Source organism: Pseudomonadales bacterium (assembly GCA_041395665.1).
Classification (GTDB): domain Bacteria; phylum Pseudomonadota; class Gammaproteobacteria; order Pseudomonadales; family UBA7239; genus UBA7239.
In genome coordinates, this window is sequence record JAWLAB010000006.1 from 57,672 (window position 1) to 115,342 (window position 57,671).

Annotated in this window: 53 protein-coding genes (2 of these 53 cut by a window edge); 35 read left to right on the top strand and 18 right to left on the bottom strand. The window is 47.2% G+C overall.

Features of this window, described 5'->3' with window-relative positions; translation table 11 throughout:
• The 9 genes in view from gspE to gspM are tightly spaced (at most 45 nt apart) and all read left to right on the top strand, a layout consistent with a single transcriptional unit that may run on beyond the window.
• Window positions 1-505 carry the final stretch of a type II secretion system ATPase GspE gene (gene gspE / locus R3E63_09005; protein MEZ5540060.1) on the top strand. Its footprint begins 1,016 nt before the window's first position, so the window shows 505 of its 1,521 coding nt (coding positions 1,017-1,521); its start codon lies beyond the left edge, outside the window; it ends in the stop codon at window positions 503-505.
• A 3-nt stretch (window positions 506-508) separates the two neighbouring features.
• Window positions 509-1,738, top strand: coding sequence for a type II secretion system inner membrane protein GspF (gspF, locus tag R3E63_09010; GenBank protein MEZ5540061.1), 1,230 nt, complete (start codon window positions 509-511; stop codon window positions 1,736-1,738).
• 45 nt (window positions 1,739-1,783) lie between these two features.
• Window positions 1,784-2,236, top strand: coding sequence for a type II secretion system major pseudopilin GspG (gene gspG / locus R3E63_09015; GenBank protein ID MEZ5540062.1), 453 nt, complete (start codon window positions 1,784-1,786; stop codon window positions 2,234-2,236).
• A 10-nt stretch (window positions 2,237-2,246) separates the two neighbouring features.
• On the top strand, window positions 2,247-2,945 hold the full coding sequence (gene gspH, locus R3E63_09020; GenBank protein MEZ5540063.1) for a type II secretion system minor pseudopilin GspH: 699 nt from the start codon (window positions 2,247-2,249) through the stop codon (window positions 2,943-2,945).
• Window positions 2,938-3,318: a type II secretion system minor pseudopilin GspI gene (gspI, locus tag R3E63_09025; GenBank protein ID MEZ5540064.1), complete on the top strand. Its 381-nt coding sequence runs from the start codon at window positions 2,938-2,940 to the stop codon at window positions 3,316-3,318. The genes gspH and gspI overlap by 8 nt, the downstream gene beginning before the upstream one ends.
• Window positions 3,318-4,022: a type II secretion system minor pseudopilin GspJ gene (gene gspJ / locus R3E63_09030; GenBank protein ID MEZ5540065.1), complete on the top strand. Its 705-nt coding sequence runs from the start codon at window positions 3,318-3,320 to the stop codon at window positions 4,020-4,022. Before gspI ends, gspJ begins: the two co-directional genes overlap by 1 nt.
• Window positions 4,019-5,152: a type II secretion system minor pseudopilin GspK gene (gene gspK, locus R3E63_09035; GenBank protein ID MEZ5540066.1), complete on the top strand. Its 1,134-nt coding sequence runs from the start codon at window positions 4,019-4,021 to the stop codon at window positions 5,150-5,152. Before gspJ ends, gspK begins: the two co-directional genes overlap by 4 nt.
• Complete coding sequence (gene gspL / locus R3E63_09040) at window positions 5,149-6,474, top strand: type II secretion system protein GspL (GenBank protein MEZ5540067.1); 1,326 nt, start codon at window positions 5,149-5,151, stop codon at window positions 6,472-6,474. The genes gspK and gspL overlap by 4 nt, the downstream gene beginning before the upstream one ends.
• A gap of 11 nt (window positions 6,475-6,485) precedes the next feature.
• The gene (gene gspM / locus R3E63_09045) at window positions 6,486-6,998 is read left to right on the top strand and encodes a type II secretion system protein GspM (GenBank protein ID MEZ5540068.1); all 513 of its coding nucleotides are present in this window, start codon (window positions 6,486-6,488) and stop codon (window positions 6,996-6,998) included.
• Between the two features lie 3 nt (window positions 6,999-7,001).
• On the opposite strand, the gene R3E63_09050 is transcribed toward gspM, so the two are convergent.
• The 9 genes from R3E63_09050 to R3E63_09090 all read right to left on the bottom strand — a co-directional run bounded on the left by R3E63_09050 (window position 7,002) and on the right by R3E63_09090 (window position 19,186).
• Window positions 7,002-9,434: a mechanosensitive ion channel gene (locus R3E63_09050; protein MEZ5540069.1), complete on the bottom strand. Its 2,433-nt coding sequence runs from the start codon at window positions 9,432-9,434 to the stop codon at window positions 7,002-7,004.
• Window positions 9,431-11,452, bottom strand: coding sequence for a Stf0 family sulfotransferase (locus R3E63_09055; GenBank protein ID MEZ5540070.1), 2,022 nt, complete (start codon window positions 11,450-11,452; stop codon window positions 9,431-9,433). Before R3E63_09055 ends, R3E63_09050 begins: the two co-directional genes overlap by 4 nt.
• A 47-nt stretch (window positions 11,453-11,499) precedes the next feature.
• Window positions 11,500-13,242: a BatD family protein gene (locus tag R3E63_09060; protein ID MEZ5540071.1), complete on the bottom strand. Its 1,743-nt coding sequence runs from the start codon at window positions 13,240-13,242 to the stop codon at window positions 11,500-11,502.
• Window positions 13,236-15,020, bottom strand: a complete 1,785-nt coding sequence (locus R3E63_09065; protein ID MEZ5540072.1) for a VWA domain-containing protein — start codon at window positions 15,018-15,020, stop codon at window positions 13,236-13,238. Before R3E63_09065 ends, R3E63_09060 begins: the two co-directional genes overlap by 7 nt.
• Complete coding sequence (locus R3E63_09070) at window positions 15,010-16,062, bottom strand: VWA domain-containing protein (protein ID MEZ5540073.1); 1,053 nt, start codon at window positions 16,060-16,062, stop codon at window positions 15,010-15,012. Before R3E63_09070 ends, R3E63_09065 begins: the two co-directional genes overlap by 11 nt.
• Window positions 16,063-16,066: 4 nt before the next feature.
• Window positions 16,067-16,573 (bottom strand): DUF4381 domain-containing protein, encoded by a 507-nt coding sequence (locus tag R3E63_09075; GenBank protein MEZ5540074.1) that lies wholly within the window; start codon window positions 16,571-16,573, stop codon window positions 16,067-16,069.
• Complete coding sequence (locus R3E63_09080) at window positions 16,563-17,543, bottom strand: DUF58 domain-containing protein (protein ID MEZ5540075.1); 981 nt, start codon at window positions 17,541-17,543, stop codon at window positions 16,563-16,565. The genes R3E63_09075 and R3E63_09080 overlap by 11 nt, the downstream gene beginning before the upstream one ends.
• 19 nt (window positions 17,544-17,562) lie before the next feature.
• A complete protein-coding gene (locus R3E63_09085) occupies window positions 17,563-18,549 on the bottom strand; it encodes a MoxR family ATPase (GenBank protein ID MEZ5540076.1) in 987 nt (328 codons plus the stop codon).
• Window positions 18,550-18,634: 85 nt separating this feature from the next.
• Window positions 18,635-19,186 (bottom strand): pseudouridine synthase, encoded by a 552-nt coding sequence (locus R3E63_09090; GenBank protein ID MEZ5540077.1) that lies wholly within the window; start codon window positions 19,184-19,186, stop codon window positions 18,635-18,637.
• Between the two features lie 144 nt (window positions 19,187-19,330).
• On the opposite strand from R3E63_09090, the gene icd reads away from it, so the two are divergent.
• On the top strand, window positions 19,331-20,584 hold the full coding sequence (gene icd, locus R3E63_09095; protein ID MEZ5540078.1) for an NADP-dependent isocitrate dehydrogenase: 1,254 nt from the start codon (window positions 19,331-19,333) through the stop codon (window positions 20,582-20,584).
• Between the two features lie 66 nt (window positions 20,585-20,650).
• Here the strand turns inward: icd and cspD are convergent, their stop codons facing one another.
• Window positions 20,651-20,884 (bottom strand): cold shock domain-containing protein CspD, encoded by a 234-nt coding sequence (cspD, locus tag R3E63_09100; GenBank protein ID MEZ5540079.1) that lies wholly within the window; start codon window positions 20,882-20,884, stop codon window positions 20,651-20,653.
• A 303-nt stretch (window positions 20,885-21,187) separates the two neighbouring features.
• Here cspD and R3E63_09105 point away from each other — a divergent pair, with 303 nt between their 5' ends.
• Both R3E63_09105 and R3E63_09110 read left to right on the top strand, forming a co-directional pair.
• On the top strand, window positions 21,188-21,931 hold the full coding sequence (locus R3E63_09105) for an electron transfer flavoprotein subunit beta/FixA family protein (protein MEZ5540080.1): 744 nt from the start codon (window positions 21,188-21,190) through the stop codon (window positions 21,929-21,931).
• 2 nt (window positions 21,932-21,933) lie between these two features.
• Window positions 21,934-22,863, top strand: coding sequence for an FAD-binding protein (locus tag R3E63_09110; GenBank protein ID MEZ5540081.1), 930 nt, complete (start codon window positions 21,934-21,936; stop codon window positions 22,861-22,863).
• Window positions 22,864-22,922: 59 nt separating this feature from the next.
• On the opposite strand, the gene R3E63_09115 is transcribed toward R3E63_09110, so the two are convergent.
• The gene (locus R3E63_09115; protein MEZ5540082.1) at window positions 22,923-23,591 is read right to left on the bottom strand and encodes a cyclic nucleotide-binding domain-containing protein; all 669 of its coding nucleotides are present in this window, start codon (window positions 23,589-23,591) and stop codon (window positions 22,923-22,925) included.
• Between the two features lie 117 nt (window positions 23,592-23,708).
• Between R3E63_09115 and R3E63_09120 the strand changes: the two genes are divergently transcribed.
• The 5 genes from R3E63_09120 to fixJ are packed head-to-tail and all read left to right on the top strand — an operon-like array spanning window position 23,709 to window position 32,214.
• Window positions 23,709-25,457: a hypothetical protein gene (locus tag R3E63_09120; protein MEZ5540083.1), complete on the top strand. Its 1,749-nt coding sequence runs from the start codon at window positions 23,709-23,711 to the stop codon at window positions 25,455-25,457.
• Window positions 25,458-25,481: 24 nt separating this feature from the next.
• Window positions 25,482-26,645, top strand: a complete 1,164-nt coding sequence (locus R3E63_09125) for an efflux RND transporter periplasmic adaptor subunit (protein MEZ5540084.1) — start codon at window positions 25,482-25,484, stop codon at window positions 26,643-26,645.
• Window positions 26,646-26,672: 27 nt separating this feature from the next.
• Window positions 26,673-29,789: an efflux RND transporter permease subunit gene (locus R3E63_09130; protein MEZ5540085.1), complete on the top strand. Its 3,117-nt coding sequence runs from the start codon at window positions 26,673-26,675 to the stop codon at window positions 29,787-29,789.
• A gap of 9 nt (window positions 29,790-29,798) precedes the next feature.
• Complete coding sequence (locus tag R3E63_09135; GenBank protein ID MEZ5540086.1) at window positions 29,799-31,562, top strand: ATP-binding protein; 1,764 nt, start codon at window positions 29,799-29,801, stop codon at window positions 31,560-31,562.
• A 25-nt stretch (window positions 31,563-31,587) separates the two neighbouring features.
• Window positions 31,588-32,214, top strand: a complete 627-nt coding sequence (gene fixJ, locus R3E63_09140) for a response regulator FixJ (GenBank protein ID MEZ5540087.1) — start codon at window positions 31,588-31,590, stop codon at window positions 32,212-32,214.
• A 17-nt stretch (window positions 32,215-32,231) separates the two neighbouring features.
• Here the strand turns inward: fixJ and R3E63_09145 are convergent, their stop codons facing one another.
• Window positions 32,232-33,869, bottom strand: a complete 1,638-nt coding sequence (locus tag R3E63_09145) for a hypothetical protein (GenBank protein ID MEZ5540088.1) — start codon at window positions 33,867-33,869, stop codon at window positions 32,232-32,234.
• A gap of 141 nt (window positions 33,870-34,010) precedes the next feature.
• On the opposite strand from R3E63_09145, the gene R3E63_09150 reads away from it, so the two are divergent.
• From R3E63_09150 to R3E63_09165, 4 genes are all read left to right on the top strand, one after another.
• On the top strand, window positions 34,011-34,994 hold the full coding sequence (locus R3E63_09150) for a malate dehydrogenase (protein ID MEZ5540089.1): 984 nt from the start codon (window positions 34,011-34,013) through the stop codon (window positions 34,992-34,994).
• Between the two features lie 14 nt (window positions 34,995-35,008).
• The gene (locus R3E63_09155; GenBank protein MEZ5540090.1) at window positions 35,009-35,134 is read left to right on the top strand and encodes a hypothetical protein; all 126 of its coding nucleotides are present in this window, start codon (window positions 35,009-35,011) and stop codon (window positions 35,132-35,134) included.
• A gap of 71 nt (window positions 35,135-35,205) precedes the next feature.
• Complete coding sequence (locus tag R3E63_09160; protein MEZ5540091.1) at window positions 35,206-36,054, top strand: ABC transporter transmembrane domain-containing protein; 849 nt, start codon at window positions 35,206-35,208, stop codon at window positions 36,052-36,054.
• Entirely contained in the window at window positions 35,960-36,982 is a 1,023-nt protein-coding gene (locus R3E63_09165; GenBank protein ID MEZ5540092.1) for an ATP-binding cassette domain-containing protein, read from the top strand. The genes R3E63_09160 and R3E63_09165 overlap by 95 nt, the downstream gene beginning before the upstream one ends.
• Here R3E63_09165 and R3E63_09170 read toward each other — a convergent pair.
• Window positions 36,943-37,740 carry an ABC transporter ATP-binding protein gene (locus R3E63_09170; protein MEZ5540093.1) on the bottom strand — a complete coding sequence of 266 codons (798 nt, stop codon included), beginning with the start codon at window positions 37,738-37,740 and terminating at the stop codon, window positions 36,943-36,945. The genes R3E63_09165 and R3E63_09170 overlap by 40 nt on opposite strands.
• A gap of 144 nt (window positions 37,741-37,884) precedes the next feature.
• Between R3E63_09170 and R3E63_09175 the strand changes: the two genes are divergently transcribed.
• From R3E63_09175 to R3E63_09205, 7 genes are all read left to right on the top strand, one after another.
• A complete protein-coding gene (locus tag R3E63_09175) occupies window positions 37,885-39,018 on the top strand; it encodes a Fic family protein (GenBank protein MEZ5540094.1) in 1,134 nt (377 codons plus the stop codon).
• A gap of 349 nt (window positions 39,019-39,367) precedes the next feature.
• Window positions 39,368-39,562 (top strand): hypothetical protein, encoded by a 195-nt coding sequence (locus R3E63_09180; GenBank protein ID MEZ5540095.1) that lies wholly within the window; start codon window positions 39,368-39,370, stop codon window positions 39,560-39,562.
• Between the two features lie 633 nt (window positions 39,563-40,195).
• Complete coding sequence (locus R3E63_09185) at window positions 40,196-41,032, top strand: DNA methyltransferase (protein ID MEZ5540096.1); 837 nt, start codon at window positions 40,196-40,198, stop codon at window positions 41,030-41,032.
• Window positions 41,033-41,042: 10 nt separating this feature from the next.
• Complete coding sequence (locus R3E63_09190; protein ID MEZ5540097.1) at window positions 41,043-43,247, top strand: DEAD/DEAH box helicase family protein; 2,205 nt, start codon at window positions 41,043-41,045, stop codon at window positions 43,245-43,247.
• The gene (locus R3E63_09195) at window positions 43,232-43,366 is read left to right on the top strand and encodes a hypothetical protein (GenBank protein ID MEZ5540098.1); all 135 of its coding nucleotides are present in this window, start codon (window positions 43,232-43,234) and stop codon (window positions 43,364-43,366) included. Before R3E63_09190 ends, R3E63_09195 begins: the two co-directional genes overlap by 16 nt.
• Window positions 43,367-43,481: 115 nt before the next feature.
• Window positions 43,482-43,730, top strand: coding sequence for a hypothetical protein (locus tag R3E63_09200; protein MEZ5540099.1), 249 nt, complete (start codon window positions 43,482-43,484; stop codon window positions 43,728-43,730).
• Window positions 43,664-43,810 (top strand): hypothetical protein, encoded by a 147-nt coding sequence (locus R3E63_09205; protein MEZ5540100.1) that lies wholly within the window; start codon window positions 43,664-43,666, stop codon window positions 43,808-43,810. The genes R3E63_09200 and R3E63_09205 overlap by 67 nt, the downstream gene beginning before the upstream one ends.
• Window positions 43,811-43,917: 107 nt before the next feature.
• Here the strand turns inward: R3E63_09205 and R3E63_09210 are convergent, their stop codons facing one another.
• Window positions 43,918-44,088, bottom strand: a complete 171-nt coding sequence (locus tag R3E63_09210; GenBank protein ID MEZ5540101.1) for a hypothetical protein — start codon at window positions 44,086-44,088, stop codon at window positions 43,918-43,920.
• A 187-nt stretch (window positions 44,089-44,275) separates the two neighbouring features.
• Here R3E63_09210 and R3E63_09215 point away from each other — a divergent pair, with 187 nt between their 5' ends.
• Complete coding sequence (locus tag R3E63_09215; GenBank protein MEZ5540102.1) at window positions 44,276-44,479, top strand: hypothetical protein; 204 nt, start codon at window positions 44,276-44,278, stop codon at window positions 44,477-44,479.
• A gap of 493 nt (window positions 44,480-44,972) precedes the next feature.
• On the opposite strand, the gene R3E63_09220 is transcribed toward R3E63_09215, so the two are convergent.
• Genes R3E63_09220 through R3E63_09230 form a run of 3 tightly spaced genes read right to left on the bottom strand, consistent with a single transcriptional unit; the run spans window position 44,973 to window position 48,402 of the window.
• A complete protein-coding gene (locus tag R3E63_09220) occupies window positions 44,973-45,860 on the bottom strand; it encodes a hypothetical protein (GenBank protein ID MEZ5540103.1) in 888 nt (295 codons plus the stop codon).
• Window positions 45,857-46,798: an ABC transporter permease gene (locus R3E63_09225; protein ID MEZ5540104.1), complete on the bottom strand. Its 942-nt coding sequence runs from the start codon at window positions 46,796-46,798 to the stop codon at window positions 45,857-45,859. Before R3E63_09225 ends, R3E63_09220 begins: the two co-directional genes overlap by 4 nt.
• Window positions 46,798-48,402: a peptide ABC transporter substrate-binding protein gene (locus R3E63_09230; GenBank protein MEZ5540105.1), complete on the bottom strand. Its 1,605-nt coding sequence runs from the start codon at window positions 48,400-48,402 to the stop codon at window positions 46,798-46,800. The genes R3E63_09225 and R3E63_09230 overlap by 1 nt, the downstream gene beginning before the upstream one ends.
• A 59-nt stretch (window positions 48,403-48,461) precedes the next feature.
• On the opposite strand from R3E63_09230, the gene R3E63_09235 reads away from it, so the two are divergent.
• From R3E63_09235 to R3E63_09245, 3 genes are all read left to right on the top strand, one after another.
• A complete protein-coding gene (locus R3E63_09235) occupies window positions 48,462-49,619 on the top strand; it encodes a CaiB/BaiF CoA-transferase family protein (GenBank protein MEZ5540106.1) in 1,158 nt (385 codons plus the stop codon).
• Window positions 49,620-49,784: 165 nt separating this feature from the next.
• Window positions 49,785-50,831: a recombinase RecA gene (recA, locus tag R3E63_09240; GenBank protein MEZ5540107.1), complete on the top strand. Its 1,047-nt coding sequence runs from the start codon at window positions 49,785-49,787 to the stop codon at window positions 50,829-50,831.
• A 91-nt stretch (window positions 50,832-50,922) separates the two neighbouring features.
• On the top strand, window positions 50,923-51,372 hold the full coding sequence (locus R3E63_09245; GenBank protein ID MEZ5540108.1) for a regulatory protein RecX: 450 nt from the start codon (window positions 50,923-50,925) through the stop codon (window positions 51,370-51,372).
• A 43-nt stretch (window positions 51,373-51,415) separates the two neighbouring features.
• On the opposite strand, the gene R3E63_09250 is transcribed toward R3E63_09245, so the two are convergent.
• Complete coding sequence (locus R3E63_09250) at window positions 51,416-52,942, bottom strand: methyl-accepting chemotaxis protein (GenBank protein ID MEZ5540109.1); 1,527 nt, start codon at window positions 52,940-52,942, stop codon at window positions 51,416-51,418.
• Between the two features lie 162 nt (window positions 52,943-53,104).
• Here R3E63_09250 and R3E63_09255 point away from each other — a divergent pair, with 162 nt between their 5' ends.
• The 3 genes from R3E63_09255 to purL form a co-directional block, all read left to right on the top strand.
• Entirely contained in the window at window positions 53,105-53,356 is a 252-nt protein-coding gene (locus R3E63_09255; protein ID MEZ5540110.1) for a hypothetical protein, read from the top strand.
• Window positions 53,357-53,386: 30 nt separating this feature from the next.
• Complete coding sequence (locus tag R3E63_09260) at window positions 53,387-53,740, top strand: hypothetical protein (protein ID MEZ5540111.1); 354 nt, start codon at window positions 53,387-53,389, stop codon at window positions 53,738-53,740.
• 79 nt (window positions 53,741-53,819) lie between these two features.
• Window positions 53,820-57,671 carry the 5' portion of a phosphoribosylformylglycinamidine synthase gene (purL, locus tag R3E63_09265; protein MEZ5540112.1) on the top strand. Its footprint extends 51 nt past the window's final position, so the window shows 3,852 of its 3,903 coding nt (coding positions 1-3,852); the start codon lies at window positions 53,820-53,822; its stop codon lies off the right edge, out of view.

The window sequence follows — 57,671 nt, forward strand, 5'->3', positions numbered from 1 at the left end:
CGATTTAGAAACGGCAGAAATTGCAGTACAGGCGAGTTTGACGGGGCATTTGGTGTTATCCACGCTGCACACGAATACGGCGATTGGTGCTGTCACTCGATTGGTGGATATGGGTGTTGAGCCGTTTCTGTTGTCATCCAGTTTAGTGGGCTTGCTTGCACAGCGTTTGGTGCGCGTACTGTGTCCACATTGCAAAAAGGCATATAAGCCTAATGCAACAGAATCTGATTTGTTACAAGTGGATAAAAATAATCCACCGGAAATTTTTCGCGCAGTGGGCTGCTCACATTGCAAGCAGTTGGGTTATTTGGGAAGAACCGGCGTTTACGAACTGGTTGCAGTGGATGACAAAATGCGAGAGCTGATTCACAGCAGGGCATCAGAAGCGGAACTGACAGCGTATGCGCGCACAAAAGGCCCCAGCATTCGTGATGATGGCCGTGCGCGTATTCTTGCCGGTGAAACGACAGTGGAAGAAGTGTTGCGCGTGACGCAGGAAGAATAATGCATGTCAGCCTTCAACTATGTTGCGCTTGACGGCAACGGCAAACAAACCAAAGGTGTGTTGGAAGGCGATAGCCAACGCCAAGTGCGGCAGTTTCTGCGTGATAGAGGCCTAGTGCCTTTATCGGTAGATCCTGCTGCAAAATCTTCACAAGCACAGACAAAAACAAAAGCTTTCAGTTTTTTTAAGTTTGGGCAATCCATCAGTGCGCGTGATCTGGCTTTATTAACACGGCAAATGGCCACACTGGTGCAGGCGGGTTTGCCGATTGGTGATGTGCTGACAGCAGTCGCGCAGCAAACCGAAAAGCCGCGTATACAGAGCATGATGATGGCGGTGCGCTCTAAAGTGTTAGAGGGTTATACGCTGGCGAATAGTTTGGGTGAATACCCGCGTGCCTTTCCTGATTTGTATCGCGCTACTGTGTCTGCCGGCGAACACTCAGGGCATTTGGATTTAGTGTTGAATCGCTTGGCGGATTACACCGAATCTAGCAAAGAAACCAAACAAAAAATTCAGGGTGCGATGGTGTATCCCATTTTTTTAGTGGTTTTTTCAGTGCTAATTGTTTCGCTGCTGATGATCAAAGTGGTGCCTAATGTTGTCGAAGTTTTCAGTGGCACAGGACAGGAATTACCTGGCATCACGCAAGCATTAATCTCAACCAGTGGTTTTTTTGTCAGCTGGTGGTGGTTGGTTTTATTGTTGATTGTAGGATTGATATTTACAGCGAGAACATTGTTGCAGAAGCCGGCCATTGAACTGGCTTGGCATAAAAAAATTCTCACACTACCTTTATTTGGAAAATTAGCCTGCAATATCAATACTTCTCGCTTTGCCAGTACCTTAAGTATTTTGACGAGTTCCGGTGTGCCATTGGTTGAGGCTATGCGTATTGCTGGCGAAGTAATGGCCAATCGTTGGCTGCAAACGCGTGTGCGTGAAGCAACACAAAAAGTGAGCGAGGGAACCAGTTTGCGCAATGCTCTGCAACACGCGGGTTATTTTCCACCGATGATGTTGCACATGATTGCCAGTGGCGAATCAACCGGCGAGTTGGATACGATGTTGTCGCGTGTTGCAACAAGCCAAGAGCAAGATTTACAGGCATTTATCGGTATCACCATTAGTATTTTGCCGCCGTTATTGTTGGTGTTAATGGCCGGTGTTGTTTTGACTATCGTCTTGGCTATTTTGTTGCCGATTATTCAGATGAATAATTTAGTGGCATAAACTTATTATTTTATAGATCAACTTTTATTAAAAAGTGAGTGCGTTATGAAGAAAGAATTGGTCAGAAATACTTCGCCTAAAGCGCAAGAGGGTTTCACTCTTATTGAAGTAATGGTGGTTATTGTCATCCTTGGTATTTTGAGTGCATTAGTGGTGCCTAATGTCTTACATAAAGCAGCCGATGCGCGCGTGGCTGCGGCAAAAAGTGATTTGGCCGCAATTGGTCAAGCCTTGGATATGTATAAATTAGATAACTCTTCGTACCCAACGACTGATCAAGGCTTAGAAGCTTTGGTAACAAAACCATCTGGCAGCCCTGAGCCGCGCAACTGGAATCCTAGTGGCTACTTAAAAAAACTACCTGAAGATCCATGGCGCAGAGCTTATTTGTATACAAGTCCGGGGCAAGGTGCGCCGTATGAAATCCGCAGTTTGGGCGCGGATGGTCGAGATGGCGGCGAAGGAGAAGATCAAGATTTAAGCAGTATCAATCTTTAAGGTAGGCAATGTGCCCATCATCAAACACACCATTATCAGTCGAGAGTCAGGTTTTACGCTCGTCGAATTGATGATGGTGGTGTTTATTGTCGGTGTCATGGCGGGATTGGTTGTCATGACAATCGGCGGTGGAGATCGGCGAGTTTTAAAAAAAGAAGCCAATCGTATTCAACAATTGATGGTGATTGCACAGGATGAGGCAACACTTTCAGGCCAAGAAATTGGCTTTTATCTGGATGATCGCCAAAAAGTGTATGGATTCCTTTATTTTGATGATCAGCAAATGGCGTGGCAGCCAATGGAAAAAGAAGCATTTATTCAGCGTTCTGTGCCAGAAGAATATCAATGGTCTTTAAGTATTCAAGGCGAGCGTATTGATTTAACAAAAATTTATAAAGATAGCCTGGGAAAGAAAAAATTAGATAATTGGCTAACAGAAGACAACGATCAAAAAGATGATCAACATACCTCATCAAGTAAGCGCGGTGAGAGAGATAACAAAAAGAAAGCAGATAAATTGACTGTCGCGCCATCATTGATTTTTTTCTCGGATGGGCATTACACGCCATTCCAGTTGCAGCTCAGTAGTAAAGTAATAAAAGACTCCTCTTATGCCATTGAGGGCGATGGGCTAAGCTCAGTAATTCTCAGTGGTGGTGAACTGAGCAAAAGCAAAGCACAAAGAAAGAAGAGTCATGATCGTGGCTAACTTCAACCAAAAGACGAGCAAAGGTTTTACCTTGATTGAAATTATGGTTGCCCTTGTAATATTTGCCGTGTTATCAATCGCGCTACTGACGCGTCTAGGCAGTGATTTGCGCAGTGAGCAGTTACTGGAAGAGAAGACACTGGCGAGTATGGTTGCAGAAAATACGCTAACAGAAATGAGGGTCAACAAGGACGGCTCATCTGTTAGTGGCGGCCGTTCATCGGTAGAGCTGGCAGGAAAAAAGTGGGAAGTTGTCACAACGGTTAAAAGTACAAATCAGGAAAATTTACAGCAAGTGGATGTTCAAGTGCAGCCTGTTAGCAACAAGCGTGGTGCTAGCTATTTGCTGACAGGTTTTATTGGTAAGCACTGATGTTTACTGCGCAGAAGAAAAGCAATGCAGGATTTACGCTGATTGAGGTGATGGTTGCCATTGCTATTTTTGCTGTAATTTCTACCGGTGTTTATCGCGTATTGTCTGCGATGGTCGATAGTCAAGATCGTGTAGCAGCTCACGCTAATGCGCTGCGTGATTTACAGCGCTCGCTTTGGTTTATAGCGATGGATATGAACCAAATAGTGATGCGTGATGTGCGATTACCTAACGACAACCGTTCTCCCGCGTTGCAATCAGATAAAGATAGCTATTTATTGATATTTACTAGACAGGGATTGCGTAACCCATTGCTGGATGCACGCAGTGATCTTGAGCGTGTTGCTTACTCTCTTGGTACTTCACCGCAAGAGTCAAACACAAAAGAAACTTCGAAGCGTGGTCGAGAGAAAAGTTTATTGCGGCACACATGGGGTGCTGTTGATAGAAAAGAAGGTGCTAAAGAAAATATTCAGGTACTTTTTAATGATGTGGAAAAAGTTGATCTGTCATTTATGAATGCGAGAGGTGATTGGAAGCGCGAATGGCCAGAGCAAAAAAAGGATGAAAAAGAGCATGTTCGTGAATTGCCAGTAGCGATTAAACTGACTGTTAAATCAAGCCGTTATGGTGAGTTGGAACAGATCTATCAAGTGGGGGATCTCATCAGGAAAGAGAAAAAATCTACAGGTGATGCACGGTGAGGCTTTCTCATACACAGCGTGGCATCGCAGTGATCACTGTGTTGATGGCACTGGCGATTGCCGTGCTCATCTGCTCGGAAGTCATCTCTCGTGTTTACGCTAGCGTGAAGCGTTCAGAGAATTACTTCAATACACAGCAGGCTTGGGAGTATGCGCTGGGCGGAGAAGCATTAGCGCGTGAAGTATTGGCTGCTGATTTTGAAAAGGATCGTTTGTCGTCTGCGCCTATTGATCATTTGCATGAAAAATGGGCTCAGCCACTGCCAAAAATGACAGTGGCTAACGGAGATATAGCGGTTGAGATTTATGATGCGCAGGCGCGTTTAAATCTGAATAACTTAATTGACCAATCGGGAAGTATTCAATCATCACAAGTTGGTGTATTGCAGCGCCTAATGACATTCCTTGGCATGCAAACTCATTACGCAGATATGGCTGCGCGGTGGGCGAGTTATGAAAATGACACAGAGAATATGTATGATTCTGACAAGATTAATTATCGTGCGGCAGATACGCAGTTTGGTAGTGTTTCCGAATTGCGCTTACTGCGTGATATGCGCTTAGAAGAGTATCGTCGTGTAGCGCCTTATTTATCTGCGTTGCCTGTTCCTGTTCACATTAATATTAATACTGCGCCAGAGCCAGTGTTGGTGGCTCTGACCGATGGCTCGGAGCAAAGCATGAGCGCGGTCAAAGATTTCATTGCTCAACGGCAACAGCAAGAAGTAGGTTTTACTTCTACAGAAGCTTTTTCTAATTTGCTGGATGCAGGGCAGGGTGACGATATTATTGGTGATGACCTTTTGAGTGGTGATTCTGATAATGGTTCTATTGAAGCGCCTAGTGAGTCTGTAGATGAGGGAGAGAATGAAGTCGAAGGTGAAACTGAAAACGACTCAAATGCAGTGTTGGGTACTAGTAGTGAGTATTTTGAAGTAAGAGTTATTGCTAACTACGGAAAAAGTAAGGTGTGGTTGGTTTCTACTTTGTTTCGTGACAATGAAACTGGTGAGATTATGTTGTTGTCTCGCGATACAAGTCAGCGATTTTTATTCGGCAATTTGTACAGTAAAAACAATGGTGCTAATAAAGATAAAAAGGCCAAGCCTGACAAAGAGATAGACAAATGACACAAGAAACTAGGGTTAATATGATTGAAAAAACGCAGTTGCAGCGCGAAAGTATTCTGATAGTCGTTCAGGATTTTGGTGAGGATTCTTCTGCGGTTGCAGGTTGGTCGTGTGAATTTTGTGCCTTCTCAGAAAATGCCGTGCCATTATCGGAATCAATAAAGATGTCGCTAATGGATGCATGTAAAGCTGTTGCAGATATGCAATCTCAGAATGAGACAGTGCAAATTACTGTGGTTCTTCCTGCTGAGTTAGCTGCACTACACAGTGTCAATTTACCTTCAAAAAATCAGCGCCAAGCTATGCAGGCTTTGCCATTCGTTGTGGAGGAGCAGCTAGCTGTTGATATAGAAGAAGTTCACTTGGCAGTAGGGCAGCGCCAGTCAGATGCATCATGGCCAGTCGTGGTGATTGATAATGCGGTGATGGCTGCATTGAGCCAGTGCTGCGAGAGTGCCGGTGTGAGGTTGAGTGCGGTTTATATCGACGCACAACTGCTTCCAATCAAGAATGGCGGTCTAACACTGGTATTGGCAAAGCAGAGAGTATTGGTGCGAACAGAAAAGAGTGTCGCTGTATTTGATGCAGTCAATGCGGCGGAGATGATTGATTTTTTCTTGGCAGATACTACACCTTCAGCAGTTAATATCTATTACTCCTCGGAGGATGAGTCGTCAGCATTGCTGGCTCAGAAATTTGCCACGGAGTTTTCGGCATTGGAGGAATCGAGTGTCGAAGTGAAATCGGATATGAAAGCACTGGCACCGCAGTTATTCTCGTGGATAGACGCTGCATCTATTAATCTTTTGCAAGGAAAGTTTTTTGTTAAGCCTCTTAGTGGGCGGCCTCCAATGTGGCGATGGATTGCGGCAGCCGTGGTGTTTTTTTGGTTGGGGCAGTGCGTACTGCAAATCGCCAGTGGCTGGTATTTTTCCCGCAGCGCTTCTGCATTGGAAGAAAAAATGGATGCACAATTTAGAGAGCTATTTCCTAGCGCAAGGCGAGTTGGTGGAGTAAGAAAGCAAATTGAATCGCAGTTTATGGGGCTCGGTGATAGTAATACCAGTACATTTATCGAGGTGTTTGGTGTAAGTGTGCAAGCGCTCAATGCGATGCCGAGCCACCAAGGCCTCGAAATAATGGAATTGCGTTATGACGATCAACAAGGACAGTTGGAGTTTGAATTGAAAGCTAAAAGTATTGAGCAGTTGGATCAATATAAGCAGGCTTTAAGCAAGGCGGGGTTATCAGCAAAAATTTCCTCTGCGAATGAAGGAGAAAATGGTGTTGAAGGCCGTATGCAGATCAGTAAAAATTTTTGATGGTGATTGAAATGGTAAATGTTTGGATAGACAAAACAAAACAAAAAATAGATAACCTGCCTGCCGGTGATCAGCGTGCGCTGTTGATTATGTGCTGTGCAATAGCTTTGGCGGTTATTTATCTGTCATTATCATGGTCATCGAGTTATCAAAAGTCCGCATTGACATATTATGAGAAGACTTTAGAAGATAGCAGGTGGATGGATGCCAATCACAATAAATTAATAGAGTTAGCCAGTGTCAAGAAGAAAAAATTAGAAAAAAATAGTGAAGATGAAGGCGCGTCACTCATTAATTTAGTGACGACTTATGCGAAACCATTTGGCATAGCGTTTAAGCGGTTTCAACCACAAGACGAGAGTGGCTTGCGTTTATGGATTGAAGGCGCCGAGTTCGATATGTTAATGCGCTGGCTGGCAGCGCTGAATCAACAGAATATTCAGCTCAATCAGTTGGAAATCACAAGGCAAGAGAGGCAGCCGGGGCTGGCTGAAGCGCGTTTATTGGTATCTACCAATCAGTAGAATCTATAGCGACTGGCTCGTAGTAGGTATTTGTTTGATATAAATATCTTGCTGTGGGAAAGGAATGAGTATGCCTGCGTCAGCAAATGCCTTAGCAATTGCTGCACAGAGCTTGCTATTAATTTCTCCAATAGATTCGCTACTATTAACCCATGCACGCAGTTCAAAGTTCATGGTGCCGGCACCGAAACCTAGCAACAAGGCTATGGCTGGTGGTGTATCAATAATATCTCTGTTGTTTTTCGCCACTTGCAGCAGGGTTTCAATAACTTTATTGGCGTCCGCACTCTGAGTGGTGGAAATAGGAATAGTGATGCGGCGCTCTTGGCTGGATCGCGTCCAATTGATCACTTGTTCAGAGGCCAATTTTCCGTTGGGCACAATAACTTCTGCGCCGTCAAATGTGCGGATAATGCTGCAGCGCAAACCGATGTGCATAACTTGGCCGTTAATACTGCCACATTGAATAGTGTCAGCTTGTTTAATGTTTTGCTCAAATAATAAAATTAATCCGGATGTAAAATTATTTACAACATCCTGCAAGCCAATACCAATACCAACACCTAGCGCGCCTGCCATAATGGCCAACTTGGAAACATCAATGCCTGTGAGGCTGACGGCAATAAAAAATCCGACTAAAACGATGAAGTAGTGCGATAGCGTTCCTATGGCTTCGGGTACGCCACGCACCATGTTTGTTCTAGGGGCAATATCTTCGATCAAAATAAAACGCAGTAACTGAGATATTTTGAAGGAAAGCCAAATGGTGACGGCGACAGATAAAAAATCACCTACAGATACCGAAATACTGCCAGCTGAGAAACTTTTTGATAGTAGTGCTGTGCAGAGCGCAATAATGCTGTCCCATAAAGCAAATTGTGACAGCGTAAAATAAACCCAGAAAATAGAAAAAATAATAGTGATTAGCTTTTTAAAATATCGAATCAGTAAAGAGCGATTGCTGCTAATGAGATGGCTGATTTCACTGGTTGGCATGTAAATGGCAGCAACAGCCATATCATTTAGAATTCCTGCAAATACGACGAGACTCAAGCCAGTGAAAGTTGCATAGGCAATACCGGTAATTAAGAATTGAGAGAGTACGATAGCGCCAAAAATATTGCCCAACATGGCAATCAGTGCAGTAAAAAGTGCTAGCCAAAGAGATAGGCGCAGAGCCTTCCAAAAAGAGGATTTTTTACCTTCAATTTTTGATGTGCGAGCTAAAACATAAATGCATCCTAGGAGTCCTGCTGCGGCACAGAACAATCCCCATAGGCGTTGTAGTGCAGGAATTGTAGTGGTTAATGCGGAGAGCTCAGTCAGTACAAAAAATACCGTGACTAGCCAAGCGAGTGGTTTTTCTGAGTTGGGTAAGCTGGGAATGCCTAGGCGTGTTATCGGTATGATCAAAGACAGCAGCAATAGGCCTTTTAGTATTGGCGGTGGGCTTGGTAGTAGAACCAATGCCCAGAAAATAGTAACGGCAATGAAAGCAGAAAAAGGGCGTTCTAGCAGAGGTAGTTTTAGCCTGATACCAGTATGATTCTGATAGGTTTTAAGGTTGTATATTCTCAACTGGTGAAGAAAAAATACGAAACCAATCAATAAAATAACAATGATCTGTAGGCGTTTTAGATAACGAGTTCCATAGTGACTCAATAATTTATTTTGTAGATCCAAGGATTGTGTGGCTGACTTATCTGTAGAGAAATCACTGATTTGAAGCGCCCAGATAGGCTGCTGGATATTTTTTAATAAATTACTTTGTAGATAGCTTTCATCATTTTTCAGTGATGCCTGTGAGTCATCGCACAAATCAATGAGCTCTTGCCACTCTTGTTCAAGAGTAATTGCCTCCTGCAGTGTGATAGATAATTGCTTGCGTAGAGAGGATATCGCCGTTGTTGATGTTTTAAGGCTTGCGCCATCGTAATTTAAGTCAGGTGTTGATTTGATTTGTGATTGTGTCTGCTTCCAGTTGGCTTCATCAGAGGTGAGTTCCGCAATAGCAGACTCTAGCTCAGAGCTGCGCTCGCGCACTTTTTGCTGATGTTTGGTGAGTTGATCCTTGAAGAATTTCCACTGTGATTGCGTGGCACGAATTTGGTCGATACTGGATTTTCTATCATTAATGATGCTTGTTGTCTGAGTCTGTAGTGAAGATAGTTGTTGTTTGAACTGTAACAGCTTGTCATTAAGCTCCTCAAATTCGAGCGGTTGAGCAACGATAGGCTTGAGTTTTTCGATAAGCCTTTGTGTGGTCAGTGCTTGGTCAGCGATTTTTGTGAGAGTAATGGATTGCTGTGATGTGTTGTCTGTTTCTGCTGGCTTAGGTGCGGCTGTGTTGGTTGTGGTCGAGGTTTGCGCTATTGATAGACCGTGTACCAGCAGCAGGGTTAAGACAAAAAAATAACGAGCTAAGTGTTTCTTCATGATATTTGATGTGTTTGCGTATTGAGTGATGTTTCTGTGCCAAATAAATTAGCGCGTTGTTTATCTATGTTGTCTATAAATGCTTTGTTTTCATCTCGGAACCGCTCTTCAAATTGTTTATTGATGCTGCTGCCTATTTTTGCATGAGCGCTTTCTGGTTCGTATGTTGTGGATAGTAAGCCGTTCGTTATGTGGTTTGATACAGCACTGATAGTGTTTTGAGTGTTGGCTTTGATGTCTTCGTGCCACAGCATCAAAAAGTCAATTTCTTTTCTCTTTATAAATTGATGAAAATATTTTTCATCTTTTATTATTTCGTTGACCCATTTTTTTATTTTTACTTCACTGTACTCGGCTAGGTTATCTTGGTTGATGGTATTGGTTGCGTGGAAGTATCCTGTTGTTGTTGCTAAGTGTAGGGATATTCCTTGCGCAATAATGTTTTTTCTCAGTAAAAGAATGTATGCCGGATTGTTAAATGTTGATTGAATATCGACAAGATCAGTTAGTAAAGACAGGTGGGATGCGGTGAGCTCCGCGCCAAAATACCCCTCTGGGCTTTTGTGAGTGTTTTGTAATTCTTGGCAATACTCGTGGATATTGTATGTCTTTCGAGATAAGCCATTCATGGCTGACTGTATTAAATCTGGATTAAACCATTCTGTTGGGCGCCCTAGTATTTTCTGCTGCGTGATGATATCTGTTAGCCAGCTACTGCCAGACCTTGGTGTGAAAAGTATCAGGTAACTCTTTGCCTCGTTGTTATTGTTGTTGATGTAAGGCGTAGAGAAGGCGTCGCTGATCCTATTGTGAAAGTTCTGCGCCCTAATTGGGTTCTTTTGTGCATACTCAGCCAGTGTTGTGCTGTTGTATTTTTTGAGCAGCCATTCTTGCCAGTTGGTAGGGTAAAGCGGATTTGGACGATTACCTACAGCCTCACCCTGTGTAATAAATTCAATGAGAGGATTTGTGTCGTCGACCCGTCCTTGCATATAGGTATTTCTGTACCACTGCAATGCAAACAATGGTGAGGGTGATTCACCCATGCGGTAGCCATTTAGAACAAAATGTACCAGTGGTACGCGACCTTGTCCCGTAAATTGAAGAATATTTTTCTTTCTCCCCTGATACCAGCGTGTATTAAAAAGAGGATGAGGGTTTCTAATATGGAAGTTGTGTGAAATGTATTCTTCTAGTGGAGATTTCTCTGTTTTTTTCCCTGATGGTTGTGAGGAATAAAATGTAGCATCAAAGAGTAAATGTGTGCTGTATGCCCAACAGTCTGGCTGTAGCAAGTATTGTTTGATCGTTAGATAGGCTGGCTGTACATGCTGTTGATGATGGTCTTTTTGTTCGTGATAAAAGTTTAAGTCAAATAAAGGATGACAAGAGAGTGATGGGTTGGTTGATGTAACAAAATGCATGAGTGCATTAACTGTGGTCTTTTGGTCAGCTAGCGGTATCCCTGTATTTTTCGCATAAAAATCAGCGTGAAATAAAGGGTGAGTTGATGGATTGTTTCTAAAGCCTATTTTTATATAGTGCAGTAATGGGCAGTGCTGCGTTAGTTTTTTTAATCCAGGAAAACTGATGAAATACCATGTGTGTTGAAACAGAGGATGCGGGTCATGATGGAGGTGGCCGCCGTTGATATAGTGCATCAATGGTGATTGATTAATTGCTTCTCTCATTTGTCCGATATAAAAGTCCGCATCAAATAATGGATGCGGGTTAATGCGCCAATAGTTTTTATTTTTTAAATAAGTTTTTAATACTTTTTGTGGGATAGGGAGATTGGCTTGTTTGCATTGCGTTGCAAAGTATTCGATATCAAATAGTGGATAGCATTGCGCTGTTGAACGAGAGCCAAATAGGTAGTAATGAAGTAATGGAAAGCGCCGTAAAAAACCGTGAATAGGCGTTTTTGAGCGATACCACTCTAAATCCACCAAGCGTGTGCCGTGGCGAAATGCATAGGTAGTGAGTTTTTGTTTTACCTGCCCTAGAAAGGCACGCATATTGAATCCCTCAGTGCGAGAGATATTTTATCAATAGCAAGCCGATATCAATAGAGATCACCTAGTTGAATTTCTTTGCTGTGCTTTGTGGTCTTGTTGTTAACGGCAGCTTTGCTTTGTTGCGCAAGCTGTGCGAATAACGCTTGTATTGCATCAGGCGAAGGAGCAGCGCCATTGCCGTAGAGGTGCTTTTCTATTATTTGTAAGGCTGCTTGGATGCTGGGGTTATCCATCGCGTTGAGTTGATGCGTCCATTGCGAAAGTAAACGATAAGCGGTGTGGTAGTCCGCGTGCTGTACGGCTTGCTCGATATCTCGCTCGTTAATAGTGGCTTGCTTTGATGTTGAATTGCTGGAAGTGGTCGGTAGCTCACCAATATTCTGTTGGCGCACTCGGAGTTGCAGACGAAGCGTATACACAGCAAGCAATATCAAACTGAGCAACAGCACCACGACGGCAATAGGCCAGAGCAGAGCGGTGCTTGCAGTCGAGTTACTTGAGGAATGGGGCAGAGGAGCGCTGGCGGCGGGGATGGCGGCGGGCTCTGAAGTATCGGGAACGGTGGATGGCACTACAGGAGGAGTGCTGGCTGGTGGCGGTTGTGTTGACGCATTGGGGTTGGGTAGCACTTCGATGGTTGATTCCGGTAATTCTGCCGTACGCCATTGTGCGGCTTCTGTGTCATACCAAGGAATTTGTACAGCAGGCAACACGAGTTTTCCCGGTTGTGTGGCGATGATGGCTGCGCGATCTTCACGCGTACCAATATTGCCTTGCGTCCCCGCTTTATTTTCGAATGAAGGTTTTTCTGGATAAGCTTTGACATTACTCGCCTGCATATCAAACGCAGGGAGTTGCTCGGCACTCAATCCTTTGGCGCGTGTGCGTACTGTGCGGGTAAAAGCTGTGCCAACCGTTGCTTGCGTATTTGAATTTAAGCCTGTGATTTGTTGCATCACTTCAAGTGAAGTGGCGGGCAGCCAATTTTTTCCTTGTGTGTCAGGAGGTGATAGCACTTCTAATTGCTGTTCTTCCGTGTCGCGCGTAATTTCTGTTGGTGTAGAGATAATAAAACCGGAGCTGTGGTGCTGCGGTTGATTAACAAACGCTTGGAAAGTTTGCGAAGGAATAGTGATGCTGCCACTTTGTTGAGGAAATATGGCATAGCGTAGTTCGATAACCCATTCGGACCTACCGTTAGAACCTGTGCGTTGAAAGCTACGATCACCTAAATTTTGTATTAACACGCCGCTAATTTGAGGTGGTGCAAGTCGTACTTGCGGTGCGCCCATACGAGAGATCAATCGCCAAGTGATGATGGCCTGTTGTTGGCTATAAACCTGTTTTTTATCGAGAGAAGTTTCTGTGTATAGCGGTTGATCCGTTTGTGTGGCGTTTGAAGATTTTTCAGCGACATCGATACTGATAGCCTCACTAAAATCTTGGCCAATAGAGAAACTGGGTATCAGCAATTTGCCGGTTCTTTTGGGGGAAAGTTCATATTCCCAAGTGGTGGTAGAGGAATAGTCGCCATTGATAATGCGCATGCTAGAACTGGAGCCTTGCCTTCTAATGTTGAAAGACTGTTCCAATTCGCGTGTGTCTGGTTTATCGCTAGTGCGCTCGTCGTATTGCAGCGTCAGTGTGAGTGTTTCGTTGCGACTGAGTTGTGTGCTATCGACAGTAGCTGTCAGTGTGCCCGCATAAAGTGATCCACTAAAGCAAATCAAAAAAAGAAAATGTAGTGCGCGCGTTGCAACTACATGGATTGAAAATTTATTGCTTACCATCGTTCTTCACCGTTGTCGCTCTGTGTTGCGCGTGGTTGTTGTTGCTGTAGCTGGTAGTAGTACTCAAATTTATTGCGCAATAACCCACCTGGTTCATCGGGCACAGCGTTAAGCATTTGCTTGGCTGCTTGCTGTTTTTCTCTTTCTTCTTTGCTCATGTTTGATGTCGCTGCCTGAGTGTTTTCTTGTGATGGTTTTTGTTCATCACGATCTTGCTGGTTCTGTTGATCTTGCTGGTTCTGTTGGCTCTGTTGATCCTGCTGACTTTGTTGGTCTTGCTGGTTCTGTTGGTCTTGCTGGTTCTGTTGATCTTGCTGGTTCTGTTGATCTTGCTGGTTCTGTTGATCTTGCTGGTTCTGTTGATCTTGTTGGTTCTGCTGATTCTGTTGGTCCAATAATTTTTTTACTAAATCGCGATTAAAAATAGCGTCGTCAAGTTTTGGATTTTGTTTAAGTGCTTCGTCATAGCTTTTGATGGCACCTTGTAAATCATTGGACTTTGCTTGTGCATTGCCTTTGTTATACAGAGAATTGGTGTCATTGCTGTTGGAAAAATGTTCAGCAGCTTCTTTGTGTTGTCCGCTTTGATACTCGGCATAGGCTTTCCACTGTGGATTTTCAAATTTTTTTGCGGCAGTTTTGCTATCTCCTTTTTGCAGGGCTTGTGCAGCTTGTTGATCCGGTGTTTGCCACCAATCATCCCATGTGCTTGGTAATGCAGCTTGGGTGGGTTCTGTGTGAAAGAAAAAAATGAGAGGCAATAGACTGAATAGTACGCCGCGTCTAAAAAATAATAGAGTGAAAAAAAGACAGGGGAAGATTAGCCAATAACCACTATCGAGCCAGTTTTCTATATTGCGTTTGGTATCGCGTTTTTCATTAGTGATAGAGGATAAGTCTGCTGGTTTAATGAGTGGCGTGATGTCAGCATCATCGCTGCGCAAATCGCTGTAATAGCCGCCATTAGCTGCAGCAAGTTTTTGCAGCGTATTTTTATCCAATGGATTCATCAAAATGTTTCCTTGTTTGTCTTTGATGAAACCTCCATTGGGTAATGCGATAGGTGCGCCTTCTTCAGAGCCAATACCAATAATATTGAGTGTGATATTTGTTCCTTTTAGCTGGTTGTCGATGTTTTCTGCTGCCGAAGGCGCTACGCCGTCAGTGACTAACAACAAGCGACCACGATTAAATTTTGCGTTATGTAATAACTGAATCGCCTGTGCGATGGCGTCTTCCGTGCGGCTGCCAATTTTTGGCATGATGTATGGATCCAGTGTGTTGACTAAGGCTGCAAGGGTGTCAGCGTCATCGGATAATGGTGCAACAACATGTGCGCTACCGGAATACGCAATCAATGCGGTATAGCCTTCTTTGCGTTCGCGCAATAAATCTAGAATTTTGAAGTGCGCAGCTTGCACGCGGCTGGGCTTTATATCCGTTGCCAACATGGAAGGGGAGAGATCTAGTAGCACCACTAAGGCGTCTGCACTCTTCAAAATAGGCTGTTCTGTTTTGGAAAAACTCGGGCCAGCTAAAGCAACGATACTCAGTATCCATGCGCTCAACAATGTATAGAGTGGCCATGAATGTGTTGATGTTGTGGTTTTTTCTAACAGTGCCTGTAAAAGATCATTGTCGATAACTTTTGTCCATTGATTGACTCGGCTTTTGTGGTGGGCGAGTAAGAAAAAAAAGATAGTGGCAGGCAGAATGGCCCAAAGCCATTGAGGGCGTATCCAATGCAAAAAATTGAATTGAAGAAACTCAAGCAGCATGCTGATATCTCGTTGTTATGTATCGCTGCCACAGTGCGCCTATGCTGATGGTAAAGCTAAGGAGCAGGGCAATGGCGAGAGGCCAATAAAACCATTCGCTCACAGGGCGCATCACTTCTTGTTTTCCAGTAATTGGCTCTAGTTTGTCTAATTGTTGATAGATTTTTTCTAGTTGCTCCGTACTGCGCGCACGGAAATAGTTGCCGCCGGTTTTTTCTGCAATGATGGTCAGTGTTTTTTCATCTAAATCTTGTGAAGGATTGGTGGTCTGTACACCAAAAAAAGTACGGCGAGTCATCTCATCAGCACCAATGCCTACGGTATAAACTTTTATCCCCATAGTCTGTGCAATCTCTGCGCCTTGTAGCGGTGTCAGTGAGCCTGCGGTATTGGCGCCATCGGTCAATAAAATCATTACACGGTATTTTTGACCGTTGCCTTCTAAACGCTTGGCAGATAAAGCAATACCATCACCAATCGCCGTTTGTTCTCCTGCAAAACCGAGTTGTGCTTCTTGTAGTTGTTGCACCAAGGTTGCGTGATCAAAAGTGAGAGGGGTTTGTAGATAGGCTTTGCTGCCAAAAAGTACCAAGCCGACACGGTCACCTTCGCGTCGTTTAGCAAAATCGCTCACTACTTTCTTGATAGCATCAATGCGTTGTACGGGTTCGCCATTTAATTCCATATCCTGCGTTTGCATGCTGCCGGAAATATCAACCACCAATAGCAAATCGCGCCCAGAAGTTGGCGTACTGATTGGCTCGCCATACCACTGTGGTCGTGTAGCAGCTATGACCAGACAAAGCCAAATGAGCCACAGCCACCACGATGCGCGTTCAGTTTTTTTTATGCTGATATTTTGCCCATCTTGCGCTGTGAGTAGCGTTTCAATGGCAGGAAAATACAGCGCCGCTTGCTGGTGTTGTTGTGCTTTAGTAAAGCCGCGTACAAAAAAAGGCAATGGCAATAAACACAACAGCCAAGGCCAGTGCAGAACAAAACTGTTATCACTATTTTGTAAAAAATCAAACCATGCTGACATACAGTTATCGCCCCACAGGTGGCAAGGAGGTTAGCCACTTTTGTGCTTGTTCGATCAATTTATGCATGGCAGCTGTGTCAGGTGTTGCACCGCTGTAGAGGTGATGGTTTAACAGTTCGCAAGATTGTTCATCCAATATAGGCTGCCATGTTTTTTTAGGGTGACGCTGTTTGTAACTGTTTTGAGTGTGCTGCATCATCTCAATCCAGTTAATTGAACCAACGGTTTCTCTCCCCCAAACACAAATTGCTGCGCGACGCAGTATCTCGGCCAAGAGTGGCAGTTGCTGTTGCGTGGGCATGGTGTGTGTCAGTGCAATCAATTGCAGCGCTTCGCGCTGGTACGCTGTATTGCGATGATGCTGTAAGCGGCGCCATATAAAGATGGTGAGCACAATAAGCAGTAATAAAATGAGTGCAGCTAGCACCCACCAGCCAGGCGCGAGCGGCCACCAAGAGATTGGTGGTGGTGCAATCAGCGGTTTGAGATTGGCCAGTGGATCACTGTTCATCGCGTTCTCTCGAAACTTGATGTGAAAAAAAAGAGCGTAAATGAGAAAAAATAGCCGTATCGGTTTGTAGTGCGAGTAGTGGAACTTTTAGCGTACGCATAGCGACTTTAACGGCTTGTTGTTGCCGTTGTGTTGCTTGTTGATAACGAGAAAGTATTTTCTCATTCAGTGTGTCTATGGTTGTTTTTTTCTGGCCTGCGCGCACGCTGACCAAACCAATCACGGGTAATTGCTGCTCGAGAGCGTCTTGCACGCAAATAGAAAAACATTGGCTGTGTCGCACAACGGGGTGCAGTGCTTGTTGGCACTCTGTGTTCCAGTCATGAAAATCACTGAGCATAATGATGCAGGAGCCGGGGCGAGTCATGCTGCGCAATTGATGCATCGCGTGTTGCCAATGTGTTGTGGTATCTGCTGCAAAAGTGTTGCTGGCATGTTGTTCATCCAGCGCCAGCATTTGCCGAAAAATTTGCAACAAAGTATGGCGACTGCGACGCGGTTTGATGTCGATAATGCCTGAGTCAGTGACAAGGAGTGCGCCGATGCGGTCGCCAGCGGCGAGTGCTGCCCAAGCGAGCAGGGCAGCAGCATTCGCTGCTAAAACAGATTTGAAGCAGCGCCGTGAACCAAAAAACATTGTGCTGCGCAAATCAATCACCAAGATCACTGGTCTTTCTTTTTCTTCGTGAAAAATTTTGGTGTGCATTTTCCCGGTGCGAGCAGTGACACGCCAATCAATCGTGCGTACATCGTCGCCGGGCTGATAAATACGCACTTCATCGAAGTCGATGCCGCGACCGCGCAGCGTTGATCTTCTATTGCCTGTTAATTGTGAGCTGTTGTTTCTATTTTCTAGAGGAATGAACTGTGCTGCCAATCGCCAGCGCAGTAAATCACGCAACTGAATGCGTGCGCCGCGCGGCTCCAATGCGCTGAGAGATGTGTTGTTATGCGCGCTTTCTACGTTCATGACGATCAGAAAAATACAATCAAACAGCAGGCACTAAAGTCAGCAAGCGTTGGATGAGACTGTTAACGCTGTGGCCTTCTGCTTCGGCTTCAAAACTGGGAATGATGCGATGGCGCAAAATATCCGGCGCTAAAGCTTTGATGTCATCCGGCGTAACAAAATCGCGCCCCGCTAACCAAGCGCGTGCACGAGCGCAGCGATCGAGTGCAATGGTCGCACGCGGGCTGGCACCGTATTCAATCAAACGCGCCAGTGATGCGTCGTATTTTTCAGGTTGGCGTGTGGCGAGCACAATTTGCACCAAATATTCTTCCACGCTGTCCGCCATGTGAATATTGAGCGCAGCTTTGCGCGCGATTAATAAGTCCGCTTCATGTAAGGGCGTTGGCGCGGTTTCAGTGTTTTCTGTTTTTGCTTCATTGCGCGCTAACTGCAAAATCGATTTTTCTGTGCTGGCGTTGGGGTAATCCACCGTCACATGCATTAAAAAACGATCCAACTGTGCTTCGGGTAATGGATAAGTGCCTTCTTGTTCGATAGGGTTTTGTGTCGCCATCACCAAAAAAACGCGCGGCAATGTGTAAGTTTGATTGCCGACACTCACTTGCCGTTCTGCCATGGCTTCCAACAGCGCCGCTTGCACTTTGGCGGGTGCGCGGTTGATTTCATCCGCCAACACTAAATTGTGAAAAATAGGGCCGTTGCGAAATTCAAAGCGTGCTTCCTCAGGGCGATAAATGTCGCTTCCGGTAATGTCAGAAGGCAAAAGATCAGGCGTGAACTGAATACGCTGAAAAGTGCCAGATAACACACTCGCTAATTCACGGATGGCTTTGGTTTTCGCCAAGCCAGGGGCGCCTTCGACGAGCAAGTGTCCATCAGCGAGTAGGGCGATCAGCAAGCGTTCAATCAGCGCGGATTGACCGAGGATGCGTGTCTCCAGCCATAGTCTGCGTTCGATAAATTGTTGTTGCAGGTTTGAAGGAGTGGATGCGGAATCAGACATGACGACCTCACAGCGGTGTCTCAATACGAATGCCAGAGAGACCGTTGCAGGGCAGACAAGTTCCGAAATGGGTTCGTTAGATAGTTCATGGTCGCTTTACTAGAACCTGAGTGTGCTCACCAGGCTGCATATCGTCCAGCGACCACTCGCCAATTTGATGGCGTATCAATCGCAGTGTTGGAAAGCCAACAGCGGCTGTCATGCGGCGCACTTGTCGGTTGCGTCCTTCTGAGATGGTTAAAGCAAGCCAACTGGTGGGAATGGCAGCGCGATAGCGAATTGGCGGATTTCTCGCCCATAGATTTTCAGGCTCTGCCATGCGGTGCGCATTCGCAGGTCGTGTCCAACCGTCTTTTAACTGCACGCCTTTACAAAGCTGGCTGATGGCGTGGTCGGTAATGTCGCCATCCACTTGTACCCAATAAGTTTTGGGTAGTTTGAATTTAGGATCGCTAATGCGTTGTTGCAGCTTGCCGTCATCGGTCAGGAGTAGCAGGCCTTCAGAATCAAAGTCCAAACGCCCAGCAGGGTAGATTCTGTCCTCAGTAAAAAACTGTTTTAGCGTGGCGCGTCCTTGCTCATCCGTGAACTGGGACAGCACGCCATAGGGTTTATTGAACAGTATCAATCGGCTCATAAGTGTTTAAATCAAATGGAAGATGATTTTGCTCGTAGGTTTTGTAGCAAATCTACAAGAAGGGAAGGGGCTCGTATATAATCCTTTGCAGTTATCGCCTCACGAGGGCGTTACTTCTCTAGGTGTATTTCATTGGAGCAACCCATGACCTATCAGAAAGTCCAAGTGCCTACCAACGGCAGCAAAATTACCACCAACGCTGATTTTTCGCTCAATGTTCCCAACAACCCCATCATCCCCTTTATTGAAGGTGACGGCACGGGCGTGGATATCACACCTGTCATGCGTAAAGTCATTGATGCAGCGGTGAGCAAAGCCTACGGCGGCAAAAAAGCGATTGCTTGGATGGAAATTTACTGCGGTGAAAAATCTGCCGAGTTGTACGAAGGCAATTGGTTTCCTGAAGAAACCCTGCGTGCCATTAAAGAATTTGTTGTTTCTATCAAAGGTCCGTTGACTACACCAGTCGGTGGTGGTTTTCGCTCTTTGAATGTCGCACTGCGCCAAGAATTGGATTTGTATGTGTGCTTGCGCCCTGTGCGCTGGTTCCAAGGTGTGCCTAGCCCCGTGAAAGAACCGCACAAAACAGACATGGTGATTTTCCGCGAAAACGCCGAAGATATTTATGCTGGTATCGAGTGGAAAGCGGGTTCAGATGAAGCGAATAAAGTAATCGCCTTTTTGCAAAACGAAATGGGCGTGAAAAAAATTCGCTTCCCACAAGATTGCGGTATCGGTGTGAAGCCCGTTTCAAAAGAAGGTACAGAGCGTTTAGTGCGTAAAGCCATTCAGTACGCGATCGACAATGACAAACCTTCTGTCACGCTCGTGCATAAAGGCAACATCATGAAGTTCACCGAAGGTGGATTCCGTGATTGGGGTTATGCGTTGGCGCAGAAAGAATTTGGCGCAACGCTGATCGGCGAAGGACCTTGGTGTGAATTCACCAATCCAAAAACCGGCAAAAAAATTGTTGTAAAAGATGCGATTGCCGACGCGTTCTTGCAGCAGATTTTGTTGCGCCCAGAAGAGTACAGTGTGATCGCTACGCTGAATTTGAATGGTGATTACATTTCTGATGCACTGGCAGCACAAGTCGGTGGTATTGGTATTGCGCCTGGCGCCAACTTGTCAGACACCATCGCCATGTTTGAAGCGACACACGGCACCGCGCCGAAGTACGCCGGTCAAGACAAAGTGAACCCAGGCTCATTGATTCTCTCGGCTGAAATGATGCTGCGCCACCTCGGCTGGCCAGAGGCAGCAGACTTGGTGATCAAGGGTATGGACGGTGCGATTCAAGCTAAAACCGTCACTTATGACTTTGAGCGCTTGATGGACGGCGCAAAGCTGGTGTCTTGCTCACAGTTTGGCGATGAGATGATCAAGCATATGTAATTGTGCTTGTTCCACGAAAAAGCCCGCTCTGGTAGCGGGCTTTTTTATTGGGGCATCATTTATAGTTCAGCTAGCTTCCATCGAGCGTATTGGCGCAGAAGCGGCTGCGATGTTGGTCGCATGCAGGCCTTTCGGACCTTGCGTGATTTCATAGCTAACCGGCTGACCGGCCTTGAGTGTTTTATAGCCATCCATCGTAATGGTGGAAAAATGTGCAAAAAGGTCTTCGCCACCGCCATCGGGCAAGATAAAACCGTAGCCTTTGGCGTTATTGAACCACTTCACTGTGCCTGTTGGCATGATACAGCCCTCATCAATCTATCTTCCATGCACCACTGCAATCCTGTTCGCAGCGGGTGCTGTTGTAATTATTATGCGGCGCTCCCAGCCATAGGAGGCGACCGAGCCACTTTTTTACCCATAAAGCTGCGGTGAGTCAAGCCATGACCACTTTGTAAACGAGCCGCCAAGGGTGGGTGAGCTTTGGGTATTGATTTTACGGGTATCAGCGGGCAACATACGCGCGCCTTAAAAACGGTAAAAACAGGCGATATTCGCCGCATTCCTTCTTTTTTTGTCCACTTCAACACGAACGGAGAATCCATGAAGATTCTGGTTGCAGTCAAACGCGTCGCTGACGCAAATGTGAAGGTTCGCCCTAAGGCGGACGGTACCGGTGTCGATCTGACCAATGTCAAGATGGCCGTTAACCCATTCTGTGAAATTGCTGTAGAAGAAGCGGTGCGCATGAAAGATGCGGGCTTGGCGACAGAAATCGTTGCTGTTTCTATCGGTGATAAAGAAGAACACTTGCGCACTGCATTGGCTTTAGGTGCTGATCGCGCCATTTTGGTCAAAACCGAAGCTGAAGTGCAGCCGCTCGGCGTAGCAAAAGCATTGAAAGCGGTTGTTGATCAGGAGAAGCCAGATTTGGTGATTCTCGGCAAACAATCTATCGACGGCGATAACAACCAAGTCGGTCAGATGTTGGCTGCGTTGGCTGGTATGGCACAAGGCACTTTCGCTTCTGTATTGAAAGTAGAAGGCGGCAAAGCTGCGGTCACGCGTGAAATTGATGGCGGTTTGCAAACTGTGAGCTTGAACTTGCCTGCAGTGGTGACAACTGATTTGCGTTTGAATGAGCCGCGTTATGCTTCGCTGCCTAACATCATGAAAGCGAAGAAAAAACCATTGGATACCGTGACACCAGAATCTTTGGGTGTTGATATCGCACCGCGTTTCAAAGTCATCAAGGTTGAGCCGCCTGCTGATCGCAAAGCGGGTATCAAAGTGCCAGATGTTGCAACGCTGGTTGATAAATTGAAAAACGAAGCGAAGGTGATCTGATTATGACAACGCTTGTTATTGCTGAACACGACAACGCCAGCTTGAAAGGCGCAACTCTGAACACTGTTGCTGCGGCAAAAGCGATCGGTGGAGACATTCATGTATTGGTTGCTGGCAGTCAGTGCGCAGCCGCTGCAGAGGCAGCAGCAAAAGTTGATGGCGTTGCCAAAGTTTTAGTGGCAGACAACGCTGCTTACGCACATCAGTTGGCAGAAAATGTCAGCCTGTTGGTTGCGGAATTAGGCAAGGCGTACAGCCATATTTTGGCACCTGCAACTTCTAGCGGCAAAAATATTCTGCCGCGCGTTGCAGCGTTGTTGGATGTTGCGCAAATTTCTGAAATCACAGCGGTAGTTAGTGCGGATACTTTCCAGCGTCCTATTTACGCGGGCAATGTTATCGCTACTGTGCAATCTTCTGATGCAATCAAAGTGTTGACTGTTCGCAGCACAGGTTTTGATGCGGTTGCCGCAACCGGTGGCTCGGCTGCTGTTGAAGCGGTTGCTGTCGCAAAAGATGCCGGTACTTCTTCCTTTGTGAGCGAAGAAATTGCGAAGAGCGATCGTCCTGAATTGACGGCTGCCAAAATCGTTATCTCTGGCGGTCGTGGCATGGGTTCTGGCGAAAACTTCCATCTGTTGGATGGCATCGCAGACAAGTTGAGCGCAGCAGTTGGCGCCTCGCGTGCAGCAGTTGATGCGGGCTTTGTACCTAACGATATGCAGGTTGGTCAGACGGGTAAAATCGTTGCACCAGATTTGTACATCGCTGTCGGTATTTCAGGCGCGATTCAACACTTGGCAGGTATGAAAGACTCTAAAGTGATTGTTGCAATCAACAAAGATGAAGAAGCGCCGATTTTCCAAGTGGCTGACTACGGCTTAGTGGCAGATTTGTTCGCTGCATTGCCAGAGTTAGAAAAGGCGCTGTAATTTTTGCAGCACTGAAATAAAAAAACCCGACATTGTCGGGTTTTTTATGCGCGAAAAACTTACAGCCAAGTGCCGCCTTCATTGATCGTTTCCTGCGCGAGCAGTGCTTGATTCCATTCCACAATCATCTCGACCAATTGATGCGCTTGTCGATCGAGGCTTTCCAATTCTTGCGTCGTATTGCGCGGCCCAATGTACACATCAATAGAGCGTCCGCGCACGGTGAGTGGATGAGTGGGGTAATCCATTTTGTACAGCTCTAATTGCCAGCGCGTGTTGTTGACGATGGCGCGATACAGCGCGAGTTTAGTTTGCAGTGTGTAAACGCTGAAGTCGTGCAGCTCGCCCAGACCCACCAAATCCAGCGATAAAATCAATGCTGTTTTGCAGTTGGGGCTTACAGCGATGGTGGCTGTGCGACGCGTTTTGCAAATGATAGATAAGCCACCAAAATTTTGCCCTGGTGTGAGTTGGTTGATGGCTTGTGCATTAGTGTCATCGTCGGGATAAACCGATAATTGCCCTTTTAGCAAAAAAGAATAGCGGCGACCTGCTTTGCCTGCGGTGAGCAAAATTTCTCCGCTATCAAATTCCATAAAGCAGGCGTTTTTCATCAGTACATCTAGCTGATTTTTATCCACCGTGCGCACTTCATTCACAAAAGCAATGCCGTTGATAAAGGCATTGGCCATGTCTTGTGGGTAATTGGCAATCGGAATGGCTTTCATGTGCGTTCACTGTCCTTGGTGATGCAGTAGGTTGTGCTAGAACTCACCGCGAGATTAGCACAGTTTTTTGCATACAATACCTGAGATTGCTGCTCCTTGTTGCTTGAGGTAAATGGAATGCGTTTTGGGTTGCGCGATATGCGCTGGAACACTGCTGTTCAGTGCTGGTGGTTTGCCTATGCATTGATCGTTGCGTTGTGTTGTATGGCCGCTATGTACACCTTGGCGGTGAGTCAGTGGCGTGGGCCGTGGCGTGACATGTGGGAAGTGATGCCCTTTCTTGAGAAAGCCATGCATGGAACGGCGAGTTGGTCCGATTATTGGGAGCAGTACGGTTTTTCGCATCGCCCATTGATATCGCGTTGGCTTTGGGTCGCGGATTTGAAGTGGTTTGCTGGTAGCAATCTATTGTTACTGGTGGTTTCTTTTGCCATGCAGCTGTTAATTTTTTTTAGTGTGCGTTCTGTGTTGCAGAGAGATATTTCATTTTCTGCGCAACAACGCAGCATTGTGCTAGTGGGTGTGGTTTTCTGTTTGTTGAACATTACTCAAGTGTTCAACTTTATGCATACATTTGATGTGCAATGGTTTTTAGTGACTGGTTCGATTGTGTTGTCCTTGAGTTTTATTTTGCAAAGTTCATCGGTCAGCAGTCAGTCATTGTTTGCTGCGTGGGTATTGGTTTTTTTTGCTAGTCTCAATAATTTTTCTGGCTTGGTTGTGTGGCCAATAGAAATATTGTTGCTTATTTGCTTGCGTGTTTCGTGGCAGAAAATAGGGATATTCACCTTGGCGTTTATTGCCTATTTATTTGTCTACTTTTATCGGTTGATGCCGGAAGAGGGAGGTGGACCTGTCAGCGTGCTTGCTCAAGCATCATGGAAGCAGCTCATGCTGTTCTGTGGGCTAACGCTGATTAAGTTTCCGTTGTGGTACTTGTCAAACCCGTTGTCGTTTCAATTATCGACAGAAGGTCCTCTGCATGCGCCTGTATGGGTGTCATGGTTGGCTCCAAGTTTAGTTTTGGTGTTGTTAATGGCGTCGATAAGGATGTGGTGTCGCAGCTTGTTGTACGGCACAAAATTTTCTGCTGTAGCGTGGTTGGGGTTATCTCTGATGTTGTTTGGCTATGGCGTTAGTGCTGTTACTGCCGTTGGTCGTATATTTTTCTGGGACAATGTCTATGCGCTGCGGTACCAAAATATCGTGTTGTTATTTTGGATAGGTGTTGTGTTGTGGCTATCTGCAAGTGTGCGTTGGCGCAATGCTCGTTTGGTCGTGGGATCCTTGCTGCTTCTGCTTATTTATCTGCCAAACATCGGTTGGTATCACGAGGCAATGTTAAAGACCGGCAACCGTACGCGTGATGCGCACCTTGCGTTAGTGGTGGGGTTGGAAAAGCACTTATCGGCTATTCAAGCGACGGTTTCTCGTTCGCATTTAGGTAAGGATTCAAAATACACCTTAGAAAAAGAAGCGGGTTATTTACGCATATTACATGTAGGGCCTTATGCTGAATCTGCGTGGAATAACATTCCGCTGCTAACAGAATTGAGTACCTCTTCCGCATGTCAAACACCCGTTGCTGAACGAGATGTGCGTGGCAGTGATGACAGCTACGCCAGATTGTCGTTGCGTTTTCGGGAACCCGTCAGTTACAACTCCGTTGTTTGGTACGACAATAGCACCACGCCGTTTGGGCTTTTGATCCCTGTTGCTGCGGACACTTGGTGGGCGCGTTTGAAGCAGTCGCGTTCAGGTTTTGCAGAATATGCGGGCTTTTCAAAACAATTACCCAAGCAGCAGCCTCGCGATGTTTTTGCCCGCGCAGGTCAGCAATGGTGTCGGTTAGTGTTCTTGCAATGAATGAAAGATAAAAGAGGTTGTTTCATGACAGATGCGTCAATCAAACTGGCAGGAAGCCTTTTTTTAATAGCTAGTTTGGTGGGCTGCAATAAAAAGCCAACCATGCCGCCGCCAGCGACGCCAGAAGTTGCTGTTGTGGTTATTCAGCCACAGGCTGTGCAAATTACCGAAGAACTGCCAGGGCGTGTTTCAGCCTTTCGTGTTGCGCAAGTGCGTGCGCGCGTGGACGGCGTGATACTGAAGCGTGAATTTGTAGAAGGCAGTGATGTCAAAGTAGGGCAACTGCTTTACGCAATCGATCCTGCGCCGTATCAAGCGGAAGTTAATAATGCGAGTGCTGCTCTGGCGCGTGCCAAAGCGAATCTCGCGACGCGTGCATCGCAAGCTTCTCGTTCTAGCGCATTGATAAAAAAACATGTCATTAGTCAGCAAGATTTTGATGATATCAATGCCGCATACAAACAAGCTCAGGCTGATGTAAAAGCAGCAGAGGCAGTATTGGATGCAGCAAAAATTCGCTTGGGTTACACCGAAGTACGCTCGCCAATTGATGGTCGCATTGGTAAATCACAAGTCACCGAGGGCGCTTATGTGCGTCAAAGTGAAGCGACATTATTGGTGACAGTGCAACAGCTAAATCCTGTCTATGTTGATGTTACGCAATCCAGCCGAGAGGTGTTGCGATTGCGACAAGATTTGGAAAAGGGTTTGTTGCAAAAAGTGGATAAAGATAGCGCAGCTGTATCATTAAAATTAGAAGATGGTTCGGCATATGCAGAATCAGGAAAATTACAGTTTTCCGATATCAGTGTGGATAAAAGTACGGGGTCAGTAACATTACGAGCGTTATTTAATAACCCTAACGATTTACTGCTGCCGGGAATGTTTGTCCATGCTCTATTAGAGGTTGGCATAGACCAGCAGGGTTTACTGGTTCCGCAGCAGGCAGTCACTTTTAATACTGTGGGGCAAGCGACAGCGTTATTTGTGGATGCAAATGACAAAGTTGAACAGCGCGTTATACAAACGAATCGTGCGGTAGGTAATCAATGGTTAGCTACGAGCGGCGTTCAGGCAGGTGATCGCGTCATCATCGAGGGCTTACAAAAAGCCAAACCTGGATCGACGGTGAAGGTGGCGGCGCAAAAGAAAGTAGCTGAACAGTCTTCAGTTGCTAAACATCAATAGCAATATTTTCGAAATGGAGAGTATTGCATGAGCCATTTTTTTATTGATAGACCCGTATTTGCTTGGGTGTTAGCGATTGTTGTGATGTGTATTGGCGCATTGTCGTTGACGCAGTTACCGATTGCCGTATACCCGCGTTTAGCGCCGCCTTCAGTATCTATTTCTGCGAGTTATCCTGGTGCTTCTGCAAAAACACTGGAGGATTCTGTTACACAGGTTATTGAGCAACAGATGAATGGTATCGACCATTTGGAATACATTTCGTCGAATAGTAGTGATTCAGGTCGTGCAAGCATTACGCTGACTATGTCTCAAGGAACGGATCCTGATATCGCACAGGTACAAGTGCAAAATAAATTGCAATTAGCGATGCGTATGTTGCCGCCAGAAGTGCAGCAGCAGGGTTTGCAGGTGGCCAAAGCCAGTCGAAGTTTTTTGATGGTGATGACGGTTTCATCGACGGATGGCAGCATGCAGAGTGTAGATCTCGGTGATTTTATTGCATCGAATTTGCAGGATCCTATTTCACGCGTCAACGGCGTTGGTTTAGTTAATTTATTGGGTACGCAATACGCAATGCGTATTTGGATGCAGCCTGAAAAATTACACGCACTTAATTTAACCCCAGTGGATTTGATACAGGCGATCAAGGCGCAAAATGTGCAGGTGGCAGCAGGGCAGTTGGGTGGTTCGCCGACTGTGGAAGGGCAGCGATTGAATGTCACGATCATGGCGCAGAGCCGGTTACAAACGGCAGAGCAATTTGGCGATATTCTGTTGCGCGTTAATGCCGATGGTTCACAAGTGCGTTTAAAAGATGTGGCTCGCGTTGAGCGCGGCGCAGATAGTTACAGCGTTATCGGCTCCTACAATCGTTCACCGGCTTCGGCATTGGCGATTACTCCAACGCCTGGTGCTAATGCATTAGAAACGGCGGAAGGTGTAAGGAAAAAAATAGAGGAGCTTTCTCCCTATTTTCCTCAAGGTATCGAGGTGAATTATCCCTATGACATGATTCCCTTTATTCAAATTTCTATTGAGGAAGTGGTTAAAACACTGCTCGAAGCAATCGTGCTCGTGTTTCTCGTTATTTTTGTATTTTTGCAAAACTGGCGCGCAACTTTAGTGCCAACAATCGCTATTCCTGTTGTAGTGCTTGGCACTTTTGCAGTGATGGAAGTGGCGGGTTTTTCTATCAACTTGTTGACCATGTTTGGCCTTGTGCTGGCGATGGGGCTATTGGTGGATGATGCTATCGTCGTGGTGGAAAGTGTTGAACGCATCATGAGCGAGGAAGGGCTTTCACCGAAAGAGGCCACTTATAAAGCGATGTCACAAATATCGGGTGCTTTGATTGGCATCGGTTTAGTGTTGGTGGCTGTGTTTATTCCGATGGCATTTTTAAGTGGATCCAGTGGTGCTATTTATCGTCAATTTACTTTGACGATGGTTGCGGCGATGGTGTTATCGGTATTAACAGCTTTAATTCTCACGCCATCATTGTGCGCTACCTTCTTAAAACCTATCTCACACGATACAGAAAAAGCGCGCGGTTTTTACGGTTGGTTTAACCGAATGTTTCATAGCGCCTCAGAAAAATACCGCAATGGTGTGGCGAAATGGGTAAAACATATTCGTTTAGTATTTTTTGCCTACGTAGCAATTATCGCTGTTGTTGCGTATTTATTTGTGAGCTTGCCGACATCTTTTGTACCAGAGGAAGATCAAGGATCCTTCGTGAATGTGATTTCTCTACCCGTAGGTTCTTCGCGTGAACAAACCATGGCTGTGCTGAACAAGGTGCGTGATTATTATTTGGAGCAAGAAAAAGATGCCGTTAGATCTGTATTTTATGTGGCGGGGTTTAGCTGGGCTGGTTCAGGGCAAAATATGGGGCAAATGTTTACGCGATTAAAACCTTGGGATGAGAGAAAAGATAAAGAGCAATCTGTGCAAGCCGTCATTCAGCGCGCAACAAAACATTTCCAAGGTATTCGTGAAGCCAATGTGTTTGCCATTAACCCTGCACCTGTACAAGAGCTAGGGAACTCCACAGGCTTTGATTTGCAATTACAAGATCGTGCTGGGCATGGGCATTTGGCGTTGATGGATGCACGCAACCAATTGATCGAAATGGCATCGAAAAAAACAGGCGATGTTATGCGCGTGCGAGCGAATGGTTTGGATGACACGCCAGTGTATCAATTGGATATCAACCAAGAGCGCGCCAGTGCATTGGGGCTTAATTTGTCGGATGTCTACAGCACAATGACGGCAGCATTTGGCTCGTCTTATGTGAATGATTTTATTGATCGTGATCGCGTCAAGCGCGTGTATGTCATGGGCGATGCTGCGGCGCGTATGCAGCCTGAAGATTTAAATAAATGGTATGTGCGCAACAACGCAGGGGATATGGTGCCATTTTCTGCTTTTGCTAGTGGGCATTGGGCTTATGGCTCACCAAAATTGGAGCGCCATAACGGTGCACCTTCTGTGCAGATACAAGGTACTGCGGCTTTGGGAAAAAGTTCTGGTGATGCGATGAAAACAATGGAAGATTTAATTGCACAATTGCCAAGCGGATTTGGTTTTGAATGGACGGGGTTGTCACGCGAAGAAAAACAAGCTGGCAAACAAGCACCCTTGTTATACGCAGTTTCTATCTTGGCAGTCTTTTTGTGTTTGGCAGCTTTGTATGAAAGCTGGTTGATTCCTTTTTCCGTTATTTTGGTTGTGCCTCTCGGCGTACTGGGTGCTTTGATTGCGGCAAAACTGTTTGGTTTATCGAATGATGTGTACTTTCAAGTGGGGTTGTTAACAACGGTGGGTTTGGCATCCAAAAACGCCATTCTCATTGTGGAATTTGCGCGCGAACAGTATGACCGTGGTGTATCACTGATTGACGCGGTTTTAGAAGCGTCTCACCTGCGTTTGCGTCCTATTATCATGACTTCGATGGCATTTTTATTTGGCGTGTTGCCGCTGGCTTTATCGAGTGGGGCGGGAGCGGCTAGCCGTAATGCTATTGGTATAGGTGTTTCTGGTGGATTATTGGCTTCAACCTTTTTGGTGATATTTTTTGTGCCCGTATTTTTTGTTGCTATTGTGAATGCTTGGGGTAAAAAAATAGCTAAAAATATTTAAAGGATAGCTATGCGCACTCGCAATAGGAATCGTCGCCGCGTTCTTTTGCTCACACTGGTGATGTCCAGTGTGGCGGTGATGGTTTTGGGTATCACAGTTTTTGTTTTGTTTATGTCGGTCAATGAACAAAATAAGCGCATGATGATGAGCTATGCCGAGCATCAAGCCAGCATGCTGCAGTCAGTCATGGAGCTGGTGCCTGAAAAAACACAACAAACAACTGCGCCTCCAGATTTGGTGTTAGAGCATATTCGTCAAACATTGGCGCGTAATCCTGTAATTACAGACAGTGGTGAAATGCTGTTTGCATACCGAGATGACAACGAAATACATTTTGTCTCGCCATATCGTTTTACTACAGATGCCCCCTTGGTTATGCGCGAAGATGATTCACGCACTCAGGCTATGCGTTTGGCCTTGGATGGTCACTCCGGTGTTATGTATGTGAAGGATTATAGAAATGTATATGTTTTGGCGGCCTTTGTGCCGGTTGAGAACATGAACTTGGGTGTGGTAGTGAAGATTGATGCGGCTGAAGTGAGAAAGCCATTTATTTATATTGCTCTTTATGCTGCACTTGGTACATTTTTTATCATCGTTATCGGTATTTTGTTGTTGCAAAAAATTACTAAGCCATTGATCGATACTCTTGAAGAAAATGAATCAAAGTATCGCACGCTATTTGATAACGCCAATGAAGGCGTAATGGTGATTAGTGATCATATCGAAGAGTGTAATGATCAGGTTTTACAATTGCTTGGCTATGACAAAGAAGAAATCGTTGGCAAAAAAATTGTAGATTTCTCACCAGAGCGCCAGCCGTACGATGAAGGCTCTGTTCGCGCAACAACCAATCGGTTTGATTTGGCTAAGCAAGGAAAGCCACAGTATTTTGTTTGGCGCAGCTGTAGAAAAGATGGCGCTGAAATTGATTTGGATGTCATGTTGAAGGCTGTGCATATAGGTAATCGCGATGTGATTTTAGCTACGCTGCTAGATATCACCGATCGCCGTCGTGCAGAAATTGAATTGCGTGCGAAAGAAAAAGAAGTGGCGGATGCGCGAGAGCATTTGGCACACATGGCGCGCCTTTCCACGATGGGTGAAATGGCTGCGGGTATCGCACACGAAATCAATCAACCATTGGCAGCAATTTCTGCGTACGCGCAAGGCTCATCGCGCATGATTGATAGTGGTGTGGCGACAATCACAGATTTGAAAGAGCCACTGGATAAAATTGCTACGCAAGCCGTGCGTGCGGGTGAAGTGATTCGTCGTTTGCGCAGCTTTATTAAAAAAAGTGCGTCGGAGTTAGAGTCAATCAATGTGAATGATCTGGTGTCTGAGGCTGTGCAATTGGCTGAAGTGGACGCGCGGAAGCACGGCATTCCCATACAGCTACATCTCGCCAGCCAAATGCCAAGTGTGCGTGTGGATGCAGTGCAAATCCAACAGGTTATTCTGAATTTGATTCGTAACGCTTTAGAGGCAATGGAAAGTACACCGCGCGAGCAGGCGCGAGTGGATGTATACACGCGCCGTGAAGGCGATGGTCAGGTGAGTATTGCGGTTGTCGATACCGGTTCGGGTTTAAGTGAGGAAGCGCTGCAACATGTGTTTGATCCTTTCTTCTCTACCAAGGCATTTGGTATGGGTATGGGGCTTTCGATCAGCGAATCCATTGTTGTGGCGCACGGCGGGCATTTATCTGCGAACAATAACGGGGTAAGCGCTGGCGCTACATTTACGGTATTGTTAACGGCTCAAAGTTAGACCGTCACTTATCAAGGAGTGTTTTATGACAACAGCCGTATCACCCGAAGCAACCGTTTTTGTTGTTGATGATGACGACGCCGTACGCGAGTCATTGGTTTTTCTAATGAAATCGGTTGGCTTGAAAGCAGAAAGTTTTTCCTCCGCACAAGATTTTCTTAGTCACTATAACCCTGCGCGCTCTGGCTGTTTGGTGCTGGATATTCGTATGCCTGGGATGAGTGGTTTGGAGTTGCAAGAAAAATTGTCGCAAATGGATTGCATCCTGCCGATTATTTTTATCACTGGTCACGGCGATGTGCCGATGGCAGTAAAAGCAATTAAAGCAGGCGCTGCAGATTTTGTGCAGAAGCCGTTCCGCGATCAGGATTTGATCGATAGGATTCGAGAGGTGCTGCAAGAAGATGCAGAAGCGCGCGTGGATAAACTGCAAAAGGCGGAGGTTTTGCGTCGTATTGGCACGCTCACAGAGCGCGAGCGCGAGGTAATGGAACAAGTGGTCGATGGTAAAGCCAATAAAGTGGTGGCGATTGATCTCAATGTCTCTCAGCGCACAGTAGAAATTCACCGCGCCAATGTGATGGATAAAATGAAAGCGCGCTCACTCGCGCAACTTGTGCGCTTGGTGATGAAAGCGCGCGGTGAGTTGTGAGTGTAGTGACGGCAACCTTACTGCGCTAATAACTGGTTGAAATCGACGCTGATGGTTTTGATGTCAGCGCCATTCAATGTAGAAGTTTTTATCGCCACCACTTCTTGCGCCGTAATATCCAGCCCTGGCTTTTTGTTGATGCGCCCCGTCTGGTTGAAAAGAATAGTATAGCCTTGTGCGCGCAAGAACTCTGGCAGTGGTGTGGTTTCTCCCCAGCCGTAAATGTCGTAAATAATATCAGGCGCTTGTAAGCCGCATTCCTGTTCTGCTTGCGGTAAGCGCTCAAAAAACTTGCGGTAGTTTATGCGCAGGCCTTGTTTGTCAAAGCCGTCTTGCGCCATCACCGTGCAGTTGCGCAGCGTGTTATCGACCAATCCTGCCATATCCCATACGCGCAGTTTATTGCCAAATTCGCTGAATAAATGGTAATTCATCATGCCCATTTGTTTACTCATCATCGTGAGTGGTTTTGTTGATGATAAAGACATGGCGCGCAATTGATTTTGTAATGCTTGCAGTGCTAGCCATTCGCGCAGATGTTCGCGGTTGGCCATCTCAAAGAAAGAGGCTTTATCGCCGGTAATGTTGCGCTGCGCTGAGTGTTGCCAAAGTGTTGTTCCCATACTGAGCTTTTGAATAAAAAGCGGAGTGTAGGCAAGCAATAAAGCGAGAAGTCCATAACGCACAAAAGAAATGTGCTTTTGCTTGTTAAAATCAGCCAGACAAATAGCGAGCCATAGCGGCGCAATCAACGGCACCCAAAAGCGGCCTTCTTTCATCCAATCGCCACCACTGGTGACTACAAAGCCTGCGTAAATTAAAACCCAAAGTGTGCACAGCAGTGGAAAAGTATTTTGTGATTTTTGTTGAATGTTTTTCCATACACTGAAACCAAACAAGATACCGGTGAGTGTAACGCCAATGGCAGACAAGGGATGGCGGAATAATCGCCACGCATAATCAATGCCGCGCTGTACTTGTGCGAAATCAAGCCCGCTACTTTTGGCATAAACCGGATTGGGAAACCACAAACCGAAATAGCTGTGTCGCCACAGCATCAAAACAGCAAACGCGCTGAGTAAAAATAATATTTTTGCTTGGCGTATAAATATCGCTGCGCACAATAAAAAAGCTGTGCCGACTACCACCATCTCAGGGCGTGCGGCTGCCAAAAATAGTGCGGCTATCCACGCAATGACAGCGTGTTGAATGTCAGAGGCTTGCAGCCAGCGATAAGTTGAGTAGATAAAAAATAGCGCGGCTGCTGCTGTGAGCGCCGTCTCCATGCCAGACCATGCCCAATAGGCAAAGTAGGGTGTGCATGCCGTGAGCAGGGTCGGCAGCCACGCCTGTGTGCTGCCAGCGGCTTTTACACTTTTCCAAACGATCAGTAGTGTGGCAAATGCGCCACACAGGGCGAGCAAATAACCTATCGTGACGATGGATAGCGATGTGACCCATGCCAAACTCGCTGTTAGCAGTATGAGCAGCAAGCTGGAGCTTTGCTCGAGGCGTTCGCCGTTGTAATTGAGCAGCTGCCCGTGTTCGATCAGAGTGTGCGCTTGCCAGAAAGTAATGTGCGAGTCGTCATGTCCCGTAGAGCCGCACATCACGCCGTAAACCCACAGCGGCAGCGTGCACAAAAAGAACAGCATGAAGTGATGCGTTAGGCGGCTTTCAGATCGCACGGCTGGTGTATTTTCCCTATAATGTGTCCCGCATTTTGGGTGATACCTGCCCTCGGCTCAACTCAAAAGGTTTTTCCTTCCCTCACTACACACACTGGAGTTCCTATCGTGAAACAGCCTGTTCGTGTCACCGTGACCGGCGCTGCCGGCCAGATCAGCTATTCCCTGTTGTTCCGCATTGCGTCAGGTTCCATGCTCGGCCCTGATCAACCCGTTATTTTGCAGATGCTGGAAATCACCCCTGCACTGGAAGCGCTGAAAGGCGTGGCGATGGAATTGGATGACTGCGCATTCCCACTGTTGGCGGGTATTGTTTGCACGGATGACCCAATGGTGGCGTTCAAAGACACCGACTACGCACTGCTGGTTGGCGCGCGCCCTCGCGGTCCTGGCATGGAGCGTAAAGATTTGCTCGAAGCCAACGCAGCGATTTTCTCGGTACAAGGCAAAGCCATTGATACCGTGGCGAAAAAATCCATCAAAGTGTTGGTTGTCGGCAATCCTGCCAACACCAATGCCTTGATTACTCAGCGCAATGCGCCTTCAATCAACCCGCGCCAATTTACTTCCATGATGCGTTTGGACCACAACCGCGCTATGTCGCAACTGGCAACCAAAACAGGCAAAACTGTCAACGATGTGAAAAAAATCATCGTGTGGGGCAACCACAGCGCGACACAGTATCCAGACATCTCCAAAGCCTTGGTCGATGGCAAAGCAGCAGAGCCCTTGGTTGACCGCAACTGGTACGAAACTGATTTCATTCCTACCGTACAACAGCGCGGTGCGGCGATTATCAAAGCGCGCGGTGCTTCTTCTGCTGCTTCTGCAGCGAATGCAGCGGTTGATCATATGCGCAGCTGGGCAACAGGCACTGCAGAAGGTGATTGGGTGTCTATGGGCGTGTATTCCGATGGCTCTTACGGCATCGAAAAAGGTTTGATTTACTCTTTCCCTTGCGTTTGCAAAAACGGTGATTGGGAAATCGTGCAAGGCTTAGAAATTTCTGATTTCTCGCGCGAAAAAATGAAACTGACCGAAAAAGAGCTCTGCGAAGAGCGTGACGGCGTTAAGCATCTGCTCCCTAACTGATTGAGGGTTTTACCATGGCTCAACACGAAGAAAAAAACTGTGGATGTGAAGAAGATGGTTGTGCTGACGCATTGGTAGCCATTGCTCTCATTGCGCTTTATGTCGGCGTGATGAGTTTTTGGTTGCATGGCATGGTGTGAGTTGTTTTATCAACTCAGCAAAAACGCAGCTTCGGCTGCGTTTTTTTATGGTGCAAAATAAGGTAAATGCGATGCAGAACAATCCTAAAAAAATATCAACGCTGATGCGTTTGCTTCAATTTCTCAAACCCTACAAAGGCACGGTGGCGGTGTTTTTGTGCGCGCTGTTATTTACTTCGGGTGTGATGTTGTTGATTGGGCAAGGCGTGCGTTTGGTGATTGATCGCGGATTCGCACAGCAATCACTGGAACAACTCAACTGGGCGATTGGGTTTTTGTTGTTGATCGCCGTGTTGATGGCAGCGGGCACTTTTGTGCGCTTTTATTTAGTATCGTGGTTGGGCGAACGCGTCAGTGCCGATATTCGTCGCACAGTGTTTGATCATATCGTGAGCCTGCACCCAGGTTTTTTTGAAGAGCATCGCAGTGGCGACATTATGTCGCGCCTCACCACAGACACCACGCTGCTGCAATCGATTATTGGCTCTTCGTTTTCAATGGCCTTGCGCAGCGCGATTTCCGTTATCGGTTCGCTGGTGATGTTGTTTGTCACCAATATCAAATTGTCCTTGGTAGTGTTGGTGTGCGTACCAGCGGTGTTGCTGCCAGTTTTGTTGTTGGGCAAACGCGTGCGTCGTTTATCGCGCGACAGTCAAGATTCGATTGCCGATGTCGGCACTTACGCCAGTGAAATTATTCAACAAATAAAAACGGTGCAAAGTTACACACGCGAGCAGCAAGAGCAAAAAGCTTTTTCTGCAGAAGTAGAGCGACATTGCATTTGTTGTGGCGCAGCATCGCGTGTTTTACAGCGTGCTTGTGTTGATGGCACTGGTGATTCTGTTGGTGTTTGTCGCGCTGTCATCCATGTTGTGGGTGGGAGGTGGCGATGTGATACACGGGCGCATGACAGGCGGTGATTTAGGCGCATTTATTGTGTATGCCGTGATGGCGGCTGTGGGTGTAGCAACGCTGTCTGAAGTGTATAGCGAGTTATTGCGCGCAGCAGGTGCAACCGATCGTTTAATGGAATTGATGCAAGAAAACAGTTTGATTCAAGCGCCAGAATTAGCTGTGCAACAGGCAGGTAACCTTTCACCTGCGCTGGCTTTTGAAAATGTTAATTTTTCGTATCCCTCGCGTTTAGAACAGCGCGCACTGGCAGATTTTTCATTGCAAATTCCGCAGGGAAAAGTGTTGGCACTCGTCGGGCCTTCGGGTGCAGGAAAATCCACGGTATTGGAATTGTTGCAGCGATTTTATGATCCACAGCAGGGGCGCGTTTTGTTGGGCGATGTCGATATTCGTCAGTTATCGCCACAAGATTTGCGCCAACAGTTGGCAGTGGTGCAGCAACAACCTGCATTGTTTTCTGCCGATGTATTGCACAATATTCGTTACGGCAAGCCAGATGCCAGTGAAGAAGAAGTGATTGCTGCGGCAAAAGCTGCTTATGCGCATGATTTTATTATGCAGTTGCCAGAGGGTTATAAAACCGATCTCGGTGAAAAAGGCGCGAAGCTTTCAGGTGGTCAACGACAGCGTATTGCGATTGCGCGTGCCATTCTCAAAAATCCGCGCATTCTTTTATTGGATGAAGCCACCAGTGCTTTGGATGCGGAAAGTGAATATCAAATTCAACGCGCGCTGGAAAGTTTAATGAGAGGAAGAACGACCGTGATTATCGCGCATCGTTTAGCAACGGTTTTACACGCGGATGCGATTGCGGTGATGGATGGTGGGCGTTTAGTCGCGCAGGGTAGTCATAAAACGCTGCTGGAAACTAACGCGCTGTACGCGCGCTTGGCTCAGTTGCAGTTTGGTGTGGAGTCGAGTGCGGAAACATAAGTGATTGCAGGCGGGCTGCTCTTTACCAATTTTTGTGTGTAAGGATGTTGCGGATGGTTGAGTACGGCAGAAGTGTCGCCTTGCTCGACAATTTTGCCGTGCTGCATCACCGCAATGCGATCACACAATTTTCGCATCATCGCTAAATCGTGACTGATAAATAGCAGCGTCAACCCCAACTCTCTACGCAGTTCAATCAACAGCGCGATGATTTGCGCTTGTGTGGTGACATCCAGTGCCGAGACAGGTTCATCACAAATCAATAATTGCGGTTTGTTGATTAAAGCGCGTGCGATACCGATGCGCTGCAACTGCCCACCAGAAAAACTGTGCGGATAACGCTGCAAATCTTCTGCGTGCAGTCCGATGCGCTCCATCCACCATTGCGCTGTTTGGCGTTGTTCATCAGCAGTGCCGATTTGGTTCAAACGCAAGGGCTCCAACAAAATATCGGCGATGGTTAAACGCGGATTGATGGAGGAAAGCGGATCCTGAAAAATCATCTGAATCTGCTGCGCCTGCTGCTGAAATTCTTTGGCGCTGCGCCGTGAAGCCAATGTTTGATCGTTCAGAAAAATAGTGCCGTTGTCGTAGTGATGCAGCCCTGCTATGCATTGCGCCAGTGTCGATTTGCCAGAACCGGATTCACCAGCCAGACCAAAAATTTCGCCGCAAGAAATGTGCAGATTGATATCTTGCAACACAGCGGCTTTGCCGAAGTGTTTGTGGATGTTTTCTACGCGCAGCAGATGATCCATAGTGTTTGAGATAAATCGAGTGAGTGCCTAGCGGCTAAGGTAGCACGCATAAGGCATTGCTTGTGTTGATGTAGTGGCAAAAAATCGACATATATTGTTGACGCGTCCTCGCTATCGACATAAGCTTCATTTCTGTCGAAAAAAATGGAAAACATCAACATGACGCAGGATGCTAGCCAGCCAAAATGGCGACCAGACCAGCCGTGGAATGCAATGCCACTGCTGCCTCCGCTTGGCGTAGAGCTGGAAACAAAAGCGGTTCTAAAACAGTGTATTACGGCACGCGCAGCTCTAGCTGAACTCAAGCAGGCTGCGGAGCTTATTCCTAATCAAGCAATGCTGATCAATATCATCCCCTTATTAGAAGCAAGGGATAGTTCAGAAATAGAAAATATCGTCACGACGACAGACAGGTTGTTTCAATACGCTGATAGTGAGAGCGGGCAAGTGGACGCTGCCACCAAGGAAGCGTTGCGCTATCGGGCGGCATTGGCAGAGGGGTTTAAGTCTTTAGAGCGCAGGCCTCTTTGTACAGCAACAGCGGTGGAAATCTGTAGCCGTATAAAAGATGTCGATATGGATATCCGCAGTGTGTCTGGCATTGCATTGAAAAACCAAATGACAGGCGAGGTGATTTATACGCCACCTGCTGGAGAAAAAGTCGTTCGTGATTTGTTGGTGAATTGGGAGAAGTTTTTGCATGACGATGCGCAGGCATTGGATCCATTAGTGCGCATGGCTGTTGGGCATTATCAATTTGAAGCGATCCATCCATTTTTAGATGGCAACGGGCGTACGGGTCGCATATTGAATAGCTTGTACTTGATCGAACAGGGTTTATTAAGTTTGCCCATTCTTTATCTGAGCCACTACATTATTACGCACAAGGCCGATTACTACCGTTTGTTGTTGGCTGTGACGCGAGAGCAGGCGTGGGAGGCGTGGCTTTTGTATATGCTGCAGGGCGTACAAGAAACGGCGCAATGGACAACGGCTAAAATTGCTGCCATCCGTTTGTTGGAACAAGAAACAGTGCGCCAAGTGCAGCAAAAGCTGCCAAAAATTTACAGCAGAGAACTGGTGGAGATTATTTTTACTCAGCCGTACTGCCGTATAGGTAATTTGGTGGATGCGGGTATTGCGCACCGTCAGTCAGCCTCAAAATACTTGAAAGCTTTGGCGAGTATTGGTGTGTTGCAAGAGAGGCAAATAGGTAAAGAAAAAATTTTTATTCATCCGCGATTGATTGATATTTTTTGTATAAAAAAAATGCGTTAAAACTTCTGATAATTATTTTCAAAATAAAAAATTAGGATTTATAATCATGAACACAGAACACAGAACACAGAACACAGAATCGCTAATTGATATTGGTTTTAGTGCGGATGCACTTGTCGAGCGTAAGGCGGAACTCCTCAAACTCCTAGGCCAAACTGCCCCAGAAGCATTTCCGATAACCGAAAAGCTTCAACCTTGAAAAGCTCAAAGCTCTGCTGGAAGGAGAGATTGCCAATTCAGCGGAGCATTACGAACTGAATTGGGCTGGCAAAAGCGCAACGCCGCGAAATTCAAAAAAAATCCAGCACCTTACTGCCCACAGCCCCAATAACCCCGCTTGACCCAGCACATGCTGATTGAAGGTGAGAACCTTGAAGTGCTGCGCGTGCTGCAAAAAAGCTATCATAGCAAAGTAAAAATGATTTATATCGACCCGCCGTACAATACGGGTAACGATAGCTTTGTTTACCCCGATGATTATTCTGAAACGCTATTGGATGAATACCTAAAACGCACAGGCGGAAAAACGAGCATGGCTTTTTAAACAAACAAAGCCTATGGAAAAGAACGCTTGAAAGCGGCCAATACCACAGCGCTTGGTTGTCGATGATGTATCCCACTTGTATTTGCTTTGAAATCTTCTGCGTGATGATGGCTGATTTTATTTCGATTGATGATAACGAGCAGGCCAATTTTAAAGTTGCTGTGTGATGAAGTGTTTGGGGCGGAGAATTTTTTGTTGGACAGATAGCTGTTGTAGGCAATCCCGGGTAGGGATTATGGTGGTGTGGCTAGAATGCATGATTACATCCTTGCCTATTCCAAGTCAGAATCATTGGAGCTTAACCTTATAGAAGACAGTGCTAATGAGTTTAAAACATTTCGATGGGAATTGGCGGGTTTTTGAGTTAAGAGCTAAGAAATAGAAACGTTAAATTCAATAAAGAAAATAGGCTAACTTATATTATCCGTTTTATATAAATCAAAAAGTAGATGAAAATGGCCTGCGAAATATCATTAGACGCTAAAGATAATTGGATTAAGCTGCATCCATTAGAATCACAAGGTATCAATGTTGTTTGGCGTTAGGGCAAGCAAAATCATTAGATAATATAAATGTGAACATTAAAGCTAAGCCAATGAAAAACGGCAGTTTTATGATTGTTAGCACAGAGGAATCTGGGGTTATGGCAGATCTGTATGGTGGGATAAAGAAACAAATACGGAGAAAGGAACACTTGTAACAAAAGAACTTTTGGGAGGAAAGTTCTTTGACTATCCAAAACCTGTAGAAATGATTTCAAGACTTTGTGAGATGGGTTGTGACAATCAAGAGTCACTGGTTATCGACTTCTTCGCTGGCTCTGGCACCACCGCCCACGCCGTTATGGAGCTTAACGCTGAAGACGGTGGCAACCGCCAATCCATTTCCGTGCAAATGCCTGAACTATTAGACGAAAAATCCGAAGCCTATAAAGCAGGTTACCGCACCATTGCTGATATTACCCGCGCTCGTATTGAAAAAGTGATTGCCAAATTAAAAGCTGAAAAGCCTGAGCAAACCCAAGACTTAGCCTGCGCCCATTTCAAACTGGCACCGAGCAATTTTAAAGTCTGGCGCAGTGATGTGGCTGACATTGACGCTGTGCGTGAACAGTTGGAAATATTTCAGCAGGCAGAAAAATCCACGACTGCGCAATCTGATATTCAACAAGCCATGCTCACCGAATTGTTACTGAAAAACGGCTTAGGCGCATTGGGCGTGCACGCGGTGAGCAAGCCTAAAACACTGGCTTGCGGCATGACCATTCACCGCGTATTGAAGGAGGATAACAAGCACCTTTGGCTGTGTTTCGAACCGTATCAAGCCGCACTTAAAGACGAAATAGTCAAAGCCAAGCCTGCGCAAGTGATTCTGCTTAATTCCTGTTTTACAGGCAATAAGGCGGACGAAGCCATTAGCAACTTACAGCTAGAACTTGACCACTTAAACATTAATTTATTAGTGATTTAAGGAGCTAATCATGGCGCAAGAAATGAAGCTGCAATTTGAACAACAGGACTACCAAACCGCCGCCGTGAATGCAGTGGTGCAGGTGTTTGACGGTCAGCCATTAGCTAAGAGTGATTTTTCCTTAACCCAATCGGCTTCAAGTGTGGAGTACGCAGCCGATGGCAGTATTGGCAATGCCTTATTACTCAACGATGAGCAGCTACTGGCTAATGTGAACAAGGTGCAGCAAGCCAATGGCATAACAGCATCAAACGAACTGCTTGCTTCAAAAGCGGATAAAGGCAACGAAGTGTTTTGCCCCTATAACTTCAGTATCGAAATGGAAACGGGCACGGGTAAAACCTACACCTTTATTAAAACCATGTATGAGCTGCATAAGCAGTACGGCTTTAAAAAATTTGTGGTGGTGGTGCCCAGCGTGGCGATTCGTGAAGGCACCATGAAAAACTTAGCCGTGACCCAAAGCCACTTTGCCAGTTTGTATGCCAATACGCCTTTTACCACGCTGTTATACGACAGTAGCCGTCTAAATGAGCTGAAACATTTTGCCCAAAGTGATGCGCTTTCGGTGTTGGTAATTAATATCGACAGCTTTACCAAAGACAACAATAAAATTAATCAAAAGGGTGAGCGCGCCTTTGCGCCGATTGAATACATTAAAGCGGTCAACCCCATTGTGATTGTGGATGAACCGCAAAACTTTGAAACCGATATTCGCCGTAAAGCTCTGGCCGAATTAAATCCGCTGTGCACTTTGCGTTATTCCGCCACTCATAAAAACCCCTATAACCTGCTGTATTCCTTAAACCCTGTGCAGGCTTACGATTTAGGTTTGGTAAAACAAATTGAGGTGGACGGCGTAGAGGCCGATGCCAGCCATAACGAAGCCTTTATTGAGCTGCTTAGCATTGAGCAAAAAGCTAAAGGCATGAGCGCCAAAGTACGCATGGATGTGAATGAAAAAGCCGGTGTAAAACGCAAAGAGCTAACCATTAACTTGGGTGATGATTTATATAAGAAATCCAATGAACGTGATGTTTACCAGCAAGGTTATGTGCTTAATGAATTTTTAAGCGACAGTGAAATTGAGTTTTCGGGTGGCCGAATATTGTGCGTGGGTGAAAGCCAAGGTGGCCTAAAGAAAGACGTGATGCGCTTTCAAATTGAGCGCACGGTGGCAGCGCACTTTGCCAAACTGAAAAAGATGCAGCCCTTGGGCATTAAGGTGTTGAGCTTATTTTTTATCGACAAAGTGGCGAATTATCGCAGCTATGATGAGAGCGGCAATGAGCAAGCAGGCAAATTTGCGTTGTGGTTTGAGGAAGCCTTTGTCAAATATTCCAAACGTAATCCAGAGCTAATTCCTTATGCGGCAAACGCAGTACATAACGGTTATTTTTCGGGGGATAAAAAAGGTAAAGGTGCGGCGGCAAAAACCGTATGGGTGGATAGTTCGGGTGAAACGAAAAAAGACGACGACACCTATTCGCTGATTATGAAAGACAAAGAGCGTTTATTAAGCTTGAGCGAGCCACTGCAATTTATCTTTAGCCATTCGGCGCTGCGTGAAGGCTGGGACAATCCCAATGTGTTTCAGATTTGCACGCTGAATGAAACGCAAAGCGCGATGAAAAAACGCCAAGAAATAGGTCGTGGCCTGCGCTTGCCGGTAAACCAACAGGGCGAGCGAGTGCAAGACAAGCACATCAACGTGCTAACGGTAATTCCTAACGAAAGCTACGAAGCCTTTGCTAAAGCATTGCAACAAGAAATTGAAGATGAAACCGGCGTGAAATTTGAAAAACGCATTAAAAATGCGCGAGCTAAAGCGCGGGTCAGCAAGCGAGTTTTAAACAGCGAAGAACAAGCTTTGTTTGCCGCCATTTGGCAGAAAATCAATTACCAAACCCGCTATAGCGTGAAACTAAATACCAATGAATTGGTGGATAAGTGCGCAGAGCTGCTGGCCGATTATGCCCAGTTCCCAAAAGTACAAGCGCCCAAAATTCGCGCTGCCAAAGCCAAAATTTTGATGAATAACGAAGGCGTACAAACGGTACAAAGCGGCATTGGTGATGTACAAGCCGCCAGTTACAACGCACATAATAATGTGCCCGATGCCTATGGCTATTTGCAAAACCGCGTGCATTTAACCCGCTCAACGACGCTTGTTTATTATTTTTGGATAAAAGTGGCCGCTTGGATGAGCTGTTGATTAACCCGCAAGCCTTCTTGGATATTTTGCGTTACGGCCATAACCGCGTCTTGCAAGCCTTAATGGTGGCAGGCGATGATTATCAAAAAATCAGCGAGAGAAAGCGTTACAAGAAATGATGTTTGAAGAAACGGTAGATACTTACCAAAGCAGCCTCTATCCGCCTGCCAACGATATAACAGCGACCGCCTTGGATAAAACCCTGCTGCTGCAAGCGCAGCCCGTAGATGTGACATGCAGCCAGCGAGCGATGCTTACGCCTGTGTGCAAAGTGACCTTGAGCCAGAAAATAATTTTGCCAGAGACTGTGCGCTGGATGAGCGCGTGCAGTTTCTTCTTCTTGATAAATTTAAAATCCCCACGCCTTTAGGTAACTACAACCCCGACTGGGCCGTGGTATTTGAAAACGATGAACGATGTATTTTGTCACCGAAACCAAATCCAGTATGGTCGAAGCCGACCGCCGCTTGGATGAAAACTTAAAAGTAATGCAGCAGAAGCATTTTAATTTGGCAGAAGACGTGGAATATAAAGTAGTCACTAAACTTGCAGAGCTGATTTAAGGATTGCTGGTATGCGGCATAGGTTTGATTGCTTGCCTTCAGCAATATTTCAGTGTAAGTATGCTGCGGTGTGGTGATTACCATGTGTATCACCTGTTTCAACAATCTCACCACGATACATCACCGCCACGCGATCCCGATTGTTCAGCCACTAAAGCCAAATCCTGGGTGATAAATAAAATAGCGAGCTGTTCTTCTTTATGCCAGCGAGGCGAAGACAGTGCCATCACTTCTGCTTGCGTGGATACATCGGCGCGGTGGTCGGTTTCATCGATCAATTGTGGTTTGCACGCCAGTGCTTAGCGATAGCGGCGCGTTGCAACATGCCACGCCGGAAAATTCGTGTGCGTAGCGCCGCATTTTTGCGCGGCGTTGTTGATTTACGTAAAAACCGACGACCCGAATAGTTTCTGTCTCGGCTTCTTTTTGCTGTAGCCGTAATACACCGCGCAGTGGTTCGGCGATTTGATAGCCGATGCGCAAGACGAAGTTGAAAGTCGCCATGGGGTTTTGAAAATCATCGCCATTTTTTGGCGATTTGCCGACAAAAAAGTTTTACTGCTGATCGTTGTGCTTTTCAGCGGTAAATCCATGATAGCTTGCGCGGTGATACTTTTTTGCGCTGCCGGATTCGCCCACCCAACGCCAACATTTCTCCTGCATGGGTGAAAGACTGGCATCGCGTACAGGTGTGATACAGCACACTTTGTCGGTAGATAAACGCTGCAGTTTTCAATGTGCAATAAGGTCTGTTGCCTTGTATGCGCGCGCACCTCGCACTTGCACATCTAGCGCATCGCGCAGTGCGTCGCCCACTAAATTAAAGACAACACGGTGGCACTGATGAAAAAAGCGGGGAAAAGCAGTTCGTGGGATACGTTAGCAGCGTGGATAGACCTTCAGTACATCGCCTTACGCCGATGGCAGGCGGTGTAACGCCCATGCCGATAAAGAGAGAAAGGCTTCGGTAAAAATGGCAGAGAGAATATGCAAAGCTGAGCGTGACTAAAAATGCTTGGCAACACATTAGGCATGTGTTTCCGCAGTAAGCCGGATGCGCCTTGTAAACGCGCAGCATCAACACCAACGGCATTTGCGCAATTGCAGCACTTGTGTGCGCAAGCGCGCAGTGTTCGGCCAACTCAACATCAACCCAGTGCAATCAACAATGCGGTGATGCCGCTATCACCAGGCCGATACCAAAAGCAATGCGCAATAAAATTACAAACAATAAAAACGGCAGGGCGATGATGAAATCGGCAAAGGACATCATCAGTGTGTCTGTGCGTCCACCGCGATAGCCAGCGATTGCGCCATAGAGCGTGCCAAAAAAAACATAGAGCAGCGGTGCGGTGAAGCCAATGAATAAAGAGATGCGTCCGCCTTCAATCAAACGCGCCAACATATCGCGACCTAATTTATCGGTACCGAAAGGATGCGCGGGCAGTAATAATCTTTCTGGTGTGGGTTCATTTTTTGATAACAAACCCGATTGCTGTAATTGCGCGAGCGGCGTGGCGTGCGCGACATCCACTGCAATCGTTTGATAATGACTTTTATCGCTCAAGGTTTGCAGTGAATAGTAGTAACGACGATTTTCTAGCAGAAGCGTATCGTCATAGTGCAAAACAGTATCAGCAGCAGTTGCGGTGATATCCGCTAACGGCAAGCCGAGATCTTTCATGCCAGACGGCGGCAAAATATGGCGGTATAACCGATAGTTTTTTATGTCATGCACAGGCCAAGCCAGTGAAACTTTTTCTGTACTCGCACCGGATAAACTTTGAAATTGCGTGACGGGGCTGTTGGATGGTGGATGTAATGCGTTTTGTGTGTCGATCACGGTAGTGAGTACGCCACGATTAGGTGCTTGCGAGATTTGCGTTAAATCAATCGCATTGGCATCTACTCGCCATACCAATTTTCCCAGTGTGCAAAATAAAAAAATCAGCAGTAAAAACGAAAAACCGATCATCGCCGCAGGGTTGTGCATAACATCGCGCTGCACATCGCGCCACAAACTGCTGTGTGTGTTCGCTGTATCACTCATGCGCGCGCATCCTGCAAGCTGATACGCGGGTCGAGTAGGGCGGCGAGTAAATCAGCCACTAACACCATCAACACCAAAAAGCTGCCGTAAAAAACTGTGGTGCCCATGATCACGGTGTAATCCAACTGCTGTACCGCTTGCACGAAATAGCGACCTAAACCGGGGATGGCAAAAACCGTTTCCACCACAAAACCGCCGGTAGTGATGGCGGCAATCGCAGGGCCTAATAAAGACAACACGGGCAGGCTGGCATTGCGCAGTGTGTGTATCCAAAAAATGCGCGCGGGCGATAATTGTTTGGCGCGTGCGGTGCGAATGTAAGCGGCGTTTTGCACATCCAATAAAGAGGAGCGCATCAAGCGCGTCATGTACGCCATCGTGCCCAACCCAAGCACCAGCGCGGGCAATAACATTTGCGAAAAACTGCCCCAGCCCGCTAAAGGAAATTGCGTGCCTAAATGCTGATTGATTTTCAACACAGTAATTTGTGCCAGCGCAGCAAAAACAAAACTCGGCACAGAAATACCGGCGACAACCGCAATCATCAGCCAGTAATCGGGCCAGCGACGATGAAAACGCGCCGCGAGTGCGCCCCACAACACCGCGCCGCCGACAGCAAACAATAAAGCGAGACAACCGAGCGTGGCAGAAATAGGAAAATGTTCACGAATAATGTCGTTGACCTGACGATTCTGCTGCGTAAATGAAATACCAAAATCGCCGTGCAGCATCGCGCTCAAAAAACGCCAGTATTGTTGTGGCAGTGATTGATCCAAACCGTAGTGCGCCATGAGTGCCGCGCGCAATACTTCGGGGATGGCTTTTTTATCCGCCAGCGGATCGCCCGGCACAAAATGCATAGCAAAAAAAGTGGCAGTAGCAATAAACCAAATGGTGATAGCGCAAGTGGCTAAACGCTTGAGTGTGTAGTGCAACATCAAGGTTTTCCTTTTGCTTCGATGTAAGCGTGACGAAAATCGGGATCGTCACCAAAGCGACTGCGCCGCACATTGTGCAATTGCGTGTTTTGCACATACACAATGCCGGGCTCGCTTAAAGGCAATACGGCGAGATCGCGGCGAATGATGTCATCCATCTGCACAAATAATTGATTGCGTTGCTCAGAAAGCGGCAGCGCATTGGCTTGCTCAACGAGTGCATCGTATTGCGGATTTTTGTAGCGCCCGTGATTGTTCTCATTGGCGGAGTGTAATAAATCGGCAAAAGTCATCGGGTCATTGTAATCAGGACCCCAAGCAGACAAGGCTAAATCAAAATCGCCGCTGTTCAGTTTGGCCAATTTTTGTTTGAAGATTTGTTTGTCGATGATAAGCGTGATGCCCAGTGTTTCTTGCAACACGCGCTGTAAATATTCCGCTTGGCGCACCACGGCAGGTGAATCGTAGATCAGCAGTGTTAAAGGAGGAATTGTATCCACGCCCAGTTCTTTTTTAGCTTGTTGCAAGGCGGTTTGCGCAGCGGCAATATTGGGCAGAGCGATATCGTGATGCGCGGGAATGCCGGGCAGCCAATCCGGAAAGAAATGTGTAGCCGCTTTGGTACCAGGCGAAGCGATAATTTTATTAACCAAGGCTTGTCGATCAATCACTAAGCTAATCGCTTTTCTTAAATTAAAGTTGTGCAGTAAGCGTGTGGGACGGAAATTGAATTCCATGTAATGCAGCATGCCTTTATTAAAAGACTGCAAATATAAGCGTTGTTCTAAAGCGAGCAGCAGGGTGTCGCGGCTGAGTTCAGTAAAAGCAATATCGCCGGATTGAAATAAATTGAGCAGGGTGTTGTTGTCATTGGTGATATGCGGGATTTCAATTTTTTGCAGCGGCACATTGTCTTTATCCCAATAGTTGGGATTTTTTTCCAGCGTCAGGCTCGCGCCGTGTACCCAGCGGCTGAGGCGAAAAGCGCCGTTGCACAATAATTTGTCGGCATCGGCTGCGTAGTTGTTGGGATACGCGCGATAAAAATCTTCGCGCAGCGGGTAATAAGTAGCAAAAGTGGTGAGGCTGGGAAAATAAGCGGTAGGGCGCTCTAGTTCTACGCGCAGGTGTTGTGCGTCATCGGCGTAAACACCCAGCGCATCCAATGGTAATTTTCCTTGGTGAATTTTTTCTGCATTGCGAATGGGGTAAAGAATAAAGGCGTAACGCGATGCGGTTTTTGCATCTAATACAGTGCGCCAAGCAAAAACAAAATCCTGTGCGGTGACAGGTTTACCATCACACCAGCGTGCATCGTCGCGCAAAGTAAAACGCACCGTGGTGCCATCCATCTGCCAGCTTTTTGCAACGCCGCCAGTGAGCTCGTCGTCAGCGCCATAAGTAAGCAAACCTTCTTGCGTGTGTGCTAATACAAAAAAACTCACGCTGTCGGTGGCGGTGAGGCTGTTTAAGTTGGGCGGCTCGGTGGTGAGTGCGAGTTGAATGCTGCGAGTGGCGGCATCGACAGCGCGTTCCGCCGATACCGGCAGTGCGAGCAACAGCGAAAGACCAATGAATAGTGTGTGCAGAGCAAATCGAAGCATCCTGCTAAGGTATCATCGCCGCCATTCTTTTTTAATTTTTTATTTTTCTGAGGTGATACATGGGGCCGTTAAAAGGTTTTCGCATAATTGAATTGGCGGGCATCGGGCCTACACCGTTTGGCGCGATGATGCTGGCCGACATGGGTGCAGAAGTTATTACGATTGAACGCGCCGCTGGTATCCCTGGCTTGCGTCCGCTGGATGCCACGCTGCGCAATCGTCGCTCCATCGTGGTGAATTTGAAGAAGCCGGAAGGTGTCGAGCTGGTGCTGAAATTGTGTGAGAGCGCCGATGCGTTGATCGAAGGTTATCGCCCTGGCGTAGCCGAACGCTTGGGACTGGGGCCGGAAGCCGTGCAGGCGCGCAATCCCAAGCTGGTGTACGCACGCATGACGGGCTGGGGGCAAACCGGCCCACTGGCGCAAACCGTGGGGCATGACATCAACTACATCGCCATCACCGGCGTGCTGGAAAAAATGGGGCGCGATGCCGGTCGTCCTGTGCCGCCATTAAATTTGGTGGGTGATTTTGGCGGCGGCGGCATGTTCATGGCATACGGCGTGGTGTGTGCGTTGTTAGAAGCGCAGAAATCCGGCAAAGGACAAGTGGTGGATGCGGCGATTGTTGATGGCGCGATGGCGTTGATGGCCTACTTGTACGCTTACGAAAAAAATCCGTTCTTCATGCCGTACAAAGATCGCGGCGCGCATTTGTTTGGTGGCAGCAATCATTTTTACAACACTTTTGAATGTGCCGATGGCAAATATGTTTCAGTCGGCGCGTTAGAAGCGAATTTTTATTGGGATTTCATTGCAAGACTCGGTTTGAATAAAGCCGAGTTTGAACAGCAGTGGTTGGGTTCACCCGAGCAGGACATCAGCAAAATTCCTGCGCTGGAAGCGAAAGTGGCTGCGGTGTTCAAAACGAAAACGCGCGATGAATGGGTGAAAGTATTTGAAGGCAGCAGTGCGTGTTTTGCGCCGGTGTTGGATATACAGGAAGCCGCACAGTATCCGCACAATGTTGAACGCAAATCTTTCGTTGAGGTGGATGGTTTGTTGCAACACGCACCCGCGCCGCGTTTCTCGCGCAGTGAACCAGAAACGCCTGCTGCACCGCGTGTGGCGGGTGAAGATACCGATGCCGTTTTGACGGATTTGGGTTATAGCGCAGCGAGTATTGTGAGTTTGCGCGAGCAGGGTGTGGTGGCTGGCTGAGTCACCAGTAAAATTACTGTATAAAAAACCACTGTAGGTCTATACAGTATCAAAAAAGCGGTGTATGCTTGCCTTGCAAGTTGAGAGTGGGGTTGGGCGCTGAGGCCTGCCCTTATATATAGAGTGATCGGTACGCCGATCGAATGAGCTAACGAGGTCAAGACAATGGACGCAAACAAGGAAAAAGCGCTGGCAGCAGCACTGGGTCAAATCGAACGCCAATTTGGTAAAGGCACGGTCATGCGCATGGGTGAGAAAGCGCATGAAGACATTCCTGCCATCTCCACCGGCTCTTTGGGCTTGGATATTGCGCTGGGCATCGGTGGCTTGCCGCGAGGCCGTATTGTCGAGATCTATGGTCCTGAGTCTTCTGGTAAAACCACGCTGACCCTGCAAGTGATTGCTGAGTGCCAGAAAGCGGGCGGCACAGCGGCATTTATTGATGCCGAGCACGCTTTGGATCCTATTTATGCTGGCAAATTGGGTGTCGATGTCGAAGATTTGATCGTGTCTCAGCCAGATACCGGCGAACAAGCGTTGGAAGTAGCGGATATGTTGGTGCGCTCCAATGCTATTGATGTGCTGGTCATCGACTCCGTCGCGGCTTTGGTGCCGAAAGCTGAAATCGAAGGTGATATGGGCGACACCCATGTCGGCTTGCAGGCGCGTTTGATGTCACAAGCCCTGCGTAAACTGACCGGCAACATCAAAAATGCGAATTGCTTAGTCATCTTCATTAACCAAATTCGTATGAAGATTGGTGTGATGTTTGGCAGCCCAGAAACCACTACCGGCGGCAATGCGCTGAAGTTTTACTCCTCCGTGCGCTTGGATATCCGCCGCATTGGCTCCGTTAAAGAGGGCGATGAAGTGGTGGGCAACGAAACACGCGTCAAAGTCGTCAAAAACAAAGTTGCGCCACCGTTCAAACAGGTCGAGTTTCAGATCATGTACGGTCAAGGTATCAACCGCATGGGCGAAATTATCGACATCAGCGTCAATGACGGTCATGTCGAGAAGTCTGGCGCTTGGTATAGCTACAAAGGTGACAAGATTGGCCAAGGAAAAGCCAATGCAATGAAGTACTTACAGGATAATCCTCAAGTAGCTAGTGAGCTAGAAGCTAAGATTCGTGAGGCTTATTTGCAAGGGCCAATCGAAGCGCGTAAGCAAACTGCCGCTGTGGTTGCCGCGGAAGAAGTTGACCTCTAAACCACTTGAGCTACAGCGTATAACTTCGAGATGCAACTTTGAGTTTATGCTGTAGTTAGTTGTTTTATAACAAAATTCTTATAGGTGATTTATGGATAACGCTGTGAAAATTCACGGTGCCGCCCTCGGCTTGCTCGGACAAAGAGAACATTCCCGTCGAGAGCTGCTGACGAAGCTGGCAGAACGCTTCAATCTGCCGATTGATGCCATGCCTTTGCAACAGTGCTTGGATAAGTTAGCGGCAGATGGTTACCAGAGCGATGAACGGTTTGCAGAAGTGTTTGTGCGCAGTCGCCGAGCGCGCGGTTATGGCCCTGTGTTTATCGAGCAGGAGCTGCGTCGCCGTGGCGTGAATATAGAGCTAGTAACAGACTCTGTTCGTCGCAGCGATGAAGGTTGGTTGGCAGCGGTCAGCGATGTGAAGCGCAAGAAATTTGGTGCTGGTTTGGTAACGGCGCTGCAAGAGAAAGCTAAAGTCGCGCGGTTTTTGCAGTACAGAGGCTTTTTGCCCATGCAGATCAATCAGGCATTGCGCGGTTGATAAGACCGCGCCGCCCAAGCGTTTTACTTAGCTTTTGAATAGCTTAGATTTTGAAAAATTGAACAGCGGATTCCAGCTCTTTGACTTGCTCATGGATGGTTCGTGCAGTGTCTGACAACTCCGTAGAGGAGTGTGCGCTGAGCTGGGTAGAGCTTTCGATCTGGCTGACGGCGCGATGAATTTGCTCAACGCCGCCTTGCTGCTCATCGGAAGCATGGCTGATTTCCTGAACCAAATCAGCGGTTTGCACCACTTGCGAGACGATGTTGTCGAGCAGTCCGACCACTTCATTGCTCACCCCCGAGCTGTTGTTGGCAAGCGCAGCAATTTCAGCCGCAGCCGTGCGGCTCTGTTCCGCCAATTTGCGCACCTCACCAGCAACCACGGCAAAGCCGCGACCGTGTTCACCCGCGCGCGCGGCTTCAATTTCGGCGTTGAGTGCCAATAAGTTAGTACGCTGGGCGATTTCATTGATCACGCCAATGCGTTGCGTGATTTTTTGCATCTCGCTGACAGCATCTTTCATAACCACGCTACCCCGACGCACGCTATCGGCAGCAGCGGTGGCAATCTGCTCGGTGGCGCGGGCATTGTCGGCGTTTTGACTGATGGTGACGCTCATTTCTTCCAGCGCGGCAGAGGTTTCTTCGGCGCTGGCAGCTTGTTCTTCTGAGCTAACACTGACGCGGATAGCGCTATCGTGAATATTGGCGGATGCGATAGACAGTGTGCTGGTGGTGGAAACCAGTCTGCTCACGACACTGTGCAATTTTTCAAGAAACGCATTGAAGATATCGGCCATCTCACCGAGTTCGTCATTGCTGGTTTTCTTTAAGCGATGCGTTAAATCACCATCACCGTCTTGCAAATCTTTCAGTGCGTCACGCATGTTGTTGATGGGGCGAGTGATAGCGTTACGCATAACCACAAAGGTCAGCCAGCAAATGAGCAACCCAAAGCTGATACCTACCGCGCTGACATAAAGACGCAGATTGAGCAGTGCAGCCCCGAGCGCCTCGTCACGATCTATTTCACTGACGAGCAGCCACTTTGTCCCGTCAATATCCACGGGTGTCCAGGCGGCAATGACGGTGTTTCCTTGATAGCTTTTGTAGTTGCCGGCTCCGGCCTCAGTAACATCCATAAAACGGCTGTTGTGGAATGGCGTTCCTTGGAAGCGCAAAGGGCTGGCACTGTTGCCTTTGATATTGACCAAATAAGTCTCACCTTTTTCACCAAGTCCTACTTTTTGCCACTGCTCGTGCCATGCCATTTGATAGAAAAAATCTTTCAGTATGGGAGATAGCGCGCGCCCTTTGTCTTCTTGCGTACTCCAAGTTTCTATCAATGCCGACAGCATCCCGCCGCTAAAGCGATTGGTGTTTTGCCACACATTGAGTTCTTGCTGCTTGATGTCACGAAGCGCAACAAGCTTTTCTTCGGTGATGCGCTCGACGTGGTTCATGCCGACTTGGACGGTAATCGTCCCCACAGCGGTCATAGCAATGACGCTAAAAATGACTTGTAGAACCAGAATTTTCCGAATCAGAGTTAATTGGCTGAAATTCACCCGATTGTTCTCCTTGCGCTGATGTCGTCGCGCAATCTACCACAAGCTACTGCTTCTGATATTGCTGGCTTGTCCTAGCGTTTCTACAAAAAGCTTCGTTTGCTGTACTACCGTTTCCTGTTATGTTGCCAACTTTTCTGGCGATTTTGGATGGTGTGTTAGATGGGGATGGTACGATTTGGTATACCAGAAAAAATCACGCTGCTGTTAAGGGATGCCATTGGTGCAACAGTGTTTGTTGAAACAGGTACTTACCAAGGTGGAACAGCGCGTTGGGCCGCTGGTCATTTTGAGCAAGTCATCACGATAGAAAGCTCTCTCAGCTTGTTTAATCAATACAGTAAAAGCTTAGCTGATTTACACAATGTATCAGTGCTCTGCGGTGACTCTCGGCAGCTCCTGTGTGAAATGTAGAGAAGATAGGGGAGCAAAAAGCTATTTTGGTTGGATAGTCATTGGTTTGGTGGCGATACAGCGGGACCAGATGATCAGTGTCCTTTGTTGGGGGAATTAGCCTGCTTACGAGAGAGAAAGGGTGATGTGCTACTGATTGATGACGCCCGCTTATTTCTGGCTGCCCCCCCGATGCCGCACGATGTTGCTCAGTGGCCAGATATGGGGGAAATTGTTCGTGCTCTGCCAAATGCCGGAAAAGGACTGTGTATACAGGTGGCGGATGATGTCATTTTTGTCACGCCGGATATGGAGCATATAAAAACACCTTTATTGGCCTATACCAAACGCCGCAATAATTTGTTTTGGCAGGATTATGCTCAAAAACAGCAGCGGCAGCAGTAGCAAGCTGCCCTAGGCTACAATACGCGCATCGATATTTTCCTACCCTGAGCCGGTTTTGTGGCTCACTGTTGAGGTTGTGATGCTGGTTTTGCGTGGTGCGCCTGCTTTTTCTTCTTTTCGTCTCAATAAATGGCTGACGCGTTTGCGCGAAGTGGCTGCTGTGACGGAATTGCACGCCGAGTTTGTGCATTTTGCGGATGTCTCGCAGATCTTAACGCCCGCTGAACAAGTCGTGTTAGAGCAATTGCTCGAATACGGCCCACGCCAAGCATCACTGTTCGAACCGCACGGGCAGTTGTTTTTGGTGGTGCCGCGCACTGGCACGATTTCTCCTTGGTCGAGCAAAGCAACCGACATCGCGCGCAACTGTGGATTGACAGCCGTGCGCCGTTTGGAGCGCGGTATCGCGTTTCGTGTGGGCGGCAGTTTTAGTGCAGAGCAAGTGAATGCGATAGCAGCGATTTTGCATGACCGCATGACGGAATCTGTGCTGCACACTTTAGAAGAAGCGAGCACTTTGTTTGTGCAAGAGCAGCCTGCGCCATCGACCACGGTCGATATTCTCGGCGGTGGTCGTGATGCTTTGGTGTGCGCCAACCGCGAATTGGGTTTGGCCTTGGCAGATGATGAAATTGATTATCTGACGGAGAGTTTTGTCGCGCTGGGTCGCAATCCCGTTGATGTGGAATTGATGATGTTTGCGCAGGCGAACTCTGAACATTGTCGCCACAAAATTTTTAATGCCGATTGGTTGATTGACGGCGTCGCACAAGAAAAATCGCTGTTCAAAATGATACGCAACACGAATGAATGCGCGGGCGACAATGTGTTGTCGGCGTATTCTGACAATGCAGCGGTTGTGAAAGGGCAGCGTGCGGGCAGATTTTTCCCCGACGCTAAAACGGGCGAATACGGCGCGCATCAAGAAGATGTGCATTTGTTGATGAAAGTTGAAACGCACAACCATCCCACAGCGATTGCGCCATTTTCTGGTGCAGGTACAGGTGCTGGTGGTGAAATTCGCGATGAAGGTGCAGTGGGTCGCGGTTCAAAACCTAAAGCGGGCTTAACAGGATTTTCTGTTTCCAATTTGCTGATTCCCGACTACGAACAGCCGTGGGAAAAAAATGCGCAAGGCGAAAGTTACGGCAAGCCCGATCGCATTGTTTCTGCGCTAGATATCATGACGGAAGGGCCGTTGGGAGGCGCTGCTTTCAATAATGAATTCGGTCGCCCGAATTTGTGCGGTTATTTTCGCAGTTTTGAACTGCCTGCCGAATGTGCTGCGGGCAATGAAATATACGGTTATCACAAGCCGATTATGATTGCCGGTGGTTACGGCAATATTCGCGAAGAACATGTGGAGAAAAAACCGTTTGCTGCGGGCGCAAAATTGATTGTGCTCGGCGGACCTGCCATGCAGATCGGTTTGGGCGGTGGCGCGCTGCGTCTTCGATGGCATCTGGGCAGAGAAGCCGATTTAGATTTTTGCTTCGGTGCAGCGACAAACCCAGAAATTGAACGCCGTTGCCAAGAAGTGATAGACCGCTGTTGGCAGATGGGCGAAAAAAATCCAATTCAATTTATTCACGATGTCGGCGCGGGTGGTTTATCTAACGCGTTGCCAGAATTGGTGAAAGACGGTGGTACGGGCGGTGTATTTGATTTGCGCGCTGTGCCGAGTGATGAGCCGGGGATGAGCCCGCTTGCCATTTGGTGTAACGAAGCGCAGGAGCGCTATGTGCTCGCTGTGCGTGAAGAAGATTTAGCGCAGTTTGATGCGATTTGTGCGCGCGAGCGCTGTCCGTATGCGGTGGTTGGTACAGCCACCGAAGAAAAACATTTGCGTGTGGATGATGCGCATTTCAACAACGCGCCTGTTGATTTGCCGATGTCACTGCTTTTCGGCAAGCCGCCTAAAATGACGCGCAGTATTGAGCGAAAAACAGTCACGCAACCAGCGTTGGATTACAGCAAGATTAAGTTGCGTGAAGCGGCAGAGCGTGTATTGCAGTTGCCGTCTGTCGCCTCGAAAAACTTTTTGATCACGATTGGTGATCGTTCAGTAACAGGCATGGTCGCACGCGACCAAATGGTTGGTCCGTGGCAAATGCCTGTTGCCGATTGCGCAGTAACAACGGTTGCCTATGACACTTATGCCGGCGAAGCCATGTCGATGGGCGAACGCACGCCAGCGGCGTTAATTTCTGCGCCAGCTTCCGCGCGTTTGGCGATTGCCGAAGCAATCACCAATATCGCTGCTACGCGCATCGAAAAATTATCCGATGTAAAACTGTCGGCCAACTGGATGTGTGCAGCCGGTCATCCCGGTGAAGATGAAAAATTGTTTGATGCCGTGCGCACCGTGGGTATGGAAGTTTGTCCAGCGTTGGGTATCACCGTGCCGGTGGGTAAAGATTCCATGTCGATGCGCACGCGTTGGCAAGAAAATGGCGCAGAAAAATCGGTGACAGCGCCGATGTCTTTAATTATTTCTGCCTTCGCGCCAGTGTTGGATGTGCGCAAAACCGTGACGCCGCAGTTGCGCACGGATAAAGGTGACAGCGCATTATTTTTACTTGATTTAGGCAATGGCAAAAATCGTTTAGGTGCTTCGGCTTTCGCGCAAGTCTTTAGACAAGTGGGCAATGAAGCACCGGATCTCGATCAGCCGCAGCAATTGGCTCAATTTTTTGCTTTCATACAAGACGCTTTGCAGAAAAATCTTTTATTGGCGTATCACGATCGCTCGGACGGCGGTTTGTGGGCAACCGTCGCGGAAATGGCGTTTGCGGGGCATTGCGGTGTGGATTTCGCGCTGAATGATTTAGGCGATGATCCATTGGCTGCGTTGTTTGCCGAAGAATTAGGTGCTGTGCTGCAAGTGTCGTTGGATGATATTGCTGCGCTGCAACAGTTGGTAGAAAACCATCAGCTGTCTGCTTGTTTGCATCGCATCGGTTTTATCAACGGTGATGATTATTTGCGTGTGCTTGATGGCAGCAACACTGTGTTAGAAATGTCGCGCCGCGATGCGCTGGCGTTGTGGTGGGAAACTAGCTATCGCATTCAAGCACTGCGTGATAATCCTGTTTGTGCTGAACAAGAAAAACAAACGGTGTTGGATAACAACAATCCAGGTTTGTCGGTATCGCTCACTTACGATCAAAACCACAATGTTGCCGCGCCGATGATTGCCAGCGGCGTGCGTCCGCGTGTAGCGATTTTGCGTGAGCAGGGCGTGAACGGTCAGGTGGAAATGGCGGCAGCATTTGATCGCGCTGGTTTTGCTGCCGTCGATGTGCACATGAGCGATTTGTTATCCGGTCGCGTCGATCTAAAAGACTTCAAAGGCTTTGCCGCTTGCGGCGGTTTTTCTTATGGCGATGTGCTCGGTGCGGGTGGTGGTTGGGCAAAAAGTATTTTGTTCAACACGCGTGTGCGTGACATGTTTGAACAGTTTTTCCATCGCGATGATGTGTTCAGTCTTGGTGTGTGCAACGGTTGCCAGATGGTGTCGCATCTCAAAGATTTAATTCCAGGTGCTACACATTGGCCGCGCTTTGTGCGCAATACCAGTGAACAATTTGAAGCGCGTTTAGTGATGGTGGAAGTGGAGCATTCGCCTTCTATTTTGTTATCGGGCATGGCGGGTTCGCGTATGCCGATTATCGTTGCACACGGTGAAGGTCGCGCCGAGTTTGCTGATGTCACTGCGTTAAAAGATTTGGATAGTAGCGGGCAAGTAGCGATGCGTTATATCGACAACTACGGTCACATGACGGAAAACTTTCCGGCCAATCCCAATGGCTCGCCGTTGGGAATTACAGCCATTACCAATGACGACGGTAGACACACCATCATGATGCCGCACCCAGAGCGCGTGATTCGCGCCGTGCAACATTCGTGGCATCCAGACGGTTGGCAAGAC

Excerpts from the sequence above, each read along its gene's own strand:
- R3E63_09065 (MEZ5540072.1), bottom strand. The coding sequence starts at position 15,020 with ATGCTGCTTGAGTTTCTTCAATTCAATTTTTTGCATTGGATACGCCCT.
- R3E63_09180 (MEZ5540095.1), top strand. The coding sequence starts at position 39,368 with ATGCTGATTGAAGGTGAGAACCTTGAAGTGCTGCGCGTGCTGCAAAAA.
- R3E63_09085 (MEZ5540076.1), bottom strand. The coding sequence starts at position 18,549 with ATGTCTGATTCCGCATCCACTCCTTCAAACCTGCAACAACAATTTATC.
- R3E63_09075 (MEZ5540074.1), bottom strand. The coding sequence starts at position 16,573 with ATGAACAGTGATCCACTGGCCAATCTCAAACCGCTGATTGCACCACCA.
- R3E63_09115 (MEZ5540082.1), bottom strand. The coding sequence starts at position 23,591 with ATGAAAGCCATTCCGATTGCCAATTACCCACAAGACATGGCCAATGCC.
- R3E63_09160 (MEZ5540091.1), top strand. The coding sequence starts at position 35,206 with ATGCAGAACAATCCTAAAAAAATATCAACGCTGATGCGTTTGCTTCAA.
- R3E63_09235 (MEZ5540106.1), top strand. The coding sequence starts at position 48,462 with ATGGGGCCGTTAAAAGGTTTTCGCATAATTGAATTGGCGGGCATCGGG.
- R3E63_09200 (MEZ5540099.1), top strand. The coding sequence starts at position 43,482 with ATGCAGCCAGCGAGCGATGCTTACGCCTGTGTGCAAAGTGACCTTGAG.
- icd (MEZ5540078.1), top strand. The coding sequence starts at position 19,331 with ATGACCTATCAGAAAGTCCAAGTGCCTACCAACGGCAGCAAAATTACC.
- cspD (MEZ5540079.1), bottom strand. The coding sequence starts at position 20,884 with ATGCCAACAGGCACAGTGAAGTGGTTCAATAACGCCAAAGGCTACGGT.
- R3E63_09165 (MEZ5540092.1), top strand. The coding sequence starts at position 35,960 with ATGGCACTGGTGATTCTGTTGGTGTTTGTCGCGCTGTCATCCATGTTG.
- R3E63_09155 (MEZ5540090.1), top strand. The coding sequence starts at position 35,009 with ATGGCTCAACACGAAGAAAAAAACTGTGGATGTGAAGAAGATGGTTGT.
- R3E63_09120 (MEZ5540083.1), top strand. The coding sequence starts at position 23,709 with ATGCGTTTTGGGTTGCGCGATATGCGCTGGAACACTGCTGTTCAGTGC.
- R3E63_09110 (MEZ5540081.1), top strand. The coding sequence starts at position 21,934 with ATGACAACGCTTGTTATTGCTGAACACGACAACGCCAGCTTGAAAGGC.
- gspJ (MEZ5540065.1), top strand. The coding sequence starts at position 3,318 with ATGTTTACTGCGCAGAAGAAAAGCAATGCAGGATTTACGCTGATTGAG.
- R3E63_09135 (MEZ5540086.1), top strand. The coding sequence starts at position 29,799 with ATGCGCACTCGCAATAGGAATCGTCGCCGCGTTCTTTTGCTCACACTG.
- gspF (MEZ5540061.1), top strand. The coding sequence starts at position 509 with ATGTCAGCCTTCAACTATGTTGCGCTTGACGGCAACGGCAAACAAACC.
- recA (MEZ5540107.1), top strand. The coding sequence starts at position 49,785 with ATGGACGCAAACAAGGAAAAAGCGCTGGCAGCAGCACTGGGTCAAATC.
- R3E63_09170 (MEZ5540093.1), bottom strand. The coding sequence starts at position 37,740 with ATGGATCATCTGCTGCGCGTAGAAAACATCCACAAACACTTCGGCAAA.
- gspG (MEZ5540062.1), top strand. The coding sequence starts at position 1,784 with ATGAAGAAAGAATTGGTCAGAAATACTTCGCCTAAAGCGCAAGAGGGT.
- R3E63_09145 (MEZ5540088.1), bottom strand. The coding sequence starts at position 33,869 with ATGCTGTTCTTTTTGTGCACGCTGCCGCTGTGGGTTTACGGCGTGATG.
- R3E63_09225 (MEZ5540104.1), bottom strand. The coding sequence starts at position 46,798 with ATGTTGCACTACACACTCAAGCGTTTAGCCACTTGCGCTATCACCATT.
- R3E63_09205 (MEZ5540100.1), top strand. The coding sequence starts at position 43,664 with ATGTATTTTGTCACCGAAACCAAATCCAGTATGGTCGAAGCCGACCGC.
- R3E63_09245 (MEZ5540108.1), top strand. The coding sequence starts at position 50,923 with ATGGATAACGCTGTGAAAATTCACGGTGCCGCCCTCGGCTTGCTCGGA.
- gspM (MEZ5540068.1), top strand. The coding sequence starts at position 6,486 with ATGGTAAATGTTTGGATAGACAAAACAAAACAAAAAATAGATAACCTG.
- fixJ (MEZ5540087.1), top strand. The coding sequence starts at position 31,588 with ATGACAACAGCCGTATCACCCGAAGCAACCGTTTTTGTTGTTGATGAT.
- R3E63_09125 (MEZ5540084.1), top strand. The coding sequence starts at position 25,482 with ATGACAGATGCGTCAATCAAACTGGCAGGAAGCCTTTTTTTAATAGCT.
- gspL (MEZ5540067.1), top strand. The coding sequence starts at position 5,149 with ATGACACAAGAAACTAGGGTTAATATGATTGAAAAAACGCAGTTGCAG.
- R3E63_09220 (MEZ5540103.1), bottom strand. The coding sequence starts at position 45,860 with ATGAGTGATACAGCGAACACACACAGCAGTTTGTGGCGCGATGTGCAG.
- R3E63_09055 (MEZ5540070.1), bottom strand. The coding sequence starts at position 11,452 with ATGCGTGCCTTTCTAGGGCAGGTAAAACAAAAACTCACTACCTATGCA.
- R3E63_09255 (MEZ5540110.1), top strand. The coding sequence starts at position 53,105 with ATGGGGATGGTACGATTTGGTATACCAGAAAAAATCACGCTGCTGTTA.
- R3E63_09175 (MEZ5540094.1), top strand. The coding sequence starts at position 37,885 with ATGGAAAACATCAACATGACGCAGGATGCTAGCCAGCCAAAATGGCGA.
- R3E63_09090 (MEZ5540077.1), bottom strand. The coding sequence starts at position 19,186 with ATGAGCCGATTGATACTGTTCAATAAACCCTATGGCGTGCTGTCCCAG.
- R3E63_09190 (MEZ5540097.1), top strand. The coding sequence starts at position 41,043 with ATGGCGCAAGAAATGAAGCTGCAATTTGAACAACAGGACTACCAAACC.
- R3E63_09230 (MEZ5540105.1), bottom strand. The coding sequence starts at position 48,402 with ATGCTTCGATTTGCTCTGCACACACTATTCATTGGTCTTTCGCTGTTG.
- R3E63_09105 (MEZ5540080.1), top strand. The coding sequence starts at position 21,188 with ATGAAGATTCTGGTTGCAGTCAAACGCGTCGCTGACGCAAATGTGAAG.
- R3E63_09130 (MEZ5540085.1), top strand. The coding sequence starts at position 26,673 with ATGAGCCATTTTTTTATTGATAGACCCGTATTTGCTTGGGTGTTAGCG.
- R3E63_09060 (MEZ5540071.1), bottom strand. The coding sequence starts at position 13,242 with ATGGTAAGCAATAAATTTTCAATCCATGTAGTTGCAACGCGCGCACTA.
- R3E63_09050 (MEZ5540069.1), bottom strand. The coding sequence starts at position 9,434 with ATGAAGAAACACTTAGCTCGTTATTTTTTTGTCTTAACCCTGCTGCTG.
- R3E63_09070 (MEZ5540073.1), bottom strand. The coding sequence starts at position 16,062 with ATGTCAGCATGGTTTGATTTTTTACAAAATAGTGATAACAGTTTTGTT.
- R3E63_09080 (MEZ5540075.1), bottom strand. The coding sequence starts at position 17,543 with ATGAACGTAGAAAGCGCGCATAACAACACATCTCTCAGCGCATTGGAG.